The sequence below is a fragment of the Peribacillus sp. NPDC058002 genome (assembly GCF_042886655.1).
Taxonomy (GTDB): domain Bacteria; phylum Bacillota; class Bacilli; order Bacillales; family DSM-1321; genus Peribacillus; species Peribacillus aracenensis.
In genome coordinates, this window is the sequence record NZ_JBHVQU010000016.1 from 1 (window position 1) to 49019 (window position 49019).

The 49019-nt window shown below is 43.1% G+C and carries 47 protein-coding genes and 1 other annotated feature; of the genes, 40 read left to right on the plus strand and 7 right to left on the minus strand.

Going from position 1 to position 49019, the window contains the following annotated elements; genetic code table 11:
* Window positions 1-210 precede the first annotated feature (210 nt).
* Window positions 211-1530: a DRTGG domain-containing protein gene (locus ACFVSH_RS05380; RefSeq protein ID WP_137018167.1), complete on the plus strand. Its 1320-nt coding sequence runs from the start codon at window positions 211-213 to the stop codon at window positions 1528-1530.
* A 27-nt stretch (window positions 1531-1557) separates the two neighbouring features.
* On the opposite strand, the gene ACFVSH_RS05385 is transcribed toward ACFVSH_RS05380, so the two are convergent.
* Window positions 1558-1860 carry a YtpI family protein gene (locus tag ACFVSH_RS05385; RefSeq protein ID WP_192206051.1) on the minus strand — a complete coding sequence of 101 codons (303 nt, stop codon included), beginning with the start codon at window positions 1858-1860 and terminating at the stop codon, window positions 1558-1560.
* Window positions 1861-2028: 168 nt separating this feature from the next.
* On the opposite strand from ACFVSH_RS05385, the gene ACFVSH_RS05390 reads away from it, so the two are divergent.
* Window positions 2029-2967: a DHH family phosphoesterase gene (locus tag ACFVSH_RS05390; RefSeq protein ID WP_387705188.1), complete on the plus strand. Its 939-nt coding sequence runs from the start codon at window positions 2029-2031 to the stop codon at window positions 2965-2967.
* Window positions 2968-3022: 55 nt separating this feature from the next.
* On the opposite strand, the gene ytrI is transcribed toward ACFVSH_RS05390, so the two are convergent.
* Window positions 3023-3526 carry a sporulation membrane protein YtrI gene (gene ytrI, locus ACFVSH_RS05395; protein ID WP_260285411.1) on the minus strand — a complete coding sequence of 168 codons (504 nt, stop codon included), beginning with the start codon at window positions 3524-3526 and terminating at the stop codon, window positions 3023-3025.
* Window positions 3523-3858, minus strand: a complete 336-nt coding sequence (ytrH, locus tag ACFVSH_RS05400) for a sporulation membrane protein YtrH (RefSeq protein ID WP_098369973.1) — start codon at window positions 3856-3858, stop codon at window positions 3523-3525. The genes ytrI and ytrH overlap by 4 nt, the downstream gene beginning before the upstream one ends.
* Before the next feature lie 182 nt (window positions 3859-4040).
* On the opposite strand from ytrH, the gene dnaE reads away from it, so the two are divergent.
* The 10 genes from dnaE (at window position 4041) to aceA (ending at window position 18199) form a co-directional block, all read left to right on the plus strand.
* Entirely contained in the window at window positions 4041-7400 is a 3360-nt protein-coding gene (gene dnaE / locus ACFVSH_RS05405; RefSeq protein WP_387705190.1) for a DNA polymerase III subunit alpha, read from the plus strand.
* 112 nt (window positions 7401-7512) lie between these two features.
* Window positions 7513-8754, plus strand: a complete 1242-nt coding sequence (gene ystJ / locus ACFVSH_RS05410; protein ID WP_192206047.1) for an NADP-dependent malic enzyme — start codon at window positions 7513-7515, stop codon at window positions 8752-8754.
* Window positions 8755-8759: 5 nt separating this feature from the next.
* Complete coding sequence (locus ACFVSH_RS05415; RefSeq protein WP_260285407.1) at window positions 8760-9389, plus strand: FadR/GntR family transcriptional regulator; 630 nt, start codon at window positions 8760-8762, stop codon at window positions 9387-9389.
* Between the two features lie 90 nt (window positions 9390-9479).
* Window positions 9480-10343, plus strand: a complete 864-nt coding sequence (gene accD, locus ACFVSH_RS05420; protein WP_260285406.1) for an acetyl-CoA carboxylase, carboxyltransferase subunit beta — start codon at window positions 9480-9482, stop codon at window positions 10341-10343.
* A complete protein-coding gene (gene accA / locus ACFVSH_RS05425; RefSeq protein ID WP_098369978.1) occupies window positions 10340-11338 on the plus strand; it encodes an acetyl-CoA carboxylase carboxyl transferase subunit alpha in 999 nt (332 codons plus the stop codon). Before accD ends, accA begins: the two co-directional genes overlap by 4 nt.
* A 278-nt stretch (window positions 11339-11616) precedes the next feature.
* A complete protein-coding gene (gene pfkA, locus ACFVSH_RS05430; protein ID WP_076364752.1) occupies window positions 11617-12576 on the plus strand; it encodes a 6-phosphofructokinase in 960 nt (319 codons plus the stop codon).
* Window positions 12577-12671: 95 nt separating this feature from the next.
* Window positions 12672-14432, plus strand: a complete 1761-nt coding sequence (gene pyk, locus ACFVSH_RS05435) for a pyruvate kinase (protein WP_387705192.1) — start codon at window positions 12672-12674, stop codon at window positions 14430-14432.
* Between the two features lie 81 nt (window positions 14433-14513).
* Complete coding sequence (locus ACFVSH_RS05440; protein WP_387602423.1) at window positions 14514-14906, plus strand: FxsA family protein; 393 nt, start codon at window positions 14514-14516, stop codon at window positions 14904-14906.
* A gap of 378 nt (window positions 14907-15284) precedes the next feature.
* Complete coding sequence (gene aceB, locus ACFVSH_RS05445) at window positions 15285-16877, plus strand: malate synthase A (RefSeq protein WP_387705194.1); 1593 nt, start codon at window positions 15285-15287, stop codon at window positions 16875-16877.
* Window positions 16878-16915: 38 nt separating this feature from the next.
* Window positions 16916-18199: an isocitrate lyase gene (gene aceA, locus ACFVSH_RS05450; protein ID WP_387705196.1), complete on the plus strand. Its 1284-nt coding sequence runs from the start codon at window positions 16916-16918 to the stop codon at window positions 18197-18199.
* A gap of 85 nt (window positions 18200-18284) precedes the next feature.
* Here aceA and ytvI read toward each other — a convergent pair whose 3' ends face one another.
* Window positions 18285-19409: a sporulation integral membrane protein YtvI gene (gene ytvI / locus ACFVSH_RS05455; RefSeq protein ID WP_260285398.1), complete on the minus strand. Its 1125-nt coding sequence runs from the start codon at window positions 19407-19409 to the stop codon at window positions 18285-18287.
* Between the two features lie 193 nt (window positions 19410-19602).
* On the opposite strand from ytvI, the gene ACFVSH_RS05460 reads away from it, so the two are divergent.
* The 26 genes from ACFVSH_RS05460 (at window position 19603) to ACFVSH_RS05585 (ending at window position 45724) form a co-directional block, all read left to right on the plus strand.
* Window positions 19603-20064 carry a DUF441 domain-containing protein gene (locus tag ACFVSH_RS05460; RefSeq protein WP_387705198.1) on the plus strand — a complete coding sequence of 154 codons (462 nt, stop codon included), beginning with the start codon at window positions 19603-19605 and terminating at the stop codon, window positions 20062-20064.
* Between the two features lie 539 nt (window positions 20065-20603).
* The gene (citZ, locus tag ACFVSH_RS05465) at window positions 20604-21719 is read left to right on the plus strand and encodes a citrate synthase (RefSeq protein ID WP_260285397.1); all 1116 of its coding nucleotides are present in this window, start codon (window positions 20604-20606) and stop codon (window positions 21717-21719) included.
* Window positions 21720-21814: 95 nt separating this feature from the next.
* Window positions 21815-23131: an NADP-dependent isocitrate dehydrogenase gene (gene icd, locus ACFVSH_RS05470; protein ID WP_387602433.1), complete on the plus strand. Its 1317-nt coding sequence runs from the start codon at window positions 21815-21817 to the stop codon at window positions 23129-23131.
* A 117-nt stretch (window positions 23132-23248) separates the two neighbouring features.
* Window positions 23249-24184: a malate dehydrogenase gene (gene mdh / locus ACFVSH_RS05475; protein WP_260285395.1), complete on the plus strand. Its 936-nt coding sequence runs from the start codon at window positions 23249-23251 to the stop codon at window positions 24182-24184.
* A 236-nt stretch (window positions 24185-24420) separates the two neighbouring features.
* Window positions 24421-25140 (plus strand): response regulator transcription factor, encoded by a 720-nt coding sequence (locus ACFVSH_RS05480; RefSeq protein WP_260285394.1) that lies wholly within the window; start codon window positions 24421-24423, stop codon window positions 25138-25140.
* Window positions 25137-26912 carry a two-component system histidine kinase PnpS gene (gene pnpS / locus ACFVSH_RS05485; RefSeq protein ID WP_387705200.1) on the plus strand — a complete coding sequence of 592 codons (1776 nt, stop codon included), beginning with the start codon at window positions 25137-25139 and terminating at the stop codon, window positions 26910-26912. The genes ACFVSH_RS05480 and pnpS overlap by 4 nt, the downstream gene beginning before the upstream one ends.
* Window positions 26913-27162: 250 nt before the next feature.
* Window positions 27163-28197 (plus strand): FtsH protease activity modulator HflK, encoded by a 1035-nt coding sequence (hflK, locus tag ACFVSH_RS05490; protein WP_192207993.1) that lies wholly within the window; start codon window positions 27163-27165, stop codon window positions 28195-28197.
* Window positions 28194-29126 carry a protease modulator HflC gene (gene hflC / locus ACFVSH_RS05495; protein WP_076364772.1) on the plus strand — a complete coding sequence of 311 codons (933 nt, stop codon included), beginning with the start codon at window positions 28194-28196 and terminating at the stop codon, window positions 29124-29126. The genes hflK and hflC overlap by 4 nt, the downstream gene beginning before the upstream one ends.
* A 128-nt stretch (window positions 29127-29254) precedes the next feature.
* Complete coding sequence (gene polA, locus ACFVSH_RS05500) at window positions 29255-31879, plus strand: DNA polymerase I (RefSeq protein WP_387705202.1); 2625 nt, start codon at window positions 29255-29257, stop codon at window positions 31877-31879.
* Between the two features lie 19 nt (window positions 31880-31898).
* Window positions 31899-32729, plus strand: a complete 831-nt coding sequence (mutM, locus tag ACFVSH_RS05505) for a DNA-formamidopyrimidine glycosylase (protein WP_260285391.1) — start codon at window positions 31899-31901, stop codon at window positions 32727-32729.
* 79 nt (window positions 32730-32808) lie between these two features.
* A complete protein-coding gene (gene ytaF, locus ACFVSH_RS05510) occupies window positions 32809-33441 on the plus strand; it encodes a sporulation membrane protein YtaF (RefSeq protein WP_260285389.1) in 633 nt (210 codons plus the stop codon).
* A gap of 23 nt (window positions 33442-33464) precedes the next feature.
* On the plus strand, window positions 33465-34064 hold the full coding sequence (gene coaE, locus ACFVSH_RS05515) for a dephospho-CoA kinase (RefSeq protein ID WP_387602443.1): 600 nt from the start codon (window positions 33465-33467) through the stop codon (window positions 34062-34064).
* 160 nt (window positions 34065-34224) lie between these two features.
* Complete coding sequence (locus tag ACFVSH_RS05520; RefSeq protein WP_387602446.1) at window positions 34225-35262, plus strand: glyceraldehyde-3-phosphate dehydrogenase; 1038 nt, start codon at window positions 34225-34227, stop codon at window positions 35260-35262.
* Window positions 35263-35619: 357 nt separating this feature from the next.
* A complete protein-coding gene (gene speD / locus ACFVSH_RS05525; RefSeq protein WP_034311443.1) occupies window positions 35620-36000 on the plus strand; it encodes an adenosylmethionine decarboxylase in 381 nt (126 codons plus the stop codon).
* Window positions 36001-36269: 269 nt separating this feature from the next.
* The gene (gene nrdR, locus ACFVSH_RS05530; protein WP_057911467.1) at window positions 36270-36731 is read left to right on the plus strand and encodes a transcriptional regulator NrdR; all 462 of its coding nucleotides are present in this window, start codon (window positions 36270-36272) and stop codon (window positions 36729-36731) included.
* 64 nt (window positions 36732-36795) lie between these two features.
* Window positions 36796-38208 carry a replication initiation and membrane attachment family protein gene (locus tag ACFVSH_RS05535; protein WP_387602449.1) on the plus strand — a complete coding sequence of 471 codons (1413 nt, stop codon included), beginning with the start codon at window positions 36796-36798 and terminating at the stop codon, window positions 38206-38208.
* Entirely contained in the window at window positions 38195-39133 is a 939-nt protein-coding gene (gene dnaI / locus ACFVSH_RS05540; protein ID WP_260285386.1) for a primosomal protein DnaI, read from the plus strand. Before ACFVSH_RS05535 ends, dnaI begins: the two co-directional genes overlap by 14 nt.
* Before the next feature lie 120 nt (window positions 39134-39253).
* Window positions 39254-40114 carry a sporulation protein YtxC gene (ytxC, locus tag ACFVSH_RS05545; RefSeq protein WP_387602452.1) on the plus strand — a complete coding sequence of 287 codons (861 nt, stop codon included), beginning with the start codon at window positions 39254-39256 and terminating at the stop codon, window positions 40112-40114.
* Between the two features lie 389 nt (window positions 40115-40503).
* Window positions 40504-42435, plus strand: coding sequence for a threonine--tRNA ligase (thrS, locus tag ACFVSH_RS05550; protein ID WP_387705204.1), 1932 nt, complete (start codon window positions 40504-40506; stop codon window positions 42433-42435).
* A 106-nt stretch (window positions 42436-42541) separates the two neighbouring features.
* Window positions 42542-42712: a hypothetical protein gene (locus tag ACFVSH_RS05555; RefSeq protein WP_179085987.1), complete on the plus strand. Its 171-nt coding sequence runs from the start codon at window positions 42542-42544 to the stop codon at window positions 42710-42712.
* 52 nt (window positions 42713-42764) lie between these two features.
* Window positions 42765-43259, plus strand: a complete 495-nt coding sequence (locus ACFVSH_RS05560) for a GNAT family N-acetyltransferase (RefSeq protein WP_387705206.1) — start codon at window positions 42765-42767, stop codon at window positions 43257-43259.
* Window positions 43260-43384: 125 nt separating this feature from the next.
* Window positions 43385-43521 (plus strand) — a sequence feature (ribosomal protein L20 leader region).
* A gap of 98 nt (window positions 43522-43619) precedes the next feature.
* Entirely contained in the window at window positions 43620-44120 is a 501-nt protein-coding gene (gene infC, locus ACFVSH_RS05565; protein WP_034309072.1) for a translation initiation factor IF-3, read from the plus strand.
* 34 nt (window positions 44121-44154) lie between these two features.
* A complete protein-coding gene (gene rpmI, locus ACFVSH_RS05570; RefSeq protein WP_034309070.1) occupies window positions 44155-44355 on the plus strand; it encodes a 50S ribosomal protein L35 in 201 nt (66 codons plus the stop codon).
* Window positions 44356-44390: 35 nt separating this feature from the next.
* Complete coding sequence (gene rplT, locus ACFVSH_RS05575; RefSeq protein ID WP_034309067.1) at window positions 44391-44750, plus strand: 50S ribosomal protein L20; 360 nt, start codon at window positions 44391-44393, stop codon at window positions 44748-44750.
* 68 nt (window positions 44751-44818) lie between these two features.
* Window positions 44819-45094: a DUF1294 domain-containing protein gene (locus ACFVSH_RS05580; RefSeq protein WP_387705208.1), complete on the plus strand. Its 276-nt coding sequence runs from the start codon at window positions 44819-44821 to the stop codon at window positions 45092-45094.
* A 60-nt stretch (window positions 45095-45154) separates the two neighbouring features.
* On the plus strand, window positions 45155-45724 hold the full coding sequence (locus ACFVSH_RS05585; RefSeq protein WP_034309063.1) for a TVP38/TMEM64 family protein: 570 nt from the start codon (window positions 45155-45157) through the stop codon (window positions 45722-45724).
* Between the two features lie 53 nt (window positions 45725-45777).
* Here the strand turns inward: ACFVSH_RS05585 and ACFVSH_RS05590 are convergent, their stop codons facing one another.
* Window positions 45778-46158, minus strand: a complete 381-nt coding sequence (locus ACFVSH_RS05590; protein ID WP_387602464.1) for a sigma-w pathway protein ysdB — start codon at window positions 46156-46158, stop codon at window positions 45778-45780.
* Window positions 46159-46261: 103 nt separating this feature from the next.
* Between ACFVSH_RS05590 and ACFVSH_RS05595 the strand changes: the two genes are divergently transcribed.
* Window positions 46262-46756: a dUTP diphosphatase gene (locus tag ACFVSH_RS05595; protein ID WP_387602467.1), complete on the plus strand. Its 495-nt coding sequence runs from the start codon at window positions 46262-46264 to the stop codon at window positions 46754-46756.
* A 64-nt stretch (window positions 46757-46820) separates the two neighbouring features.
* Window positions 46821-47906 (plus strand): M42 family metallopeptidase, encoded by a 1086-nt coding sequence (locus ACFVSH_RS05600; RefSeq protein ID WP_387705210.1) that lies wholly within the window; start codon window positions 46821-46823, stop codon window positions 47904-47906.
* A 60-nt stretch (window positions 47907-47966) separates the two neighbouring features.
* Here the strand turns inward: ACFVSH_RS05600 and ACFVSH_RS05605 are convergent, their stop codons facing one another.
* Both ACFVSH_RS05605 and ACFVSH_RS05610 read right to left on the minus strand, forming a co-directional pair.
* Window positions 47967-48671: a LutC/YkgG family protein gene (locus tag ACFVSH_RS05605; protein WP_387602637.1), complete on the minus strand. Its 705-nt coding sequence runs from the start codon at window positions 48669-48671 to the stop codon at window positions 47967-47969.
* A partial coding sequence (locus ACFVSH_RS05610; protein WP_387705212.1) for a lactate utilisation protein LutB domain-containing protein occupies window positions 48665-49019 on the minus strand: 355 nt, incomplete at its 5' end. The genes ACFVSH_RS05610 and ACFVSH_RS05605, both read right to left, overlap by 7 nt.

Genomic DNA, 49019 nt, shown 5'->3' on the forward strand with positions numbered 1-49019 from the left:
CAGGGAGAGTCTGTTTGCAGGATCCTGGCTGTTGTTTGCATTGTTGGCGGTAGCTGGAAACTTGACGGGCATACTATATTCTCCTAAGAAACAAAAGGTAAAACGCAAGCTGGAATACAAAAGGTTGCGTCAATACTAGTAGTTGTTTGATAAACTAGGCTCTTTGACCTTATAATGGAGAATAGGAATACCGTGAAAAGGGTGAAGCGCTTGGCTACAAAGCATGAACAAATATTAAAACATATCGATGGGCTCCCTGTTGGCGAAAAGATTTCCGTCCGTCAAATTGCGAAAGCATTGAATGTTAGTGAAGGTACGGCATACCGGGCAATTAAAGAGGCGGAGAATCAGGGCTACGTGAGCTCGATTGAGCGGGTAGGCACGATCCGCATTGAGAAAAAGAAAAAAGAGAATATTGAAAAGCTCACTTTCGCAGAAGTAGTCAATATTGTTGACGGACAAGTTCTTGGTGGAAAAACGGGACTTCATAAGACATTAAATAAATTTGTCATCGGGGCGATGAAGCTGGATGCCATGATGAGATATACAGGGGCAGGAAACCTGCTGATCGTCGGGAACCGTACACAGGCCCACGAGCACGCGTTAAAAGCAGGTGCAGCAGTGCTGATCACCGGGGGATTCGATACGGAAGAGCCCGTTAAAAGGTTAGCTGATGAATTGGAGATGCCAGTCATCTCAACGAGTTACGATACGTTTACCGTCGCAACGATGATCAATCGGGCGATCTATGACCAATTGATCAAAAAGGAAATCTTGCTGGTTGAGGATATTTTGACACCAGTACAGGAAACGACCTTTTTGACTGTGGGTGACCGGGTTCAGACTTGGCATGAATTGAATCAGGAATCCGGGCATAGCCGTTTCCCTGTTGTCGATGACAATATGAAGGTTCAAGGAATGGTCACATCAAAAGATATCATCGGACAGGAAGAACTGACGCTCATTGATAAGGTGATGACGAAAAACCCGATGACCGTAGGCGATAAAATGAGTGTGGCATCTTCTGCACATATGATGGTTTGGGAAGGGATTGAATTGATCCCGGTCGTGAATGACAGTCATATCCTAAAAGGAATCGTGAGCAGGCAGGATGTGCTGAAGGCACTGCAAATGAGTCAAAGGCAGCCACAGGTCGGCGAAACGATCGACGATACGATCACAAGCCAGCTTGTGATGACTTCGAATCGTGGCAAGGGCGAGGAAGTGTATAACTATGGCGTCACTCCGCAGATGACCAATTACCTTGGGACCATTTCAAGCGGTGTGTTCACGACATTGGTCACCGACTCAGCAAACCGTGCACTTCGAAGCTATAAGCGCGGTGATTTAGTCGTGGAAAACATGACGATCTACTTCATCAAGCCAGTCCAGATCGACAGTACGCTTGAAATCCACCCGCGTGTCCTTGATGTAGGACGTAAATTCGGAAAAGTGGATGTCGAGGTGTTTAACCAAGGCAAACTTGTCGGCAAGGCGATGTTGACTTGCCAATTGCTGGACAGATCATGAAAAATAAAAAGGATAATCGAAATTCGATTATCCTTTTTGATTTGCAGCTTCTTCGATTGCATGCGGCAAATAAAATTTATACATTTTATAGCCGCCCCAAACACTGAATAGGCCTACGAAGATGAAAATGGCAGCAATGATATAAGTGATGGTCGTGTGGAACAGAAAAAGCTGATTGATTCCGAATAGTGCGACAAACGCACCAAGGGCGATGGAAGACTTCCCTGAAATCCACTTTTTCTCCATCGGCATCCTGGTTCGGACCGATTTGATTTTATAAAACAGATAGACCCCTAGTGAAAGAACGATCAAGGTGACAAGAATAGGCATCGTTTGAAATTCCCCCAATTTAACATATGTACCTTTTTATTGTAGCGGGAAATGAAAGAGAATGCCACCGTAAACAAGATGAGTCTTCCTATTTCTCCAATTTTTTGATTAAATGAAATATATCATCTTTATAAGGCTCGATAATACATATGTAAAGGGGAGATCTATATGAAAGCTGAAATATTAGCAGATATAAAGCGTTATGATACTATCATTCTCCATCGTCATGTCCGTCCAGATCCGGACGCTTATGGTTCACAGGGGGGATTGGCGGAAATCCTGAAAGCAACTTTCCCCGAAAAGCGAATTTTTACGGTCGGGAAAGAAGAACCGTCAATGAATTATTTAAGAAGGCTCGATGTGATTCCGGATGAAACATATCAAGGTGCTCTGGTCATCGTTTGTGACACCGCAAATACGGACCGGATTTGTGATGCAAGGTACACGACGGGGGATAAACTGATTAAGATCGATCATCATCCTAATGAAGATCCATATGGGGATATGCGCTGGGTCGATACATCGGCAAGTTCAACAAGTGAAATGATTTATGAATTTTACCAGTTCGGTAAAGAACAGGGCTTGAAGATGAGTGATGAAGCGGCACGCCTTCTATATGCAGGCATTGTTGGCGATACCGGCCGCTTCCTATTCCAGAATACGACTGAAAAGACATTTGCCTATGCCAGTGAATTGATTAACTATTCGTTCTCCCGCCCGCAGTTATATCAGGAGATGTATGACGTCGAGGAAAGCATAGTCCGGTTGAATGGCTATGTGCTGCAGCATTTTGAAATCCTTCCATATGGCACAGGGAAAATGATCATCACAAAAGATATACTTGAACGGTTCCAGGCTTCTACATCTGAGGCATCTCAGCTCGTTTCCTCGCTCGGTTCGATTAAAAGTGTTAAGTCATGGGTCTTTTTCATTGAAGAGGATAGAGAAATCAGAGTCCGTTTCCGTTCTAAAGGACCAATCATCAATACGATTGCCCGTAAATATAACGGAGGAGGCCACCCGCTTGCAGCAGGGGCTTCGATTCATTCTTGGGATGAAGTGGATAATATCCTTGCCGACATGGAAGAGTTGAATAAATCGGAATGAAAAAAACTTAAAGACCAAATCGGATATGATTTGGTCTTTAAATATAGTGGCATGATTAAGAAGTAGTCCTTTTTAGTTTGATTTCAATATTCATTTTCGTATAGAACATGATTTCAACGACTTCAAGTCGATAGCGCTTTTTATTGATGGTCACGATCTTATTTTCTATGGACTTCTTCAAAAGCCCCTTTCCGTCATAGACACTGGCGACATCTTTGGCAAGAAGAGAGGAAAGGTCGTCCTCGATGACATCCTCGGCTTCTGCAATACTCAGCCGATCCAGACTGTATTTTTCATTCGTAATGGTTACTTCCACTTCCTGAATCGTCAATATCTCCTCGTTTTTCTGGTTCAATTTTTTATAATCCTGCTCCCAAATTGCGATTTTCCCGTTTAAATCCGTGATAAGTTCACTTTGTTCGTGAAGGGTCCGGATCTGCTTCTCCTGCTGGACACCATGCATATAAAAGAAAATCACCCAACTGATCAATCCGCCAAGTGCAGCTCCGGCAAAGAAGCGCTGCCAGGTGGGAGACCGGTGATAGGGGGGAATCCTCATGATGAAATATGCTCCTGCGTGAACCAGTTTATGATCAGTGCTCCTGTCTGTGCTCCGCCAAGTGCAGATAGAATCAATAGGACCTGCTTGACTATATCCTTCGTTTCCCCGTGGAAAATACCGCGTTCGAAATTATAGACCATATCAAAAGTACCGCCGATTGCAGCGACAATCGCCCAAATACGGAGGCTGTCCGACAGCCGGAATACAGTCGTCATCGGGGCTTGTCCAGTAAAAAAAGCTGCGAGGCCCCCGATTATCGACCCGCCAAGCAATACGCCAAGCGATATGAAAAAGCTGTTGATGAAGGCTGGAACAAAGGCTTCATTCATATATCATCATCCTTTTTTTCTTGATATTCTTCTATTCATTTATATGGGAAGTTCAGAGGTAATATGATAGTCGTCGGAAATCATGAAGTTAAATTGCCCTGGTAATGAGAACATATTTTCTTTTTTTTGAAATAAACACTATAATGAAAAGAAACATGCCTTACAAAGGTGGGAGAAAAAACGTGTATACTCATCTCCATATTCAGAGCGGATACAGCCTGCTGACAAGTACGGTGAAGATCACTGAACTTGTGGCCAAAGCGAAAGCGGATGGCTGTACAAGCCTTGCCTTAACCGATCGAAATGTTATGTACGGTTCGGTCTATTTTTATAAAGAATGCAAGAGACAGGGCGTAAAGCCAATCATCGGCATACTTGCGGATGTCCTTGATGAACGGGATTCGCCACATGGACTTCTTTTATTGGCAAAAAGTCTACAAGGATATCAAAACCTGCTTAAAATAAGCAGTGCCATAAAAACGAAATCCCCGTCAGGTATTCCAATGAATTGGCTTAAAGCCTATTCCCGGGGCCTGATAGCAATCACTCCGGGTGCGGAGGGGCAAATAGAAACGCTATTGAGAGAAGAAAATCCACAGGAGGCCAAACAGGCAGCGGAACGATTTCTGCGAATTTTTGGTCATGATAACTTTTATGTATCCATACAGAGACTTTCGATCGCGAATGAGGAAAAAGGCAACGATGCCATAAGTCAGTTGGCGAGAGATTTAGAGATAAAGATTGTCGCGACGAATCCAGTCTATTATTTGAACGAAAGCGATGCACTCGCTCAAGAAGTCCTATTGGCAATTGGAAATGGCGACAAGCTGGCGGATGAGACGCATACGGTACTTGAATCCGATCAAGTTTATTTGAAAAGCCGGGCCCAGATGGCAGAACTATTCCATGACAGACCGGATGCACTCGAAAATACACTGCATATTGCCGCGCAATGCAATCTGGAAATTCCATTTCACCGTTCACTGCTTCCTAAGTACCCTACTGAAGATGGTGTCACAGCAGAGGAAATGCTCGAGGCCATCTGTTTCCAAGGGCTGAAGAAAAGATTGCCGGAGCCATCCATTCAATATGAAGAGCGTCTGCGATATGAATTGGATATCATCACCAAGATGAAATTCAGCGATTACTTTTTGATCGTCTGGGACTTCATGAAATTCGCCAAGGACCATCAAATCCTGACAGGTCCTGGAAGGGGGTCGGCCGCCGGATCGATGGTCGCTTATGTGCTGTCGATAACGGATGTCGATCCAATCGAACATTCCTTGCTGTTCGAGCGTTTCCTGAATCCGGAACGTGTCTCGATGCCGGATATCGACATTGACTTCCCGGATAACCGCCGTGAAGAAGTGATAGCCTATGTCGCGAAGAAGTACGGGGAACTTCATGTAGCACAAATCATTACATTCGGAACATTGGCTGCCAAGGCTGCATTAAGGGATACAGGCCGTGTTTTCGGCTTGAATTCAAAGGAACAGGAAGCGGTATCGAAAATGATTCCAGGACGCCTGGGCATAACGCTTCCCGAGGCTTACAAGGAATCTAAAAGGCTCAGGGAATTCGTTAATGAGAGTGACCTGAATCAAAAACTTTTTCAAACCGCTTTATTGCTTGAAGGGCTGCCTCGCCATGCTTCGACACATGCTGCCGGCGTCGTCATCAGCGATCAGGCACTGACCGAGCATATTCCGATCCAGGGGGGGCATGAAGGCATCCATCTGACTCAATACCCAATGGACCTTCTCGAAGAACTGGGACTTCTTAAAATGGATTTTCTTGGACTCCGCAATTTAACGCTCATCGATAATATTTTAAATAACATTAAAAAGGGATCGGGGAAAAAGCTCGACTTGTCCCATATCCCAATGGATGACCCCGAGACGCTAGCCCTTTTAGGGAGAGGCGAAACAACCGGAGTGTTTCAATTTGAATCGGATGGCATCCGAAAGGTTTTGATCAAGCTGAAACCGAATCGATTCGAGGATATCGTCGCGGTCAATGCCCTATATCGTCCAGGTCCGATGGAAAATATACCGCTGTTCATCGAGCGAAAACATGGACTGGCTCCGATTGATTACCTGCACGAGGATTTGAAGGATATCCTCGAGCCTACATACGGGGTCATCGTTTATCAAGAACAAATCATGCAAATCGCCTCCCGCTTAGCCGGGTTTTCATTAGGGGAGGCTGACCTGCTCCGTCGTGCCGTTTCGAAGAAGAAGAAGGATGTTCTGGATCAACAGCGGCTGCATTTCGTGAACGGCTCATTGAAACAAGGATACTCGGAAAAAACGGCAGATGAAATTTATTCCTTGATTGTCCGCTTCGCTAACTATGGATTCAACCGAAGCCATGCGGTGGCGTATAGTTTCATCGCTTATCAGCTGGGTTATTTGAAAACCCACTATCCGGAATATTTCATGGCAGCACTCCTGACATCGGTCGTCGGGAATGATGAAAAGATTTCGCAATATATCCGTGAAGCCAAAAAGAAAGGGATAATGGTTCTGACTCCATCGATTAACCGGAGCGTTTACCCGTTTTTACCGGAAAAGGAAGGGATCCGTTATAGCCTTGGAGCCATAAAGGGGATTGGCGGTACGGTCCTAAAAGAAATCTTTGCTGCAAGGAGGCAAAAGAAGTTCGCTGATTTATTCGATTTCTGTTTGCGCGTTTCGGGGAAAATCGTAAATAGAAAAGTATTGGAGGCGCTTGTGCATTCAGGTGCATTTGATGAATTCGGTGAAGACCGGGCAACATTGTTGGCGAGCCTGGACGTAGCGATCAATCATATGGAATTGGTTAATCCGGATGATGACCTATTCGATATGTTTTCGGATGGCGAGTTTTCACTCAAACCGAAATACAACCGAGTCGAGCCTATCCCTATCGAGCACAAACTCTCCTTGGAAAAAAGCGCATTGGGGCTTTATCTATCGAATCATCCGGTGACAAGCTACAGAGAACTTTTTCAGCACTTCGGCTGTTTGACCATAGATGAAGCCACCAATAAAAAGGAATCAAAAGTCTTGCTTGGCGCATACATCACGTCGGTTAAAACCATAAGGACAAAAAAGGGCGATGTGATGGCTTTCTTGAGCGTTAGTGATGAAGAAGGGGATATTGAAGCGGTCGTTTTTCCAAATGTTTATAAAAATCACTCTGCCGACTTGAATCACGGACAACTCGTCATGCTGCAAGGAACATTGGAAGAGCGGGATGGAAAAACACAGCTCCTGATCAGGAACGTATACCCGCTTGAAAAAGTGAAGCAGATGAAAGAGGAAAAAAACGGAACGATATTCCTGAAAATCGAGGCCGGCAAGCAAACGAAGGATACCCTGCAAAAAATAAAAAAAATTTTAATGCAGCATAGCGGTGAAACGAAGGTCATGCTTTTTTACGAGAGGGAAAACCGCTATGTACAGCTATCTTATTGGGATTGGGTCAATCCTACAGATAGACTGATGCAGGCATTATTTGACTTGGTGGGAAAAGGAAATGTGGTTTACAAGAAAGAATAACTGTTTTACAACTTTAATAGTTATGTTATATTGAAAACAGGCCGCTGTGGTCTGACCACTAGATTTCAGCATATAAGATATGGGATACCCAATTTGGTTTAGGAGTGAAACTATGACATTGAGAGAAGAAGCATTACATATGCACCGCTTGAATCAAGGAAAATTAGAAACAGTTTCGAAAGTACCGGTAAGGAATGCAGTAGATTTAAGCCTGGCTTATTCTCCTGGTGTCGCAGAACCGTGTAAAGATATTTACGATAAACCGGATACCGTTTATGACTATACAATGAAGGGGAATACTGTTGCTGTTATTTCCGATGGAACGGCTGTATTGGGACTTGGAAACATCGGTCCGGAAGCTGCCATGCCGGTTATGGAAGGTAAAGCCGTTCTATTTAAAAGTTTCGCTGGAGTGGACGCTTTCCCAATCTGTTTAAAAACGACGGATGTGGACAAAATTGTAGAGACCGTTAAGTTACTCGAACCGACATTCGGTGGAGTGAACTTAGAGGACATAGCCGCACCGAATTGTTTTGAAATTGAAGAACGACTAAAGAAAGAAATGAATATTCCTGTTTTTCATGATGATCAGCACGGTACAGCCATTGTTACTGTTGCCGGTCTTGTGAACGCGTTACGACTAGTGAATAAATCAATGTCAGAAATTAAAGTGGTAGCGAATGGGGCAGGCGCTGCGGGCATTGCCATCATTAAATTGCTTTATAGCTATGGGGTTCGTGACATCATCATGTGTGATACGAAGGGTGCCATTTATGAGGGCCGTTCGACAGGGATGAATGATACGAAAGAACAAGTGGCGAAAGTGACCAATCGAAATAGGGTTTCAGGACCTTTGGAAACTGTCATTCAAAACGCTGATGTATTTATAGGTGTTTCTGCTGCAGGTGCATTGACAAAAGAAATGGTTTCTTCGATGAACCGGGATGCGATCATTTTCGCGATGGCCAATCCAGATCCGGAAATCATGCCGGAAGAAGCAAAAGCGGCAGGTGCCAAGGTTGTTGGAACAGGCCGTTCGGATTTCCCGAATCAGGTCAATAACGTCCTTGCATTCCCAGGGATTTTCCGTGGTGCCCTAGATGCACGTGCGACTCATATCAATGAAAAAATGAAGGTTGCTGCAGTACAAGCCATTGCCGGTTTAATACAGGAACATGAGATAAACGAAGACTACGTCATACCTGCTCCATTTGATGAGAGGGTAGCACCTGCCGTCGCTGCTGCTGTAGCCAAGGCAGCAATGGAAACGGGAGTAGCTAGGATTAATGTAGATCCAGAGGAAATTAAAGAAAAAACAAAGAAATTAGCGATCATTGGAAAAAGTGAGGAATAATTAATTTGTCAGGTCGTACTTCTTCATCCAAAATTTATCTCGATGTCGTTGAGAGCCTACGTACCATGATTGAAGCGGACAGCCTCTTGCCGGGAGATAAAATCCCATCAGAACGGGAGTTATCGGATCGTTTTAATGTTGGCCGTTCCTCTGTCCGTGAAGCATTGCGTGCCTTAGAACTATTAGGGTTAATAGAAACAAGGCGCGGTGAAGGGACGTTTATCAGGGATTTCCAGGAGCATAAGCTAGTCGAGCTTCTGGGAACCTTTTTTTTGCAAGATAAAAAAGTACAAGAAGATTTGTCTGAGACGAAAAGGCTGATTGAAATTGACTGTTTGCGGATCGTCGCTTTTTTCGCTACGGCTGATGAAATCAAAAGATTAATGGTCTGGGTCAAAGCGGATGAGTTTCATGATGATGATTTCTTTTTAAGAATTGCCATTTTGAATCGCAATCGATTGCTGGAAAGAATTTGGCGCATTGTCAACAGCTATGCCAGAACATCAGAGATGGTACAGGGTAATGTGAAAAAAGAAGATTATCTGGCACTTCTTACATATTTGCTCGAACGTGATGAAGAAAAAGCCATCGAAACGTATCTTATTAGAATTAGAAATATGTCGAAGGACGAGTGACACCTTTTTACACAATACTAATTTTATTTCTGATATAGTTTGTACCAAGTATCATAAAATAGATAATTGGTGGTAAAGGGAGGATTAAGCTTGCTTAAAGAGCTATTTGCGAAGTCTAAGAAGAAATATGCAACGGTTCCTTTAGATCGTGAGAAACAAGATGTACCGGAAGGAATCATGACAAAGTGCACCGGCTGTAAAAAAATCATGTATACAAAAGAATTGGTGAAAAACAAGAAAGTCTGTCTGCATTGCGGGTACCATCATCCGATGTCTTCCCATGAGCGCATCGAATTTTTATTCGACGCAGGCACTTTTAATGAATTTGATAAAGAAATGATTTCGGTTAACCCGCTTGAATTTCCAGATTACTTAGAGAAGCTGGAAAAAGATAGAAAGAAAGCCAAGATTAATGAGGCGGTTGTCACGGGAGTGGGAAGCATCAATGGGTACCAAGTTTCCACGGCCATCATGGATTCAAATTTCCGGATGGGAAGCATGGGATCCGTTGTTGGGGAAAAAATCACCCGTGCCATTGAACGTGCAGGTGAATTGAAGATTCCGTTCATCATATTTACGGCATCAGGCGGCGCTCGGATGCAGGAGGGTGTTTTAAGCTTGATGCAGATGGCGAAGACCAGTGCTGCACTGAAGATATTCAGCAATGAAGGCGGACTGATCATATCAATGATGACCCATCCTACCACAGGCGGGGTTTCGGCAAGTTTCGCGTCACTTGGCGATATTAATCTAGCCGAGCCAGGAGCCCTTATTGGATTTGCGGGACGAAGAATCATTGAACAGACGATCCATGAAGAGCTTCCTGAAGATTTCCAAACGGCTGAATTCTTGATGAAGCACGGCCAATTGGATGCGGTCGTCAAACGTACGGAAATGAAGGAAACCTTGACGACGATCCTTAAAATCCATGCCCCGGGCGGTGAATGGTTATGATTTACGAATTAGAATTCGAGCGTCCAATTACGGACCTCAGAAATAAAATTAAAGAACTAAAAGCCATTTCGAAGGACGCTGATGTAGACCTGACAGCCGAAATCGAAACATTGGAAAAGCGTCTAGAGAAGCTGGAAGTGGATATATATAACCATCTTAAACCGTGGGATCGCGTTCAGATCGCCCGCCATCCAGCCCGTCCGACGACGCTTGATTACATTCCGCTATTATTCAATGACTTCATCGAGTTTCATGGTGATCGTTATTATGGGGATGATGAAGCGATTGTAGCTGGAATTGCAGAATTTGATGGACTTGCCGTGACTGTCATCGGTCATCAGCGAGGTAAAGATACGAAGGAAAACATCCGTCGTAACTTTGGCATGCCTCACCCTGAAGGCTATCGAAAAGCTTTACGTCTGATGAAACAGGCGGAAAAATTCAACCGCCCGATTATTTGTTTCATTGATACGAAGGGAGCTTTCCCTGGTAAAGCTGCTGAAGAGCGCGGGCAAAGTGAAGCCATTGCGAAAAACCTTTTCGAAATGGCGGGGCTGAAGGTGCCTGTCATCAGTATTGTCATCGGTGAAGGCGGTAGCGGCGGTGCATTGGCACTTGGCGTCGGGGACCGAATTTTCATGCTTGAGAACTCAACATATTCGGTGATTTCCCCTGAAGGGGCTGCAGCCTTGCTGTGGAAGGATGCCTCTCAGGCTAAGAGGGCTGCGGAATCGATGAAAATCACTGCTCCCGATTTAAACCGCTTAGGAGTCATCGATGAGATCATTCCTGAAGTGAGGGGCGGCGCCCATCGGGATTCAAATTTACAGGCAGAAGCCATCAAGGATATCCTGAAACGTTCATTCAATGAACTTCTGCCATTGAATAGTGATGATCTTATCAACCAGCGTTATATGAAATTCAAGAAAATCGGTGAATATGAATTTGCAAAACAGCCTGAGGGAGAGCCTAAGGAAGTTGAACAGCATTCATAAACACATTTACAAAAGGGAAAACGTGCTGCCTGGGGCAACACGTTTTTTCATCCTTTCATGGGCATATATGTATTCATTACAGAAACGTGTAAAGAATATGGTTTGTGTGTAGAATGTAAACTTTTGCGCCATTTTACTTCAATTTCTGATGAGAATCGGTTAGGCTTATAACATCAAGTGAGCATAAGTGTAACAGTTACTGCTTATTGAGGCTTGAAAAAGGGTACAATGATATAACGAGGCTAAAAATTGATTAGTGCTGTAGAGAGGTGACATTTATGAAGAGAATAGGTGTATTGACAAGTGGAGGAGATTCTCCTGGCATGAATGCGGCAGTCCGAGCGGTTGTCCGAAAAGCAATTTTTCATGAAATTGAGGTCTTCGGAATTTATCATGGCTATCAGGGACTGATAAATGGAAATATAAAGAAGCTTGAACTTGGGTCGGTCGGGGATATCATTCATCGAGGCGGCACGATGTTACATACGGCTCGCTGTCCGGAATTTAAGACGGAGGAAGGCCAGCTAAAAGCGATTGAACAATTGAATAAACTTGGTATCGAGGGCATTGTCATCATTGGCGGCGATGGTTCATACCGCGGAGCGAAAGCTTTAACGGAAAGGGGCTTCCCATGTATCGGGGTTCCTGGAACGATTGATAATGACATACCGGGTACGGACTTCACGATTGGTTTCGATACGGCCCTTAATACAGTCATCGATGCTATCGATAAAATTCGGGATACGGCCACTTCACATGAAAGGACTTATGTCGTAGAAGTGATGGGAAGAGATGCCGGCGATATTGCGCTTTGGGCTGGATTGGCTGGCGGAGCCGAAACGATTCTTTGTCCTGAATATGAATATGATATAGAAGATCTGATTGGGAAGCTGAACCGCGGACATGACCGTGGGAAAAAGCATAGTATCATCATTGTAGCTGAAGGTGTTGGAAGTGCCGTTGATATCTCTAGGAAAATTGAGGAAAAGGCTGGGTTTGAAACCCGTGTAACAGTCTTGGGCCATGTTCAGCGCGGAGGATCTCCTTCGGCAAATGACCGTGTATTGGCAAGCAGGCTTGGAGCAAAAGCCGTTGAACTGCTTCTTGAAGGAAAAGGAGGCAGGGCTGTCGGGATAGAACAAAATCAACTCGTTGATTATGATATCATCGAAGCTCTTGCTAAACCGCATACTATTGATAAGAAAATGTATGAATTATCTGCTGAGCTATCCATTTAATCATTATGGGTCGGTAGGAATGTTTAAAGAAGACATAATACACTGCGCCCCTGTCAGTGGACAGGCGGCAGTTTTCCTTAAAGGAGGATGAAAACATGCGTAAAACCAAGATTGTTTGTACGATTGGCCCCGCAAGTGAAAGTATAGAAAAGCTGGTTCAATTAATAGAGGCGGGGATGAATGTAGCACGGCTTAACTTTTCTCATGGAAATCATGAAGAACATGCCGCTAGAATACGCAATATTAGAGAAGCGAGCGAAAAGGCGGGTAAACAGGTTGCCATACTGTTGGATACAAAAGGACCTGAAATAAGGACAAATAATATGGAAAATGACTCCATGGAGCTTATAGCCGGCAATGAAATCATTATTTCCATGAATGAAGTCCTGGGAACACCTGAAAAATTCTCCATTACCTATGAAGGGCTTCTGCATGATGTCCACCCAGGATCTAAAATCCTTTTGGATGATGGATTGATTGGGCTTGAAGTGTTGAAGATAGATAAAGTAAGAAAAGAAATCCATACCAAAATCTTGAATAGCGGTACACTTAAGAACAAAAAAGGCGTGAATGTTCCTGGAGTTTCGGTTAACCTGCCTGGCATAACGGAGAAAGATGAACAGGATATCCTTTTTGGGATCGAACAGGGTATTGACTTCATTGCTGCCTCATTTGTACGCAGGGCTTCCGATGTGCTTGAAGTAAGTGAATTATTGCAGCAAAATGGAGCGGAACATATTCAAATCATCCCTAAGATCGAAAATCAAGAGGGCGTGGACCGTCTTGATGAAATCTTGGAAGTTTCAGATGGCTTGATGGTAGCGCGGGGAGATTTGGGAGTGGAAATTCCCGCAGAAGAAGTGCCATTAGTCCAAAAACAGATGATCAAAAAATGTAATAATGCTGGGAAACCAGTCATAACGGCTACACAAATGCTCGATTCGATGCAGCGTAATCCAAGGCCGACCCGTGCAGAAGCAAGTGACGTCGCCAATGCCATATTTGATGGAACGGATGCAATCATGCTTTCTGGCGAAACAGCTGCTGGGACTTATCCTGTGGAAGCGGTGCAAACGATGCATAACATTGCTTCACGTGCTGAAACTGCCCTTGATTATCGGGATATATTATCAATCAGAAGCAAAGTGAACCGCCATAATGTTACTGATGCTATTGGTCAATCCGTTGCCCACACCGCGCTTAATCTTAATGCAGGGGCAATCATCACCCCTACAGAAAGCGGTCATACGGCAAGGATGATTTCCAAATACCGCCCTAAAGCACCGATCATTGCGGTTACATCCAATGATCATGTTTCAAGACGGCTTGCATTGGCTTGGGGAGTCTATCCGCAGATTGGTCCAAAAGCGACAACTACCGATGAAATGCTTCAAACCGCAATAGATGAAAGCTTGCATTCCGGCTTAGTTTCCCACGGGGATTTAGTCGTCATTACAGCCGGTGTGCCTGTAGGTGAAACAGGTACGACTAACTTGATGAAAATTCATGTGTTAGGAGAGGTCCTTTTGAAGGCTCAAGGAATCGGCAGGAAATCAGCGAAAGGTGAAGTGGTTGTAGCTAAGAATGCCAAGGAAGCTTTGGAAAAAGTGACGGAAGGCTCTGTATTGGTTACGATCGGTTCGGACCGTGAAATGATGCCGGCGATAGAAAAGTGTGCGGCATTGATTACGGAAGAAGGCGGTTTGACAAGCCATGCAGCTGTTGTAGGAGTTACATTGGGCATACCGGTCATCGTTGGGGCAGAGGACGCGACCAAGGTTTTCAAGGATGGTCAAAGAATAACAGTCGATGCAGGTCGCGGAGTCATTTACGATGGGCATGCCAACGTTTTGTAAAACGAAATTTTGGCTGATTCCGTGCAAATGAGGTAAGATGGATGTACCGCACCAGAAATGGGCTGTGCAGGAGGAATGTAGATGAAATACTTTTTAATGTTTATCATTGCGATGCCGGTCGTTGAAATTATTGTCCTTTTGCTGTCAGGCAATCTGATTGGTTTTTGGCCAACGCTGTTCCTGATTGTAGCCACAGGTTTGATCGGGGTCTATTTGGCTAAACGGCAAGGGATGGAAACATGGAAAAAGGCACAGGAACAGATTCGTTACGGAATGATGCCAGGAAATGAAATCATTGATGGAATCTGTATCTTTATCGGAGCTGCATTCTTGCTGTCCCCTGGGCTCATCTCGGATATCATGGGATTGATCCTTGTGTTTCCGCCAACCCGGAAACTCCTCAAACCGATTGTTATCCGGTTTATCATGAACAGGATGAATAAAGGGAAAGTTACCATCATTCAGCATAAATAATATAAGGCTGTCTAGGGCTAAAGCTTTTAGGCAGCCTTTTTTGGTCTGGAAAAAAGGTCGAAAAAAGCATCCAAGTTTTTATAGGATGCTTTTTTTGATTAACAATGAAATGAGAGTTACATGGTTAATCGGATTTTGCCTGTTTCACTATTAAATGATGAATTCCACGAGATTGAAAAAGTGTATAATAACAGGAATTTTAAAGATTAACCCTTTGGAAACATTGGTAAATTAGGTTTTTCCATGCTTAAAAATCTTTTTTTAGATTTTTTTGAAAAAACTGGTGACAAATTTATACAACGTGTTATATAATACAAACAGGAAATAAAACAACTGTATTATAACATAGGTGATTTGGAAAGGATGTGGAGAGGCAACATGATTACGGAAGCAAAAGGCTTACAAATTACAGGCAACATTAAGCCAGGATATGAACAAATACTTACAACGGAAGCTCTTCAATTCATTGAAAGAATTGAACGGCATTTCAGTGGAAGAAGGAAAGAACTTCTAGAACGGCGGAAAAGCGTTCAGGAAGAACTGAATCAAGGCAAGGTTCCTGATTTCCTTGAAGAAACGAAGCATATTCGCGAAAGTGATTGGACGATTGCGCCCCTCCCGAATGATTTGCAGGACCGCAGGGTTGAAATCACTGGACCTGTTGAACGTAAAATGATCATCAATGCCATGAACTCAGGTGCCAATGTATTCATGGCGGACTTTGAAGATGCCAATTCACCCACTTGGGAGAATTGCATTGATGGCCAATTGAATCTGCGGGATGCAATTCGCGGAACCATTTCATTTAAAAATCCAAATGGCAAAGTGTATGAATTAAATGAAAGAACAGCTGTCCTGAAGGTAAGGCCACGCGGCTGGCATTTGGAGGAAAAACATGTCCTATTGGATGGACAGCCTATATCAGCCAGCATTTTTGATTTCGGTCTGTACTTTTACCACAACGCAAAAGCATTGGTCGAAAAACAAAGCGGTCCATACTTTTACTTACCAAAAATGGAAAGCCATCTAGAAGCAAGATTATGGAATGACATATTCGTATATGCGCAGAACGATTTGAGAGTTCCGCAAGGAACCATCAAGGCAACGGTCTTGATAGAAACGATTCTTGCTGCATTCGAAATGGACGAAATTCTGTACGAGCTGAAAGAACATTCGGCAGGCCTGAACTGTGGCCGCTGGGATTATATCTTTAGTTTCCTGAAGAAATTCCGTCACTCGGATGATGTCATCTTCCCAGACCGGCAGCAGGTCACGATGACCGTCCCGAACATGAGGGCGTATTCCTTACTGGCAATCAAAACATGCCACACTCGTAATGCTCCTGCAATCGGCGGGATGGCGGCGCAAATTCCTGTGAAAAATGACCCGGTTAAGAACGATGAGGCTTTTGCGAAAGTAAAGGCGGATAAAGAACGCGAAGCAAGAGACGGTCATGATGGAACATGGGTTGCCCATCCAGGTATGGTAAGCACGGCAAAAGAGGTTTTTGACCTGCTCGTCCCAAAACCGAATCAAATTTACCGAAAACGGGAAGATGTCCATGTAACAGCTCAAGAGTTGCTGGCTGTACCGGAAGGAACGATCACAGAGGCAGGATTAAGGACGAATATTAACGTAGGCATCCAATATATCGCCTCCTGGTTAAGCGGCAGAGGTGCGGCACCCATCAATAACTTAATGGAAGATGCTGCCACCGCCGAAATTTCAAGGGCTCAAGTTTGGCAATGGATCCGTCATCCAAAAGGCATTCTCGAAGATGGCAGGAAAATAACCGAGGAATTATTCCATCAAATCAAAGAAGAAGAATTGGCGGTCATTAAATCGGAAGTAGGGGAAGAAACTTTCAAATCAGGAAAGTTTGAAGAGTCTACTAAACTATTTGAACAATTGATTGAAGCGGATGACTTTGCAGATTTCTTAACGAATGCGGCATACGAAAAATTATCTTAATATTCAAAATATAAATGATGAATTAGGAGGAAATAATGATGATGAATGAAAGAGCGCAAAAATTACAACAAAGCTGGGAAAATGACTCACGGTGGACTGGTGTTAAGCGTCCTTATACGGCCGAAGAAGTTATTAAACTAAGAGGTTCCATCGATATTGAACAAACATTGGCACGCCGAGGTTCTGAAAAACTATGGAATCTATTGAATACGGAGGATTTCATCAATGCATTAGGGGCGCTGACTGGTAACCAAGCCATGCAGCAGGTGAAAGCAGGTTTAAAAGCAATTTACTTAAGCGGTTGGCAAGTGGCGGCAGATGCTAACATCGCAGGGCAAATGTACCCTGACCAAAGTTTATATCCAGCCAACTCCGTGCCGCAAGTAGTTAAACGCATTAATCAGACGCTTCAGCGTGCAGACCAAATCAGCTTTACTGAAGGAAAAGATGATATCGATTGGTTCGCTCCAATCGTGGCGGATGCTGAAGCGGGCTTTGGCGGTTCCCTTAACGTCTTCGAATTAATGAAAGGCATGATCGAAGCTGGAGCGGCAGGCGTTCATTTTGAAGACCAGCTTTCTTCCGAGAAAAAATGCGGTCACCTAGGCGGTAAAGTGCTTCTTCCAACCCAAACTGCAGTACGTAATTTAGTTTCCGCCCGATTGGCAGCCGACGTAATGGGTACACCGACTATCTTGATTGCCCGTACCGATGCTGATGCTGCAGATTTGATCACCGATGATATCGATCCGGTCGATGCACCATTCATCACTGGCGAAAGGACTCCAGAAGGATTCTATCGCACGAATGCAGGTCTTGACCAAGCAATTGCAAGAGGCCTGGCTTATGCGCCGTATGCCGACCTTATCTGGTGTGAGACTTCTGAACCTAATCTAGCGGATGCTCGCCGCTTTGCCGAAGCGATCCATGCAGAGTTCCCGGGCAAACTGCTAGCCTACAATTGTTCCCCATCATTTAACTGGAAAGCGAAATTAAGTGATGAAGAGATTGCAAATTATCAGGTGGAATTGGGTAAATTGGGTTATAAATTCCAATTCGTTACACTTGCTGGCTTCCACTCATTGAATCATAGCATGTTCAACCTTGCTCTTGGTTATAAAGACCGCGGCATGGCTGCATACTCAGAACTTCAACAAGCGGAGTTCGCTAGTGAGCCAGACGGCTATACGGCAACACGCCATCAGCGTGAAGTGGGAACTGGTTACTTTGATGAAGTGGCACAAGTCGTTTCTGGTGGAACATCATCCACAACAGCGCTTGCAGGTTCTACTGAAACAGAACAATTCGAGACGTCAAAATAATTTAGCTTAAAACCAAAAATCCGCCTTGTACCCAAGGCGGATTTTTAAATGGAAATGGTGAATGCTAATAGATGTCTGGAGTATCTTAAGTCGTTTTCTTCGTATCGCCGATAATGAAGATCCATATGGCCTTGAAGACATTGGCACGCTGGAGTGTATTGAATATGACAAGTACGACAGGTCCTGCGATCAGACCCAGGAAACCGATCAATTTGAAGCCGATGAACAAGGCGATGAGAGTGGCAAGCGGATCCAAACCAATACTGGAAGAAAGTACTTTTGGCTCTATTAACTGACGCTGGACAACGACGATTATGTAAAGAACGGACAAACCGATTGCAAGACTTGTATTCCCGGCAATGAATTCAAAGATGATCCAAGGAATGAAAACCGTACCTGTACCTAAATAGGGGATGATGTCGACCAGTCCGCATATCAGGGCAATGGTAATCGAATAATTCACCCCCAAAATAAGAAAACCGATTAAAATCGTGACAGTCGTCAATGAAACAAGTGTGAATTGTGCACGGATAAATCCGAACAAAGCCCGTTTTAAGTCCCTGAATAAACGCTTGGCACCTGCAAAAATCTTATCAGGCAATACCTTTCCGGTCATGCGGTTAAAGGTATCCCAATCTTTGCTGATGAAGAAAGTGCCCAGCAGGGTAAAAAGGAGTGCCGTTGCTGTAGTTGGAAACCATCCGATGATTGTGGGGATGTTCTTCAAGAAAGCTTGAATGAAGCCGCTTACTCCGGTAGTGATGGATTCACCGATATTTTGGATATTCTTGAGGACTGTGTCCTGCTGATCGGTATCCAAATTATTGAACATGGCTGCTATTTGATTATAAAAAGGGATGACGGTGGACGCGATGTATGTTTCTATATAATCCACGATGGTTTCAATATGTTTCGGGATGACACCGGCCAGGTAATTGGTCCCTGAAATGATCTCGGTGACAAGTAATGTGATGAGACCCGCAAATAAAAGGAAAATGAGTAAAAGGGAAACGAATACAGCCAACCCCCGTGGCAGCCTTCCTTTCCTTTCGAAAAAAGTGACCAGGGGATTCATCAAGAAAGCGATTATCATGGCAATGATGAATGGATATGTATATTTAGATAAATAAAACAAGGCAATTCCGCCTAAAATTATCCCGCCGATGACCAGTAAAGAGCGAATGAAACGATACATATATACCGGATTCAAGTCATATCCTCCTTCAATCATAAAGTTTGTATTATAATTGTAACGATGATGGAAAAGAAAGGAAAGATTCTTTCATCTTTCGGCTTAAATTTTTTCCGCAGATGCATCGTTCCATAAATCATTTTTCTCCCAGGAAATACGGGAGTTTGTTATGTTAAAATAACAAAAACAGAAGGAAGAAGGTGAAGGGAGAATGATCAACGGTCCTGTCGTATTTTTAATTCTGCTTGCTGCAATCGGTTGGTTTGGGAAAAACACCTCACTGATCATGGCTGCGGGTTTTCTTTTAAGCATGAAACTGATCGGCCTTGACGCTAAAGTGTTTCCATACCTGGAAGCGAAAGGAATCAACCTGGGCGTTACGATCATTACGATTTCGGTACTCATACCCATAGCAAACGGGGCGATAGGTTTCAAGGAACTCGGAGAAGCAATAAAATCTCCTTATGCCTGGATTGCGCTTGCATCTGGAATAGCGGTTGCGCTCATAGCGAAAAATGGGATTACGCTTTTATCACATGATCCGCACATTACCACGGCTCTTGTTTTTGGGACGATTCTTGCAGTCGCATTATTCAAAGGTGTGGCTGTCGGTCCATTAATCGGGGCGGGAATTGCTTATTTATGCATGCAGATCTTCAATTTTTTTAAATGAAGCGAGTGGCAGAGGGGAGAAAAAACCCGTCAGTCGTGGAGATGGAAATTTTCTATTTAATGTTTCGTTTATTCTGCTTTGAGGCGAATTTTCAAAAAAACGTTTTGAATCGCATAAAAAAAAGCAAGAGAATATGTAGCTAATTTTTCTAATAAAATAATAATTTTTTCACATTTTAAGTGCTTTTCATTCCCAAAAAAGTGTTTATTGTTTATAATAATGTTGTAACTGCTCTGATTTATTAAAATTGGGATTCAGAATATCTTTGATATTTTTGAGGAATCTTAAAAAAAGATGTAGTTATTGAGCAAGCGCTCACTAGGAATAGCTACAAGCATTATTTTTAGAAATTCGTTTAAAGGATTATCGTACATTTTACTATTGTTGGGGTCATATTCTGTGAACGCTTCCAATACAAGATGTATGTCTTCTGCTAAAAAATAGATGGTTGTTTACAATAGCTAATTTCTTGGAAGCGCTATATTTATACGCTAATAGCAAGGGCATAGGGGAATATTTAGGAAAAGGAGAGATTTAGTATGACAGCAACAAAAGGTCTTGAAGGTGTGGTAGCAACAACTTCATCAGTAAGCTCCATCATCGATGACACATTAACGTATGTAGGTTATGACATCGATGATTTAGCTTCTAACGCAACATTCGAGGAAGTAATCTATCTTTTATGGCACGGAGCTCTTCCGAACAAAAGCCAATTAGAAGAATTAACTCAACAACTTGCTGAAAATGCTGAAATTCCAGCTGAAGTGGTTAATCACTTCAAAACATACCCAATCGATAAAGTACATCCAATGGGAGCTCTTCGCACTGCAGTATCTCTTCTGGGTCTTTATGATGAAGAAGCAGATGTAATGAGTGAAGATGCTAACTATCGTAAAGCAATCCGCATCCAAGCAAAAATCCCTACATTGGTAACAACTTTCGCTCGCATCCGTCAAGGGAAAGAAGCTGTTGCTCCACGTACGGATTTAAGCTTTGCTGCTAACTTCTTATATATGTTAAGCGGTAACGAACCAACGGCAATCGAAGAAGAAGCATTCAACAAAGCATTGGTTCTTCATGCTGACCATGAATTAAACGCTTCTACATTCACTGCACGCGTTTGTGTGGCTACATTATCTGATATCTATTCTGGCGTAACTTCTGCCATCGGCGCTTTAAAAGGCCCTCTTCACGGCGGAGCTAACGAACAAGTCATGAAAATGCTTACAGAAATTGGTTCAGTTGAAAACGTTGAGCCATATATCAACGAAAAATTAGCCAATAAAGAAAAAATCATGGGCTTTGGCCATCGTGTATACCGTAAAGGTGATCCCCGTGCCAAGCACCTTAAAGAAATGTCACGAAAACTGACTGAACTTACTGGACAACCGCAATATTATGATATGTCCATCAAAATTCATGAAATCGTAACCGGTCAAAAAAATCTTCCGCCGAACGTGGATTTCTATTCTGCTTCCGTATACCACAGTTTAGGTATCGAGCATGACCTATTTACACCAATCTTTGCTGTAAGCCGTGCTTCAGGCTGGATCGCTCACATCCTTGAGCAATATTCAAACAACCGCCTTATCCGTCCGCGTGCAGAGTATGTTGGACCAGGTATGCAAAAATACGTACCGATTGAAAAACGCTAATTAAAAGTTTTTTCGAAAAATCATTTTTTATTTCATCGAATTTGTAGTAAATTAATAGATGTGAGTAAAAAAGGTTAGTGGTTCTGCCCCATTAAATGGCAGGCCATCTAACCTTTGAATTTGAATCGGAGGTAAGAGACATGACACAAAGCCAAAAAATCACAGTTACTAACGGTGCTCTTAACGTACCAAACAATCCAATCGTTCCTTATATTGAGGGAGACGGAATCGGTCCTGATATCTGGGCTGCAGCATCCCGCGTTTTAGACGCAGCAGTTGAAAAAGCTTACAATGGCGAAAAGAAAATCGAATGGAAAGAAGTTTTAGCTGGACAAAAAGCATTTGACCAAACGGGCGAATGGCTTCCGCAAGAAACTCTTGATGTCATTAACGAATATCTAATCGCTATTAAAGGACCTCTTACAACTCCAATCGGTGGCGGTATCCGCTCATTGAACGTTGCATTGCGTCAAGTATTGGACTTATTCGTATGTCTTCGTCCAGTACGTTACTTTGAAGGTGTACCTTCACCAGTTAAACGTCCAGAAGACACTGACATGGTCATCTTCCGTGAAAACACTGAAGATATCTATGCTGGTATCGAATATGCAAAAGGTTCTGACGAAGCTAAAAAATTAATCGAATTCCTGCAAAATGAATTCGGTGTTCAAAATATTCGTTTCCCTGAAACTTCAGGTATCGGAATTAAACCGATTTCCGAAGAAGGTACGAAACGTCTTGTTCGCTCTGCACTTAACTATGCGATCAAAGAAGGCCGTAAGTCATTAACGCTTGTTCATAAAGGTAACATCATGAAATTCACTGAAGGTGCATTCAAAACTTGGGGTTATGAAGTTGCAGAACAAGAATTCGCCGATAAAGTGTTCACATGGAACCAATATGACAAAATTAAAGAAGCTGAAGGCACTGAAGCTGCTAACAAAGCACAATCTGCTGCTGAAGCTGAAGGCAAAATCATCGTTAAAGATTCAATTGCTGATATCTTCTTACAACAAATCCTGACTCGTCCTAAAGAGTTTGATGTTGTTGCAACAATGAACTTGAACGGAGATTACATTTCTGATGCATTAGCTGCACAAGTTGGCGGAATCGGTATCGCTCCAGGAGCAAACATCAACTACGAAACTGGACATGCCATCTTCGAAGCAACTCACGGAACGGCTCCTAAATATGCTGGTCTTGATAAAGTTAACCCATCTTCAGTTCTTCTTTCAGGCGTTCTTTTACTTGAGCACCTTGGCTGGAACGAAGCTGCAGACAGCATCACTAAATCAGTGGAACAAACAATCGCTTCTAAAGTTGTTACATACGACTTTGCCCGCCTAATGGAAGGTGCAACGGAAGTTAAATGTTCTGAGTTCGCAGACGAGCTTATCAAAAACCTTAAATAATTCATTACATGCTTTCTGGAAAAGTGCCTGAATGGGCTCTTTTCCAGGAAGCTTATATTTCATGAGGATGTTAAAAGTATTCCAAAAGTATTCATAATATTTTAAGGAGGAAATAACATGTCTAAACGTAAAAAAATCACAGTTGTAGGTGCTGGATTCACTGGTGCTACAGCAGCATTCCTAGCCGCTCAAAAAGAACTTGGCGATATCGTTTTAGTTGATATCCCGCAAGCTGAAAACCCTACTAAAGGTAAAGCCCTTGATATGGCGGAAGCAGGACCTGTCCTAGGTTTCGATGCTAACATCATCGGTACATCCGACTATGCAGAAACAGCGGATTCCGACGTAGTGATCATCACTGCCGGAATTGCCCGTAAACCCGGCATGAGCCGTGACGACTTAGTTCAAACTAATCAAAAAGTTATGATATCAGTAACAAAAGAAGTCGTTAAATATTCCCCTAACACAACCATCATCGTTTTGACTAACCCTGTAGATGCAATGACTTACACTGTTTACAAAGAATCAGGTTTCCCTAAAGAACGCGTTATCGGACAATCAGGTGTCCTTGATACAGCTCGTTTCCGTACTTTCGTAGCTCAGGAATTAAACTTATCGGTTAAAGATGTAACTGGCTTCGTACTTGGTGGACACGGAGATGATATGGTTCCATTGGTACGTTACTCTTATGCAGGAGGGATTCCTTTGGAAACATTGATCCCCCAAGATCGTTTAGAAGCAATCGTGGCTCGTACCCGCACTGGCGGCGGAGAAATCGTCAACCTTCTTGGAAACGGAAGCGCCTATTATGCACCGGCAGCATCTTTAGTGGAAATGGCTGAAGCGATCCTTAAAGACCAACGTCGCGTTCTTCCGTCCATCGCTTATCTTGAAGGTGAATATGGATTTGAAGGTATCTACCTTGGAGTGCCGACTGTTCTGGGTGCAAAGGGCATTGAACAAATCATCGAACTGGAATTGACTGAAGACGAAAAAGCGTCACTTTCAAAATCAGTTGAATCAGTTAAAGCAGTAATGCAAGTCCTTCAATAAGTGAACATGATCAGACTGTTCGGATAGGAAGAAAAGGCCATGGTCTTTTTCCGATTCCGGACAGTTTTTTTCGCTTCAAAAGTCCTGGGAACTTATGAACTCCCTGCTGAAGACAAGGAATAACTTACTTACCGTTTTTTTTATGTGTAAATTTCATATAATATTCTTTATAATGGAATTGGATGAGTAGACCAAGAAATTGGTCTTTTGGGTAATACATAATTCAGGAGGATCTAATGTCAAAGAAAATTCTCGTAGTGGATGATGAACAATCAATAGTTACCTTACTTCAGTACAATTTAGAACAAGCAGGCTATTCGGTGATCACAGCTTTGGATGGAGAACAAGGGCTGGAGGCTGCCGTGGATATACGCCCCGATTTAGTGGTATTGGATTTGATGCTGCCTAAAATGGACGGGCTTGAAGTATGTAAGCAGCTTCGCCAGCAAAAAATCAATATACCGATCTTGATGCTGACAGCTAAGGACGATGAATTTGACAAGGTGCTGGGACTTGAACTAGGGGCGGATGATTATTTGACCAAGCCATTCAGTCCTAGGGAGGTAGTTGCCCGGATTAAAGCCATTTTAAGAAGATCCCAGTTACAAGCTAACGGCGGTGATTCAAGTCAGGATCTGGAAGATGGCCTCTTGAAATTAGGGGAATTGAAAGTGTTTCCGGAACGATACGAAGCATTCTTTGATGAACAGCAATTAGAATTGACTCCAAAGGAATTTGAATTACTTTTATATCTGGCGAAGAATAAAGGAAGAGTGCTGACCAGGGATCAACTGCTGAGTGCAGTATGGAATTATGATTTCGCGGGAGACTCACGAATCGTCGATGTCCATATTAGCCATCTTCGAGAAAAAATAGAAAAAGATACAAAAAAACCTTTATATATTAAAACGATAAGGGGCTTGGGGTATAAGCTTGAGGAGCCTAAAAAAGAATGACGACCTATCGTAAAAAGCTCTTATTTACCCTCATCACACTGGTGATGGTCGTCCTGATGGCCGTGGGCTTTTTATTGGGACACTTGTTCAAAAGCTATTATATTAAAACGTTCAATGACCGTATAAAGAACGAAACATTTTTCATTTCTACATATATTCAGGAGCATGGCGGGATTGACTCCTTTTTGGAAAAAGGGAAGACGGCAGAACTGACACCCCTTTTAGATTCGAATTTAACCATTCTATCCACGAATGGGGAAATATTATACGATTCGACAACATCCAATGAAATATTTAAAGGCCATGCCAATGTCCTTCGTAAAATAACTTTGGAAAAAGGGCTTAAGCAAGGGGAAGGGTATGAAGTGGTCGAAGGCGAATCGGACCTCCATTATTATTGGAAGACGATTGAAAAGGATGGAAAGATTGAAGGCTTTGTCGTACATAGCAATGAAATAGAGGCCATCAATCAAGTGAATAAACAAATGTGGCAAATATTGATCATTTGTTTAGGGGTTGCCTTGATCATCATTCTCATGCTTGCGAGCAAAATCACTTCATATTATACGCGTCCGATCGAGGAGGCGACGATGGCGGCCATTGAACTGGCAAAAGGGAATTATGGAACCAGGACATTCGGGCGGCATTCGGATGAAACGGGAATGCTGACAACTTCCTTGAACATATTGGCGAGGAATCTTCAGGAAACAGAGATAGCGAGGGAAATGAATCAGGATCGTTTGGAAACACTTGTTGAAAACATCGGTAGTGGTGTCTTGCTGATAGACAGTAAAGGGTATACTACATTAATCAACCGGGAATTCAAGAAAAGTTTTCGTGTGAACTCCGCTACGTTTTTGTTTCAGGAATATTATTCGGTCATTAAAAATCAGGAAGTCATAGCCATCATCGAAGAAATCTTTCGAACGGAAAAGACGATTAAACGACAGGTGAAAATACCACTTGCCATAGAACGTAAGCATTTTGAGATTTATGGGGCTCCCATTATCGGGAATCACGATGAATGGAAGGGGATCCTCCTCATTTTCCATGATATCACCGAATTGAAAAGGCTCGAGCAGATGCGGAAGGATTTCGTGGCTAATGTGTCCCATGAATTGAGAACCCCGATCACTTCTATAAAAGGCTTTTCTGAAACATTGTTGGATGGCGCCTTAAAGGACGAAAAGACCTTAAAACACTTCTTAACGATTATCCTGAAAGAAAGTGATCGGCTGCAGGAACTCATTCAGGAGCTTCTGAATTTATCCAAAATGGAGCAACAGGAGTTCGTTTTAAACGCAGGGGTCGTGGATATTACGAAAGTGCTTGGTGAAATACAAGAGATGCTTATAGGCAAGCTGAAAGAAAAAGATGTATCCCTTGAAATTAAAACATCACCGGAGCCGGTATTAGTTGAAGGGGAATCTGACAGGATCAAGCAGGTTTTCATCAATTTGATTACGAACGCATTGACCTATACACCAAATGGCGGCAGGGTCACCGTTGATATCATTGAAAATGAGCAGACGGTCGATATAGCAGTGCAAGACAGCGGGATCGGCATCGAAGAAAAAGAACTGCCAAGGATCTTTGAACGATTTTACCGGATCGATAAGGCGAGGAGCCGCGATTCAGGAGGAACGGGCATTGGACTGGCAATCGTCAAGCATATAATAGAAGTCCATAAAGGTAAAATCAATGTGGAAAGCACACCTGGAACCGGGACGACTTTTACAGTCACATTAAATAAAAGCTTAAAAGGAATGTAGCGGGTTTCTTATTTACATGTCCTTTACAATTCCTTAAAACGGACTTCATAATGCAGGGGTACAATGGTTATAACCCCTCATCCAAGGAGTTAAACATTGACAGAGACATAGTCTCTGTCTTTTATTTTTGGCTATATTTCCCGGGAACGATTCCTCTATCCTATTTTCCTGGAAATATATTTGATTTTTATGAAACTTTAGGCCCTTCCTTGCGTAAATAAGATATAACTGCAAAGAAGGGGTGATACATATCGTTAGCTTAAAAAGGATATATACGATCACAGGACTTGTCTTTCTTATTTTAATTTTAGGTGTAGTTGCGATATCGACCTGGTACACGGTTGATGAATCCGATCAAGCTGTCATCATGACGTTTGGTAAAGTGGAGCAAACGATAACGGAACCAGGACTTCACTTTAAACTGCCTTGGCCCATTCAATCCGTCGAGAAATTATCCAAAGAAACATTCAGTCTTAAATTTGGATATAAGGAAGAGGATGGAGAGGTGAAAGATTACCCGAGCGAGACCAAAATGATTACGGGTGATGAAAATATTGTGCTGGCCGACCTGGTGGTCCAGTGGAAAATCACCGACCCTCCAAAATATCTATACAATGCAGAGGATCCAGAAAAAATATTATACGATACGACTTCAGCTGCATTACGGAGCATTATCGGCAGCACGAAAATCGATGATGCCCTTACATCCGGTAAAGCGCAAATCGAAGCGGATGTACGCGATTTATTATCACAGCTAATGGAGAAATATGATGTCGGGATTTCCATATCTGCGGTTAAACTCCAGGACGTGGAGTTACCGAATGAAGAAGTGCGGAAAGCATTTACCAATGTAACGGATGCCCGGGAAACGGCGAATACGAAAATCAACGAAGCGGATAAATATGAAAATAAACGTATGAATGAAGCGGAAGGGGAAAAAGATGCCCTCATTTCACAGGCTAATGGGGATAAAGCTGCCCGTACCGAAGCTGCCCGCGGGGATGTAGCGGTCTTTGAAAAATTACTTAGTGAGTATAAGGGCAATAAGGGGATTACGAAGGACCGCCTTATTATTGAAACCCTTGAGGAAGTAATGCCGAATGCAGAGATTTATATTATGAATGATGATGGAAACACCATGAAGTACTTGCCGCTTCGCTCGCTTGAAAAGGAGGAAACGAAAAAAACTCCTGCCTCCGATGAAGCCGCTATACCTGAAGAAGAAACGAACAAAGCGAATGCATCGGAAGAAAAAGCGACAGGGGAAGGGGGCACTAAACAATGAGCGGAAAAATAATAGATTTCTCTGAGTTGAAAAAAGGGGATTTTCATTGGAGGGGCTATGTGAGAATCGGCATTTTCCTGATTATTTTCATCGCGTTGCTGCTAATCATCCTCACCAATGTCTATATCGTCAAAGAGGGCGAATACAAAGTCGTCCGCCAATTCGGTGAGGTGGTAAGGATCGATAAGACACCGGGATTGAAGGCGAAGGTGCCATTCATACAGAGTATCATGACCTTGCCGAAGTATCAGATGACTTCTGATGTTTCCGAAGCGGAAATCAATACGAAAGATAAAAAGCGGATGCTGATCGATAACTATGCAGTTTGGAGAATAGAAGATCCGAAGAAATTGATTACAAATGCAAGGACACTAGAGAATGCCGAAACGAAAATGGAAGAGTTCATCTATTCGGCAGTTCGTTCTGAGCTTGGCCAGCTGAATTATGACGAGATCATCAATGATGAGAAGTCATCAAGGGGAAGTTTAAACGACCGCATAACCGAAAAAGTCAACGATCTGCTGCAAAAGGACAGTTATGGAATCAGCTTGACGGATGTCCGGATAAAGCGGACTGACTTGCCCTCCGAAAACGAAGCATCCGTCTTCAAGAGGATGATTTCCGAGCGGGAATCGAAAGCGCAAGAATACTTATCCAAAGGTGATGCGAAGAAAAACCGTATCATTGCGGATACTGATCGGAAAGTGAAAGAATTGCTCTCCACTGCAGAGGCTGATGCAGAAGTGATCAGGGCTGAAGGTGAAGGGGAAGCAGCGAAAATCTATAATAAGTCGTTTTCCAAAGACCCCGAATTCTATAAACTATACCGAACTCTTGAATCCTACAAAAAAACGATTGGTGATCAAACGGTCATCGTTCTGCCATCGGATTCCCCTTATGCCAGCCTGTTAATGGGAAATACTAAATAACCTTGATGCCGTCATTTTTCTTTCCGCTTCTACTCATGGTAGAATAGAGAAAGAAAATGAACGGCTTTTTTGCGTTTTTATATAGAAGCTATAACTACATAAACCTGTATGACTGGAGGAAGACGGATTTGGATAAAAAGTTAGTACTTATAGATGGAAACAGCATTGCATACCGTGCGTTTTTTGCGCTTCCGCTCTTGAATAATGATAAGGGGGTCCATACGAATTCCGTGTACGGATTCACCATGATGCTCAATCGCATTCTTGAAGAAGAAAAGCCAACGCACATACTTGTGGCATTCGATGCGGGTAAAACGACATTCAGACATGCATCATTTAAAGAATATAAGGGCGGGCGCCAAAAAACGCCTCCGGAACTATCGGAGCAATTCCCTTTCATTCGCGAACTGCTTGATTGTTTTCAAATAAAAAGGTATGAACTGGAGAACTACGAAGCCGATGATATTATCGGTACGCTGTCTTTACAAGCGGAAAAAGATGGTTTTGAAGTGAAGGTCATTTCAGGTGATAAGGATTTAACACAACTATCCTCCCCTAGTACGACGGTTTCCATCACGAAAAAGGGGATTACTGAAATTGAGGAATACACTCCAAAGCATATACATGAAAAATACGGCCTATCCCCTTTGCAAATCATTGATTTAAAAGGGTTGATGGGAGATGCTTCCGACAATATTCCCGGTATTCCGGGTGTAGGTGAAAAGACTGCCCTTAAATTATTGCATCAATTCGAAACGGTTGAAAACCTTCTGCAGTCGATTGATGAGGTAAGCGGACAAAAATTGAAAGAGAAAATAGAAGAACACAGAGACCTGGCCCTATTGAGCAAAGAGCTGGCTACGATAACGAGGGAAGCGCCGCTTGAAGTTTCCGTAAACGAGACCGAGTACACTGGCATGGATCAGGATCGAGTCATCTCATTCTATAAGGAGCTTGGGTTTTCGACTTTGCTCGATAAATTGGATGTAACGGAAAGTGCACCGCTTGAACAGGAGAAGATAGAAGTGCACACGTCCGAAATGACAGAAGCAATGTTTGCGGATGAAAGTGCCTTATATGTTGAGATTTTAGAAGATAATTATCATCATGCCGATATTAGGGGAATCGCCATCAGTAATGAACAAGGTAATTTTTACTTCAATGGGGATGATGCTCTGAGTTCCGGGGCATTTAAATCCTGGGCGGAGGATGAAACAAAAAAGAAAACGGTTTTCGATGCGAAGCGTACGGTTGTGGCACTGCGTCATCGGGGAGTCGAAATAAAAGGCATCGATTTTGATGTATTTTTGGCATCCTATATCCTGAATCCCGCAGAGTCAGTGGACGAAGTGGCAGAAATCACGAAAACTCAAGGTACGACCCGTCTTGAAACAGATGATGTTTTTTATGGAAAAGGTGCAAAACGCAAAATACCTGAGGAAGCGGAATTGAGGGAGCATATCGCCAGAAAATCGAAGGCGATCCTTTCTCTGAAAGAACCGATGATCGATAAGCTGCAAGAGTTCGAGCAATTTCACCTGTTTACGGAACTGGAGCTGCCACTGTCGATCATTCTGGCCAATATGGAATGGCAGGGAATCAAGGTGGATATAGGCAGATTGAAAAACATGGGACAGGAGTTAGCCGTTCGCTTAAGAAACATCGAAGCCCGAATTTTTGATTTGGCTGGAGAGGCGTTCAATATCAATTCACCTAAACAGCTCGGGGCCATCCTGTTTGAAAAGTTGGAGCTTCCAGTCATGAAGAAAACCAAAACTGGTTATTCGACTTCAGCCGATGTGCTGGAAAAACTGGAGAGCAAGCATGATATCGTTAAGGAGATATTGCTATATCGCCAGCTTGGTAAGTTGCAATCAACTTATATTGAAGGGTTGCTTAAAGTGGTCAATGGCAAAACGGACAAGGTGCACACCCGGTTCAACCAAGCATTGACCCAGACGGGCCGGTTAAGTTCTACAGATCCCAATCTGCAGAATATCCCGATCAGACTGGAAGAAGGCAGGAAAATCAGGCAGGCCTTCATTCCTTCCGAAAAGGATTGGATCATTTTTGCTGCCGATTACTCACAGATCGAGTTACGCGTCCTGGCGCATATCGCCAATGACAGCGGATTGGTGGAAGCATTCCAGGCCGGGATGGACATCCATACAAGGACAGCCATGGATGTATTCCACGTACCGGCAGACCAAGTCACGGCGAACATGAGGCGCCATGCCAAAGCGGTCAACTTCGGAATCGTTTATGGTATAAGTGACTACGGGCTATCGCAAAGTCTCGGCATCACGAGAAAAGAAGCGGGAGAGTTCATCGAGAAGTATTTAAGAAGCTTTCCTGGTGTTCAGGAATATATGGAAGAAAGCATACATGAGGCCCGTCAAAAAGGATATAGCACGACTCTGATGCAAAGAAGGCGCTATATACCTGAGATAACAAGCAGGAATTTCAACATCAGGAGCTTTGCCGAACGGACAGCGATGAATACGCCGATTCAAGGCAGTGCCGCGGATATCATCAAGCTAGCCATGATAAACATGAGTAAGCGCCTGAAACGGGAAGGTCTTAAAACGAGAATGCTTCTGCAGGTGCATGATGAATTGATTTTTGAAACGCCTCCCGAGGAACTCGAAATCCTTAAAGTGATCGTTCCGGAGGAAATGGAAAATGCCATTGAACTGAACGTGCCCCTTAAAGTGGATTATGCTTTTGGGCCAACATGGTTTGATGCCAAATAATAAAAGATAGGTGATTGCAATGCCAGAACTTCCAGAAGTGGAAACAGTCAGAAGAACGTTAGAGCAGCTCGTGCTCGGAAAAGAAATCAAGGAAGTGTCAGTCTTCTGGCCAAAGATCATAAAAGCGCCTGAACCTGTCGAACAGTTTCAGGATGCTTTAAGGGGACAGACGATTACGGGAATAGGTCGTCGGGGCAAGTTCCTCATTTTCACCTTGGATGATTATTCATTGGTTTCGCATTTAAGAATGGAAGGGAAATACGGCGTGCATCCAAAAGAAGAGCCGTATGATAAGCATACCCATGTGATCTTCACTTTCACGGATGGCAGTGAACTCAGGTACAGGGATGTCCGGAAATTCGGAACGATGCATCTATTTGCCAAAGGGGAAGAACTCGAGCGGCTGCCACTGTTGCATTTAGGGCCTGAACCGTTGTCTGAAGATTTTACTGTCGAGGGGCTAAGTGGCAAGTTGGCAAGAACCAACAGGAAAATCAAGCCCGTTCTCCTTGATCAAACGGTTGTCGTCGGGATTGGGAATATATATGTAGACGAGTCGTTATTCCGTTCCGGTATCCATCCGGAGAGAATCGCTTCTTCACTCTCGTTGCAGGAAATCAAAACGTTGCATGCAGAAATCATCGCGACGTTAGGTGAAGCTGTGGAAAAAGGCGGGAGTACGATTCGATCATACATTAATTCCCAAGGGCAAATCGGCATGTTTCAGTTGGAACTTAATGTTTATGGACGAAAAGGCGAGAACTGCAAAACATGCGGCACGCCACTTGAAAAACTGGTCGTTGCAGGACGCGGCACACATATTTGCCCGTCATGCCAGCCGTTAAAATAGGTAATGTTTTTTCAAACACATCGGATGGGCTCCATCCATATACTAGGGTAGCAACGAGTAGGGAAGGAGTATTATTCCGATGTGGCTACAAATTATTTTTCTCGCTTTTGCAGTTAGTATTGACGGATTTGGCGTAGGTATGACATTCGGTATGCGGAAGATGAAAATCCCCTTAAGGTCAATAGCGGTCATCTCGTTTTGTTCTGCCTTGAGTTTAGGTATTGCGATGGTCATCGGACAATTCATCAGTCAGCTCATATCGGTCGGGGCGGCTGAAAAAACGGGTGGCATCATCCTCATTTTCCTTGGTGCCTGGATGGTATACCAGTATTTTAAGCCTGAAAAAGATTTGAAAGATGATAGATATCATGAAAAGATCATCTTTAATTTTGAAATTAAATCACTTGGGGTAGTCATTAATATTTTACAAAAACCATTGAATGCCGATTTTGATAAATCAGGTACGATTACGGGTGTTGAAGCGCTTGTTCTGGGATTTGCACTTTCGCTGGATGCGTTCGGGGCCGGAGTTGGCGCGGCTATGATCGGCATTTCACCGATTATCCTTGCAGGGTGCATCGCTGTTATGAGTTCAATTTTCATTTGGAGCGGGCTTCAAAGCGGGAAATTGCTTTCAAATAATAAAGTTGTCCAGCGATTGACGTTTCTACCAGGTGTACTGTTGATTATCATCGGTATATTCAAGTTATGATACATGGTTAAAAGGGGGAGCTTATGGGACAAATCATTGGAATCACGGGGGGCATCGCCAGTGGGAAAAGCACCGTCAGCCTTTATTTACAGGAACTCGGATTCACGATTGTCGATGCAGATCTGGCTTCCCGTGCCGTCGTTGAGCCGGGTGAAGAAGCCTATCATCAAGTTGTGAAGGCATTTGGTGAAGATATCTTATTGCCGGATGGGAATATAGATCGCGTAAAGCTCGGGTCGATCATATTTAATGATCAGGAAAAGAGATTGCTATTGAATGGCATCGTGCATCCAGCCGTCAGGAAATGGATGCGCCTCAAAACGGAAGAGGCACTATCATCAGGGGAAGAAACGGTGTTCATGGATATTCCGCTCCTATTCGAAAGTAAGCTGACATTCATGGTGGAAAAGACGCTTTTGATCTATGTGGATGAGCAAGTTCAATTGCAGCGATTAATGAACAGGAATGGTCTTTCGGAGACGGAGGCACTAGCCAGGATCAATTCGCAAATGCCTTTGGCCGATAAAAAGGCTTTAGCGGATGCCATTGTCGACAATAATGGGGACATTAATGAAACCAAGAGGCAAGTGAAGTCCATACTTCGCGATTGGCATGTCATATAATTATGATAAAAAAGAAGAAACCACCCGGTTTCTTCTTTTTGTGTTGAAAAAATAAACACAATCCGCATTTTTATTAGCACAATTCCTTTGAATTATGTTATACTAATTACATGTGGAAGGTAATAAGTATAACACTAATATTTTCTGGAGGGTCCGAACAATGAATTCAAGAATAGCGATTAACGGGTTTGGGAGAATTGGAAGAATGGTTTTCCGAAAGGCCATATTAGATGAGGGTTTGGACATTGTTGCCATTAATGCAAGCTATCCAGCTGAAACTTTAGCACACTTACTAAAATATGATACGATACATGGTAAATTCGACGGTATCATTATAGCGGAAGATGATTCACTAGTAGTGAATGGCCGCCGGGTAAAATTAATAAATAACCGCGATCCAAAGCTATTGCCTTGGAAAGAGTTGGACATAGATATTGTAATTGAAGCTACGGGCAAATTCAATGATCGTTCTAAAGCGGCTCTTCATTTAGATGCAGGAGCAAAAAGAGTTATTTTATCAGCGCCGGGTAAAAATGAAGACGTTACCATTGTAATGGGTGTAAATGAGGAAGTGCTGGAAATTGACAAGCATTTCGTCATATCCAATGCTTCTTGTACAACCAACTGTCTTGGACCGGTTGCAAAAGTGCTTGATGAAAAATTCGGCATAAACAACGGTTTAATGACGACGATACATTCTTATACAAATGATCAAAATAATATCGATAACCCGCATAAAGACTTAAGACGTGCCCGTGCCGCTGCGGAAAGCATGATTCCTACGACTACAGGAGCTGCAAAAGCCATCTCGCTAGTGTTGCCGCAATTAAAAGGCAAGCTTCATGGAATGGCGATTCGCGTACCGACACCTAACGTATCTCTAGTCGATCTTGTTGTGGATTTAAACCGTGATGTCACGATTGATGAAGTGAACCAAGCCTTCATCGATGCTTCAGAAAATGAACTCAAAGGAATTATGGAATTCACGATGGAACCTTTAGTTTCCAGTGATTTCAAAACGAATCCTCACTCTGCAATCATCGATGGTTTGACGACAATGATGATTGGGGACAGGAAAGTGAAAGTCCTTGCATGGTATGATAATGAGTGGGGTTACTCCAACCGGGTAGTGGACCTTGTGAAATTGGTGGGATCCGAGTTGAAAAAAACTTCCCAAGTCGAACTATCAGTAAAATAAAGAAAAGAAATCGAGCCTGCTAAAATTTTTTAGCGGGCTATTTTTAATGCAGTGCCCCATCAATTCCTGGCTATTTTAAGGCGCTGAATAAATCCGGAAAACAGAATTTTCCTTACATTGGAACCTTCGCTATAGCCCTATTGCATATAAAGTTATCTTTCCAAAATTTTAATTTGGAGTTGCAAAAAAAATTCAAACAATATATACTATGAATCGTGAACTTCTTCAAAAGCGGTTTGCATGATGGCTACTTAAAGGGTTAGGACCTCTTTGGACTAACTTTCCCCCGTGGTAGTTATCAGAACTTATTTTTAAATCATGGTAAGGGGGAAGCTTAATATGGAAACAGCTTACACTATGGAAACAATGGGCAGACATGTCATTTCTGAACTTTGGGGTTGTGACTTTGAAAAACTGAACAATATCGATTTAATTGAAAAGATTTTTGTTGATGCTGCTTTGAAATCAGGTGCAGAGGTACGAGAAGTTGCCTTTCACAAATTTGCTCCACAAGGAGTCAGCGGGGTTGTCATCATTTCTGAATCACACTTAACGATTCACAGTTTTCCAGAACACGGCTATGCGAGCATCGATGTCTATACATGCGGTAACTTGGATCCGAATATTGCGGCAGATTATATTGCAGAAGCTTTGAATGCGCAAACACGTGAAAACATAGAATTACCACGTGGTTTAGGTCCTGTACAAATGAAAAAAGCCAATATAAGTGCCCTATAAAAAACACGTATACACAGAGATGCCATGGGTGCATCTCTTTTTTAATGCAATGAATCGGCAGCCTGCTTCACATTATAGCTATGGATTGCCTTATAGCACAAAGACCTTGACAAAGGTGCTCCAAGGGCGGAACAAAAGTGCCTGCTGCTGGAAGTTACACTTTTTACTTGTACTGGCCGTTCCTTTTAATATAAGATTAAGATAGAGAAGTAAATCCTTGGGGAACATTTAGATAGGGGAGTCCTACATAAAATACGGAGCTGATAATGATGAAATGCCCATCATGTCAATATAACGGAACAAGAGTGCTCGATTCCAGGCCAGTCGATGAAAGTAAATCGATTCGACGACGCCGTGAATGCGAGGCATGTGGTTTTCGATTCACGACATTTGAAAAGGTGGAGGAAACACCGCTTATTGTAGTGAAAAAGGGCGGGACACGGGAAGAGTTCAGTCGTGATAAAATCCTGCGTGGCTTAATCAGGGCTTGCGAAAAACGCCCGGTTCCCTTGAAGGAACTAGAGCAAATTACCAGTTATGTAGAAAAAGAACTGCGCAACCAGGGCATATCGGAAGTGAAAAGCGACAATGTCGGCGAAATGGTAATGGACAAGCTGGCGGAAGTCGATGAGGTTGCCTATGTAAGGTTCGCATCCGTCTATCGACAATTTAAAGATATCAATGTCTTTATCGATGAATTGAAAGATTTAATAAATAAAGAAAGAAAGTAGAGCTGAAGATTCACTTTGGCTCTTTTTTCACTACATCTTTTGAAAGGTTTGAATGGAGATGTCAATGCATTGGCAAGAATTGCTCCCAGCGGATTCATATTTGGTCTCATCTGCGGGGCTGCTTCATGATTATGATCGGAAAATACTTACCCGACTATATCAACCTCTTATTGGACCTATTTGCATTAGCCTATATATGACGTTATGGAGTGAGCTGGAGGAAAACAGGCTATGGTCGGAAATCTCCTCACATTATCAATTAATGAATACCATCGGCCTTAAGTTAGGTGATATTTACGAAGCACGCCTTTTACTTGAAGGAATTGGTCTGTTGAATGTATATAAGAAATCGAAAAATGAAACGAAGGAATTCATCTATGAGTTAAACCCGCCGCTTTCGCCCCAGCAGTTTTTCACGGATGGAATGCTGAATATTTACTTATACAAAAAAATCGGCAAAGCGCAATTCAACCGGTTAAAGAGATTCTTTTGTGATGATCATATCTTAACCGATCAATATGAAGGTGTGACTAAATCTTTTGCGGAAGTATTCTCATCAGATCATCTGGACTCTTTATATGTAACCGATGAAGCGAAAAACGAATGGAAACCGATGCCTGAGCAGCAATTCATCGATCGGACGGAAGGCGTCGAGCCATCGGGGTTTGACGACTTATTTGATTTTGACCTTTTATTTGCCGGGATGAAATCCTCGATCGTACCGAAAAAGGCCTTTACTCCGAAAATAAAAAGTACGATTGCCAAACTTGCTTTTTTATATGGCATTGATCCGCTGGAAATGCAAAAACTAGTAATGGATGCCGTTTCATTGGATGATGAGATCGATGAGGAAGTGCTCAGAAAGGCGGCAAGGGACTGGTATCAGATCGAACGGCAGGCAGATATGCCTTCCCTAGTCAATCGGGTGCAGCCGATTCGTGAACGGACACAAAAAGAAGAACCGAAAACACAGGAACAAGAGTTAATCCGTCATTTGGAGACGATTTCCCCGAGGGAGCGGCTGATGCAATTGTCTGGCGGTGCAGAGCCATCAAGCGGTGATCTGAAAGTGGTTGAGGGAGTGATGATCAATCAAAAGCTGAATCCGGGTGTCGTCAATGTCTTGATTGAATACGTCATGCTCAAAACGGATATGAAGTTCACGAAGGGCTATGTGGAAAAGCTGGCAGGCCATTGGGCACGGCTGAAGGTCTCTACGGTCGTGGAGGCGATGGAACTGGCTAAAAATGAACATAGGAAATATCAGGACTGGGCTCAAGGAAGCAGGAATGCTGCGAAGGGCGGCCGGAAAAAGGCGATACGGGAAGAAGTGGTTCCGGAGTGGCTTGAGAAGAAAGAAGAAGCACAGCAGGAGCAGAATGCAGATCACCCTGAATTGAATGCCCAGAAACGCGAGCTTCAGGAGAAATGGAAGCAGTGGAAAGCAGGAGGTGAAATGAACGATGGAAAAGATTAATAGATCCCTTAATAAATTGGCCAATACAAACCAATTTCAACAGCGTTATGAAAAGCTGAAGCAGGAGATTTTTGAAGACGAACAAGTGCGGTTATTTTTGAATGCCAACAGTTCGACGGTCACGAAGGAAATGATTGATAAAAATTTGGGGAAGCTTTATGAGTTCACTTCACAAAGCAATAAATGTGATAAATGTCCAAGCTTGAATGGCTGCATCAATATGATGCAAGGGTATTATCCCAAATTGGTGGTTCAAGGGAAGGCCCTGAACCTGAATTATGAAATCTGCCCGCGGAAATTGGCAGAGGATGAAAAGCGGAAACGGGAAAAATTGATCCGCAGCCTGTATGTACCGAAGGATATTTTAAAGGCGACCATTGAGGACTTTACCCAAACGGATAATGAAAACAAACGCTTGGGTGTTTTAAGTAAGGCGATGTCGTTCATTATGGAATATGAGCCAGGTAAAATGCAAAAAGGCTTATATATATATGGGAAATTCGGTGTTGGGAAAACGTACTTATTAGGTGCGATTGCCAATGAACTTGCAGAAAGGCAAATTTCCTCCCTTATTGTCTATGTCCCTGACTACTTGCGGGAACTTAAGGGATCGATAGGTGATAATACGGTCAATGAAAAAATTGAGATGGTGAAAACGGCCCCTGTCCTCATGCTGGATGATATTGGGGCGGAGTCCATGACGAGCTGGGGACGCGATGAGGTTTTTGGTCCGATTTTGCAATTTAGGATGCTGGAAAACCTGCCGACGTTTTTCACTTCGAATTTTGACCTGAATGGCCTGGAGAACCACCTAACCTTTTCACAGCGCGGTGAGAAGGAAGAAGTGAAGGCGGCCAGGATAATGGAAAGAATTCAATATTTAGCGGAGCCGGTCAAGCTGGATGGCGTGAATCGGAGAAGGTGAAGGAAAGTGGTCTCTTAATGGAGGTCACTTTTTTCTTTTACAAGGCTCATCCTACTTCTAAACACGTCCCCATCCCCATATACATGAACAAAGAGGCAAGGGGGAAGGGGGGATGTCGTAGTGCAAATTTCGTTTCAAAACGATTCAGAGGCAATGAAATTACTGAATTTCGTTTCTGTCCATCCACTGGGGGCAGAATTTCAAGCATACATTCGATTTCTTCCGCAACAAGGCATGCATATGGATATGACGAAGTCTTCAGGTGATAAATGGCTAATTCTGCTTCGTGATGCATTTCATTCTTTTTTATTGGAAGAAAAGACGATTCCTGTTCTGGAGCAAATAATAGTCGGTAAATTTTTTTATAGGGAACGGGAAGAAATTGAAGCCATCATTGAAATTGCATCATCGATCATCGAGGCGGAAAGAGCCAGGGATCAAGATGGAGCATTCAGTACGGAGAAACGATCGATTGAGGAAGGACTTCAAAGCATCTTGGCTGGAAAGGTATCTTTTTCATTCGATTCTTTTACGACCTTCCGTTTAAAATCATTTCAGCACACTTTGGAAAAGTATGTCGTTAAGGCGATTGATGAATACAAGCTGGAGCAGGACTATCAAAATTTCATTGCCACGCTCCGTGATTGCCTGCATGGACAGGAGTCGAAATTAAGAAAGCTCCACCTGGTCAACCGGGATGGTTTTCATTTCTATGATCAGAAATTCAGCAAGCTCGACCGTCCAAAAATCAATAGTATGATCGACAGGAGGCTTCTTGCCAAAAGTTCACTTTTTCTCGATACGGTGATACTTGCCCCGCTTTTATCGATTGCTCCTGAAAACTTGTGCATCTATACCGATGATAAGGAAGAAGGGCTGATCCAGACCATTTCAAGGATTTTCGAAGAACGGGCGACCATCTTGCCACTTTCGTCATTTTCGATGCATTTGAATGATCTTTCGTGGAAAAAAGAAAATTAACCTTGATTTTCACCGTATAACAAATTATAATTTCCTACATACTATTAAAAAACTAAAAGTTATGATGAGGACAAGGGTATTCTAGTCGCCGATTATCAGAGAGGGGAGCCAACAGGCTGTAAGCTTCCTATTCGCATGGAACACTTACCACCTTTAAACTTCGGCTCGGAAAGCAGGCATTCTGCGAATATGAGCTGACGGGAAGCTGCCGTTACCAAGTTACAAGTGCCATTTTGCCGTGAAAAGCAAGCTGGAACGAGGGTGGAACCGCGGGTTGATGATATTTATTACTAAGCTCGTCCCTGTTTTATACAGGGGCGGGCTTTTTTGTGTTGTAATGGAATCAAAAACCTGTAATTTGTCCGAACAATAAGAAGGAGTGAAACTGAATGTCAGAATTACTGAAAATATCTTTTCCTGACGGAGCGGTTAAGGAGTTTGCCAAAGGCACAACAACTGAAGACATCGCTGCATCCATCAGTCCTGGTTTAAGGAAAAAATCCATTGCCGGAAAATTCAATGGTGAATTATATGATTTGAAACGTCCGATTGAACAAGATGGTACAATCGAAATCGTCACACAGGACGCAGCGGATGCTCTTGAAGTATTGCGTCACAGTACAGCACACTTGATGGCACAAGCGATCAAACGTTTGTACAAAAACGCTAAATTCGGAGTGGGTCCAGTCATCGAGGGCGGCTTTTACTATGATATGGATCTAGAGGAATCATTGACTCCTGAAGACCTTCCATTGATTGAAAAAGAAATGAAGAAAATCGTCAACGAAAACTTGGAGATTTCCCGCATCGAAGTGAGTCGTGATGAAGCGATTTCCCGTTTTAAAGAAATCGGCGACGAATATAAGTTGGAGTTGATCGATGCGATTCCTGCCGATCAGCAGGTAACGCTTTATGAGCAGGGTGAATTCTTTGACCTTTGTCGTGGAATTCATGTTCCATCAACGGGGAAAATCAAAGAGTTCAAGCTATTGAGCATCGCTGGAGCATACTGGAGAGGCGATAGCAAAAATAAAATGCTTCAACGTATTTACGGTACGGCTTTCTATAAAAAAGAAGATTTGGCCGAACACCTGCGTTTCCTTGAAGAAGCCAAAGAACGTGACCATCGTAAAATCGGCAAAGAATTGAACTTGTTCATGAGCTCACAAAAAGTGGGACAAGGGTTGCCGATGTGGTTGCCAAAAGGTGCGACCATCCGTCGGACGATCGAAAGATACATCGTGGACAAGGAAGAACGTTTGGGCTATGACCATGTCTACACACCTGTAATGGGAAGCGTGGACCTTTATAAAACATCTGGACACTGGGATCATTACCAGGACGGCATGTTCCCTGCCATGGAGATGGAAAACGAACAGCTTGTCCTGCGTCCGATGAACTGTCCGCATCACATGATGGTCTATAAAAACAGTATCCACAGCTATCGCGAACTGCCAATTCGGATTGCCGAGCTAGGCTTGATGCACCGCTATGAAATGTCAGGTGCCCTTTCAGGCCTTCAGCGTGTACGTGGAATGACATTGAATGATGCGCACATTTTCGTCCGTCCCGACCAAATCAAAGAAGAGTTCAAGCGCGTTGTGAACCTCGTTCTGGAAGTATATAAAGATTTCGATATCAAGGATTATTCATTCAGACTGTCTTATCGCGATCCTCAGGATACAGAAAAATACTTCGATGATGATGACATGTGGGAAAAAGCACAAGGCATGTTAAAAGTCGCCATGGATGAACTTGGCCTGGATTACTTTGAAGCGGAAGGTGAAGCGGCATTCTATGGTCCTAAGCTTGATGTTCAGGTACGTACTGCCTTAGGGAAAGATGAAACGCTTTCCACTGTTCAGCTTGATTTCTTGCTTCCTGAACGTTTTGATCTTAATTACGTCGGTGAGGACGGCAAGCAGCACCGTCCGGTCGTTATCCACCGTGGCGTCGTTTCCACAATGGAACGTTTTGTCGCTTACTTGATCGAAGAATATAAGGGGGCATTCCCGACTTGGCTTGCACCTATCCAAGCACAAGTGATCCCGGTCTCACCTGAGGTGCACTTGGATTATGCGAAAGAAGTACAGGAGAAACTTAAAGCGCAAGGCATTCGTGTCGACCTGGATACACGTGACGAGAAAATCGGTTATAAAATCCGTGAAGCGCAAATGCAAAAAATCCCGTACATGCTTGTTGTTGGTGACAATGAAGTCAAAGAAGGCAGTGTGAATGTACGTAAATACGGTGAACAAAAATCCGAAACGATCGCTTTTGAAGATTTCGTTTCAGCGATTAAGGCGGAAGTGAGCCGTTAAAAGCACAAAGAGGGGCACATATAGTTGTGTCCCTCTTTATAATTATGGCATGATAAAATGATACCATCATGTGAAAATATGTACAGCAATGAAAAGGAGGGTCAGCATGAAAAAGAAATTTTCTTATCTATTCGGACCGACATTCCTTGTCATCATCATCTTATTGTTATTGGATGATTATCGACAATATGCCATTGTCCCGGTCCTGCTTTTTTGGATAGTCCTATTTTCCTGGGACACCATCGAGAAAAAGAAAAAGGCGAAAGAAAACTCCTAGCATTTGCTGGCTTCGATCAGTAAAGACTGTAACCAAAGGGGGTTGGGGATAAATGGAGATAAGAAAGGCTTCAAGGAAAGACGCGGGTAACTTGGCTGCTTTGTTCAATCATGTTGAAGATTCCGGGTATATGCTGTTCAACCCTGGGGAAAGAAAAGCGACGGGGGAACAAATGGAAAAGCAAATGGAGCAAATCGAAAAAAATCCCCTTTCATTTTTCCTCGTTGCTGGAAGCGGCCATGAGTTGATGGGTTACCTAATCTTATTGGGCAATCAAATGGGCCGAACGAGGCACTCAGCCAAAATCGTCATCGGCATCAATGAACAGGACAGAGGAAAAGGCATCGGTACGAAGCTATTTCAGAAAATGGAGGAGCATGCACGGACAAAAGAAATACGGCGCTTGGAATTGTCCGTGATCGCAAACAATGCCCCTGCGCTTTCCTTATATCGAAAGATGGGTTTTGAAAAGGAAGGAATAAAGCGGGAATCACTTTTTTTTGATGGAAAGTATCATGATGAATATTTTTTGTCCAAATTACTTTAAAAAACGTATTGTCAAATAACTGAATGTCTGATAATATTAATTTTGTTGTGAAAAACGAATAAATTAGCATTTGACAAGTCATCAGTGTTTATGATATATTTCTAAAGTGAATTGAATACGTGTTTGAGGAAAAGAAGAAGCACCCGCTTCTCACCTGGTTGACGCAAACAATGCAGTTAACAGGTCATGATTTGATTATTTGGATCTTTCTGAATGAGTCTATCAGTGTGGGTGCAGCATGCATCCACACTTTTTTATTATGATTATATCCTGTAAGCGAGTTGTGAGCGTGACCGAATTGATTCAAATATTCGTATTCGCCAATATCTTTGGAGGTGGCTAACTATTAGTAAAGACGCGATGGTAAACGAGGGCATCCGAGCCCGTGAAGTTCGTCTTATTGACCAAAACGGAGAACAACTTGGAATTAAAACGAAATTCGAAGCATTGGAAATTGCCGCTCGTGTAAATCTTGATCTAGTTTTAGTTGCTGCAAATGCAAAGCCTCCGGTAGCCCGGATCATGGACTACGGAAAACACCGCTTCGAGCAGCAAAAGAAAGACAAGGAAGCACGTAAAAATCAAAAAGTCATCAGTCTGAAAGAGGTTCGTTTGAGCCCGACGATTGAAGAACATGATTTCAATACGAAGCTTCGCAACGGTATTAAATTCCTTGAAAAAGGCGATAAAGTAAAAGCTTCTATCCGATTCAAAGGACGTGCCATTACGCATAAGGAAATTGGTCAACGTGTACTCGTTCGTTTTTCTGAAGCATGTAAAGAAGTGGCTACAATCGAGCAGCACCCAAAAATGGACGGACGCAGCATGTTCATTATCTTAGCACCGAAAAACGAAAAGTAATTGTAAAGTAATTTGTAATGAGGAGGAATACCTTATGCCTAAAATGAAAACTCACCGCGGATCTGCTAAACGTTTCAAAAAGACTGGATCCGGCAAACTTAAGCGTTCTAACGCTTACACAAGCCATTTATTTGCTAACAAATCTACTAAGCAAAAGCGTAAGCTTCGCAAAGCTAGCCTTGTAAGCAAAGGTGACTTCAAACGTATTCGTCATATGCTAGACAACATTAAATAAGTTCGATTTATCGAGTTAAATAGGAGGGAAATAACATGCCACGTGTAAAAGGCGGTACTGTTACTCGCAAACGTCGTAAAAAGGTAATAAAATTAGCTAAAGGTTACTATGGCGCGAAACATATTCTTTTCAAAGTAGCTAACCAACAAGTAATGAAGTCAGGAAACTATGCTTTCCGTGACCGTCGTCAAAAGAAACGTGATTTCCGCAAACTTTGGATCACTCGTATCAACGCTGCAGCACGCATCAACGGTCTTTCTTACAGCCGTTTAATGCATGGTCTAAAGCTTGCTGGTATCGAAGTGAACCGCAAAATGCTTGCTGATCTTGCTGTTGCTGACGAACAAGCATTTGCTCAATTAGCAACTGCTGCTAAACAACAATTAGACAAATAAGTCTGACTGATACAGCCACTCTCTTTTCAAGAGGGTGGCTTTTTACATATTTAAAGGAGGAAATGGGAATGCAGGGAGTATGGTTCATTGCTGCTTATATGATCATCACGAACATCATCGGATTTGCCTTAATGGGAATCGACAAAAGGAAAGCGCGTAATGGGGAGTACCGGATCAGCGAAAGGACACTTTGGTTTTGGGCGGTCATAGGCGGAGGGACCGGGGCCTATTTGGGGATGAAGCAATTCCGCCATAAGACGAAGCATGCCGCTTTTAAGTGGGGCCTGCCCATACTGATGATTCTTCAGATGGCCTTATTGATCAAGATATTCATTCAATTGTAATATGTAGCCCGTATATTGTATATGCTTGTAGAAGCAGCAATGAGTAGCTGGAGGGAGAGCATGAATGATAAACTGACACTTGTGATGAGCTACGTTCAATCTGGAAGCGTGTTTGCACCGTTGATTTTTATCACTTTTCATTTATTAAGGCAATTTTTATTCATTCCCGTCATTGTGGTTTGCATGTCTGGCGGAGTATTATTCGGGGCAGCCTTTGGAACCATCTATTCGGTAATCGGTTTGACGTTGTCCAGTATGGCCTTTTATTTCGTGATAGGCAAATTTCCGAAAACAAAGGATAGGCTGCTGCGGCTTAAGAATAAGCTGTTTGGAAATAGAAAGCTGAATAGTCGGCAAATTGCAGTACTGAGGCTAATCCCGTTCATACACTTTTACTTACTGTCGCTTTGCTTATTGGAATCCAATAAAGGGCTGAAAAATTATTTTTATCTGTCCTTCATGACCAATCTCCCTGTAGCATTCGTATACACGGTTTTTGGCCACTATATTGCAGATTTCAGTCCAACGCTGATCGTCATCATTTTATTATCCTTAACCTTATTGATATATTTATTGAGGGAGAAGCAAACGGTCGTCCCTTGGAAGGAATTTTTTCGTTCAGATGATTAAAGTAGAGCCTTGAGTCCATTTTTCTCAAGGCTCTTCATTACGTTTGGTTTTTTTCATTCCTGCAAAAATTCCTTAACCGGGCTCTTCCAATCAATAACGGCATCCGGATATTGTTTTTTTATGGCTGCCTCGATTTTCAAGAAATCATTTCGCTTCAAGCCTTTCAGTCCTGCCACTTTTTTAGGCCATATGAAGATGGAGATGACCTCGAAGGAGCGATCCGTCGTCCCTAAATACTTTTCCCCTTCAAACATCACCCCGTTGTACGTCAATAAAAAATTCTTTCGTATATTGGCTGTATCGTCGAGCAGAAAGAACTTTTTCTGTTCATGTGCCAGTTCTAATTTTCTTTTCGGATTAAATAGGTATTTGATGACTGTATATATTAAGAAAATGATGAGGGCCAAAAGAATGAACCGCATGATCAATACCATGGAGCTGCCTCCTTAAACAGAGTGATACCCTTCATTTACGTATGGGTTTTTAATAAGTTTCATTTATTTGATATAATTTAGGGGAAGTCGATAGAAAGAAGTGATGAAATTGAACATAGGTAAATTAATGGAAATGCAGGCAGCTTTGGATGAGCATATACAATCAAAGCATGATTTGGGTGCTGAAGATTTAGTGGAACGGAAGATACTTGCTCTTTTGGTGGAGCTTGGAGAGCTTGCCAATGAAACAAGATGTTTTAAATTCTGGAGTCTTAAAGGCCCTTCTGATAAAGAAACGATTTTGGCTGAATACGTGGATGGCATTCATTTCATTTTGTCTCTAGGAATCGAACGGGGGTTTGTACCGGAAGTTCCATCCGCCTTCAAGGTGGATCAGGAGGATTTGACGGTTCAATTTACAGCTATTTACGGCTACATCAGTGAATTTCGCACACAGTTGACAGAGTCATCTTTCCAAAAGGTTTTTGCTGCGTATTTACATTTAGGGGAGTTGCTTGGATTTTCAGCAGTGGATGTGGAAAAAGCATATGTAAGCAAAAATGAAGTGAATTACGAGAGGCAAAAGCAAGGCTACTGATTGTTTATGCAATCGGTTTTCTGTATAATTATTCTTGTAATGTAAGTTATAGGGAGGTATAGGAATGGCTAAATTGGATGAAACGTTAAGGATGCTTGCTGACTTAACGGATGCTAAAGGCATCGCAGGAAATGAAAGTGAAGTAAGAAAAGTGATGGCCGAATACATAACACCATTTGCGGATGAAATATCGACAGATGGCCTGGGAAGTTTGATTGCCAAGAAAACGGGTGATGAAAACGGACCGAAAATCATCGTTACCGGGCATATGGATGAGGTCGGTTTCATGATCACCCAAATTGATGATAAAGGATTTTTGCGTTTTCAGCCGGTAGGGGGCTGGTGGTCACAAGTAATGCTGGCCCAGCGCGTGACGATCGTTACAAGTAAAGGTGATCTAACTGGAATTATCGGTTCCAAGCCGCCGCACATCCTGTCAGCGGAGGCGCGGAAGAAGCCGGTTGATATTAAGGATATGTTTATTGATATCGGTGCATCCAGCAAAGAAGAGGCTAGGGAATGGGGCGTCAAGCCAGGGGATATGGTCGTGCCATATTTTGAATTCACGGTCATGAATAATGAAAAGATGCTGCTCGCCAAAGCCTGGGACAATCGAATTGGCTGTGCAATCGCCATTGATGTGCTTAAACAGCTGAAAGACAGCGACCATCCTAATGTAGTTTATGGAATCGGCGCTGTGCAAGAAGAGGTCGGCCTGCGTGGCTCCAAAACATCCACATTCAAAATTCAGCCGGATATCGGTTTTGCCGTCGATGTCGGCATTGCTGGGGATACACCGGGGGTTTCCGAAAAAGAAGCGATGAGTAAGATGGGGGAAGGCCCGCAAATCGTCATCTATGATTCATCGATGGTGGCACATAAGGGATTACGTGATTTCGTCACCGACACGGCTGATGAAATGAATATTCCTTATCAATATGAATCGATTCCTGGCGGCGGGACGGATGCCGGCTCCATCCATTTAACGGCAAATGGAGTTCCTGCACTGGCTATCACGATTGCCACACGCTACATTCATTCACACGCAGCAATGCTTCACCGGGATGATTATGAGAATGCAGTTAAGCTCATTGTCGAAGTGATCAAACGCCTCGATCGTGAAGCGGTTGATCGGATCATTTACGAGTAATATAGAAAGTTAAAAATGGAGAGGCCTAATCAGGTCCTCTCCATTTTCTTTTCTTTATTTCTATTTATCTTCGACGATTATATAGACCGCTTTGATGGGACCATGGACGCCGACGACAAGGTCCATTTCGATATCAGCCGAATTGCTCGGCCCCGTTATGAAGTTGATGCAGGAAGGAACGACTTCGCCGCGGGTAACTTTTGAACGGATGGCCGCTGCAGCCTGTGTCATTCGTGGAACGATGGTGCTTTTTGGAATGATGGAAACATGGCAGGAAGGAAGGAAGCTGATGGACCGGCCATGGTCCTTGTCGCTGAACAGGACGACGGTAGCTGATTCTGCTAGTGTCATCTCACTGAATGTGATTCCGATGTTAGCACTTTCCGCTTTTTCGATATTTTCTTTCCCGGCTTGGTGATCCCATATATGGACATCTTTTTCCTGTAAGATACCCTCCAATCCATAGTCGGAAAATCGATCGTCCTTAGGGATGATCAAGGATCCGTTTCCAAGTTCCTCGATCACCTGTTTTAAACAATGCATCACTTGCTTGGAGTCGGTAACGTGAAACTGAGTATGCACCCGTTTACATTGCTCCTTCAATTCCGCGACAAGGTCATTTGGTGTCGCATGTTTCAAAACTTCTTTTTGGGGTGCGTGCTTCCATTCCGGAACGGAGATGCCTTCCGTAATCGGAGCCCTTCCAAGGTTTTTGGCTATATTGTTTAAAAATGTCCCTTCATTATGGATGGTTCCAATCATGATGGTTTCCCTCCTTTTTCCCGATTTTTGAACCAGTCCCGAAAGCTCTCTTTCCCTGGAGCAGGGAACTCGCGGCTTTCTGTCCAAGTTTTGAGTGGTCCCGGACCTTTCGAGATGATATCCCCCGTTTTAAAAGGAGACATCGCGGATGGGGCCATTTTGGAGCCGAACTTATAAAGCATAGGCGAGGCCGCACCGATTCCGAAGGCTTTCATGGCCATCTTTTCTGAAAATGGCGCCATTTTTTCCTTTTCAACGATGACCTCACGATGCTTCCTCAGTAAGTCATGGAGAGGAATCTTAACCGGGCAGGCATCTGTACAGGCTGCGCAAAGAGTGGAGGCATATGGC

What these genes read in the sequence shown, in the direction of transcription:
- ACFVSH_RS05385 (WP_192206051.1), bottom strand. Translation starts at nt 1,860, where the DNA reads ATGCCTATTCTTGTCACCTTGATCGTTCTTTCACTAGGGGTCTATCTG.
- ACFVSH_RS05390 (WP_387705188.1), top strand. Translation starts at nt 2,029, where the DNA reads ATGAAAGCTGAAATATTAGCAGATATAAAGCGTTATGATACTATCATT.
- ytrI (WP_260285411.1), bottom strand. Translation starts at nt 3,526, where the DNA reads ATGAGGATTCCCCCCTATCACCGGTCTCCCACCTGGCAGCGCTTCTTT.
- ytrH (WP_098369973.1), bottom strand. Translation starts at nt 3,858, where the DNA reads ATGAATGAAGCCTTTGTTCCAGCCTTCATCAACAGCTTTTTCATATCG.
- ystJ (WP_192206047.1), top strand. Translation starts at nt 7,513, where the DNA reads ATGACATTGAGAGAAGAAGCATTACATATGCACCGCTTGAATCAAGGA.
- accA (WP_098369978.1), top strand. Translation starts at nt 10,340, where the DNA reads ATGATTTACGAATTAGAATTCGAGCGTCCAATTACGGACCTCAGAAAT.
- pfkA (WP_076364752.1), top strand. Translation starts at nt 11,617, where the DNA reads ATGAAGAGAATAGGTGTATTGACAAGTGGAGGAGATTCTCCTGGCATG.
- pyk (WP_387705192.1), top strand. Translation starts at nt 12,672, where the DNA reads ATGCGTAAAACCAAGATTGTTTGTACGATTGGCCCCGCAAGTGAAAGT.
- ACFVSH_RS05440 (WP_387602423.1), top strand. Translation starts at nt 14,514, where the DNA reads ATGAAATACTTTTTAATGTTTATCATTGCGATGCCGGTCGTTGAAATT.
- aceB (WP_387705194.1), top strand. Translation starts at nt 15,285, where the DNA reads ATGATTACGGAAGCAAAAGGCTTACAAATTACAGGCAACATTAAGCCA.
- aceA (WP_387705196.1), top strand. Translation starts at nt 16,916, where the DNA reads ATGATGAATGAAAGAGCGCAAAAATTACAACAAAGCTGGGAAAATGAC.
- ACFVSH_RS05460 (WP_387705198.1), top strand. Translation starts at nt 19,603, where the DNA reads ATGATCAACGGTCCTGTCGTATTTTTAATTCTGCTTGCTGCAATCGGT.
- citZ (WP_260285397.1), top strand. Translation starts at nt 20,604, where the DNA reads ATGACAGCAACAAAAGGTCTTGAAGGTGTGGTAGCAACAACTTCATCA.
- icd (WP_387602433.1), top strand. Translation starts at nt 21,815, where the DNA reads ATGGCAGGCCATCTAACCTTTGAATTTGAATCGGAGGTAAGAGACATG.
- mdh (WP_260285395.1), top strand. Translation starts at nt 23,249, where the DNA reads ATGTCTAAACGTAAAAAAATCACAGTTGTAGGTGCTGGATTCACTGGT.
- ACFVSH_RS05480 (WP_260285394.1), top strand. Translation starts at nt 24,421, where the DNA reads ATGTCAAAGAAAATTCTCGTAGTGGATGATGAACAATCAATAGTTACC.
- pnpS (WP_387705200.1), top strand. Translation starts at nt 25,137, where the DNA reads ATGACGACCTATCGTAAAAAGCTCTTATTTACCCTCATCACACTGGTG.
- hflC (WP_076364772.1), top strand. Translation starts at nt 28,194, where the DNA reads ATGAGCGGAAAAATAATAGATTTCTCTGAGTTGAAAAAAGGGGATTTT.
- mutM (WP_260285391.1), top strand. Translation starts at nt 31,899, where the DNA reads ATGCCAGAACTTCCAGAAGTGGAAACAGTCAGAAGAACGTTAGAGCAG.
- ytaF (WP_260285389.1), top strand. Translation starts at nt 32,809, where the DNA reads ATGTGGCTACAAATTATTTTTCTCGCTTTTGCAGTTAGTATTGACGGA.
- coaE (WP_387602443.1), top strand. Translation starts at nt 33,465, where the DNA reads ATGGGACAAATCATTGGAATCACGGGGGGCATCGCCAGTGGGAAAAGC.
- ACFVSH_RS05520 (WP_387602446.1), top strand. Translation starts at nt 34,225, where the DNA reads ATGAATTCAAGAATAGCGATTAACGGGTTTGGGAGAATTGGAAGAATG.
- speD (WP_034311443.1), top strand. Translation starts at nt 35,620, where the DNA reads ATGGAAACAATGGGCAGACATGTCATTTCTGAACTTTGGGGTTGTGAC.
- nrdR (WP_057911467.1), top strand. Translation starts at nt 36,270, where the DNA reads ATGAAATGCCCATCATGTCAATATAACGGAACAAGAGTGCTCGATTCC.
- ACFVSH_RS05535 (WP_387602449.1), top strand. Translation starts at nt 36,796, where the DNA reads ATGCATTGGCAAGAATTGCTCCCAGCGGATTCATATTTGGTCTCATCT.
- dnaI (WP_260285386.1), top strand. Translation starts at nt 38,195, where the DNA reads ATGGAAAAGATTAATAGATCCCTTAATAAATTGGCCAATACAAACCAA.
- thrS (WP_387705204.1), top strand. Translation starts at nt 40,504, where the DNA reads ATGTCAGAATTACTGAAAATATCTTTTCCTGACGGAGCGGTTAAGGAG.
- ACFVSH_RS05555 (WP_179085987.1), top strand. Translation starts at nt 42,542, where the DNA reads ATGAAAAAGAAATTTTCTTATCTATTCGGACCGACATTCCTTGTCATC.
- ACFVSH_RS05560 (WP_387705206.1), top strand. Translation starts at nt 42,765, where the DNA reads ATGGAGATAAGAAAGGCTTCAAGGAAAGACGCGGGTAACTTGGCTGCT.
- infC (WP_034309072.1), top strand. Translation starts at nt 43,620, where the DNA reads ATGGTAAACGAGGGCATCCGAGCCCGTGAAGTTCGTCTTATTGACCAA.
- rpmI (WP_034309070.1), top strand. Translation starts at nt 44,155, where the DNA reads ATGCCTAAAATGAAAACTCACCGCGGATCTGCTAAACGTTTCAAAAAG.
- rplT (WP_034309067.1), top strand. Translation starts at nt 44,391, where the DNA reads ATGCCACGTGTAAAAGGCGGTACTGTTACTCGCAAACGTCGTAAAAAG.
- ACFVSH_RS05580 (WP_387705208.1), top strand. Translation starts at nt 44,819, where the DNA reads ATGCAGGGAGTATGGTTCATTGCTGCTTATATGATCATCACGAACATC.
- ACFVSH_RS05585 (WP_034309063.1), top strand. Translation starts at nt 45,155, where the DNA reads ATGAATGATAAACTGACACTTGTGATGAGCTACGTTCAATCTGGAAGC.
- ACFVSH_RS05590 (WP_387602464.1), bottom strand. Translation starts at nt 46,158, where the DNA reads ATGGTATTGATCATGCGGTTCATTCTTTTGGCCCTCATCATTTTCTTA.
- ACFVSH_RS05595 (WP_387602467.1), top strand. Translation starts at nt 46,262, where the DNA reads ATGAAATTGAACATAGGTAAATTAATGGAAATGCAGGCAGCTTTGGAT.
- ACFVSH_RS05600 (WP_387705210.1), top strand. Translation starts at nt 46,821, where the DNA reads ATGGCTAAATTGGATGAAACGTTAAGGATGCTTGCTGACTTAACGGAT.